The sequence below is a fragment of the Amycolatopsis sp. NPDC058340 genome (genome assembly GCF_042723975.1).
In the GTDB taxonomy this organism is placed as follows: Bacteria; Actinomycetota; Actinomycetes; order Mycobacteriales; family Pseudonocardiaceae; genus Amycolatopsis.
Genome location: NZ_JBHXIB010000001.1, coordinates 440745 through 497025, shown reverse-complemented (window position 1 = coordinate 497025; position 56281 = coordinate 440745). Strand labels below are relative to the sequence as shown.

At 68.8% G+C, this 56281-nt stretch carries 57 protein-coding genes and 1 tRNA gene (2 of these 58 only partly in view); 21 read left to right on the top strand and 37 right to left on the bottom strand.

All coding sequences use genetic code 11. The features are described 5' to 3' along the window. The 3 genes from ACFWIW_RS02415 to ACFWIW_RS02405 form a co-directional block, all read left to right on the top strand. Nucleotides 1–562 carry the final stretch of a homogentisate 1,2-dioxygenase gene (locus ACFWIW_RS02415; protein WP_378366738.1) on the top strand. It extends 611 nt beyond the left edge of the window, so only the last 562 of its 1173 coding nucleotides appear in the window; its start codon lies beyond the left edge, outside the window; the stop codon is at nt 560–562. Between the two features lie 118 nt (nt 563–680). Next, on the top strand, nt 681–2498 hold the full coding sequence (locus ACFWIW_RS02410) for a substrate-binding domain-containing protein (protein WP_378366737.1): 1818 nt from the start codon (nt 681–683) through the stop codon (nt 2496–2498). Between the two features lie 11 nt (nt 2499–2509). After that, nucleotides 2510–3250, top strand: a complete 741-nt coding sequence (locus ACFWIW_RS02405; RefSeq protein ID WP_378366736.1) for a hypothetical protein — start codon at nt 2510–2512, stop codon at nt 3248–3250. 2 nt (nt 3251–3252) lie between these two features. Here ACFWIW_RS02405 and ACFWIW_RS02400 read toward each other — a convergent pair whose 3' ends face one another. Next, a complete protein-coding gene (locus tag ACFWIW_RS02400) occupies nt 3253–4260 on the bottom strand; it encodes a hypothetical protein (RefSeq protein WP_378366735.1) in 1008 nt (335 codons plus the stop codon). Between the two features lie 94 nt (nt 4261–4354). Between ACFWIW_RS02400 and ACFWIW_RS02395 the strand changes: the two genes are divergently transcribed. Then, nucleotides 4355–5149: a DUF2470 domain-containing protein gene (locus ACFWIW_RS02395; protein WP_378366734.1), complete on the top strand. Its 795-nt coding sequence runs from the start codon at nt 4355–4357 to the stop codon at nt 5147–5149. On the opposite strand, the gene ACFWIW_RS02390 is transcribed toward ACFWIW_RS02395, so the two are convergent. Beyond that, the gene (locus ACFWIW_RS02390) at nt 5146–5607 is read right to left on the bottom strand and encodes a PPOX class F420-dependent oxidoreductase (RefSeq protein WP_378366733.1); all 462 of its coding nucleotides are present in this window, start codon (nt 5605–5607) and stop codon (nt 5146–5148) included. The two genes, ACFWIW_RS02395 and ACFWIW_RS02390, sit on opposite strands and share 4 nt — an antisense overlap. Before the next feature lie 147 nt (nt 5608–5754). On the opposite strand from ACFWIW_RS02390, the gene ACFWIW_RS02385 reads away from it, so the two are divergent. The 3 genes from ACFWIW_RS02385 to ACFWIW_RS02375 all read left to right on the top strand — a co-directional run bounded on the left by ACFWIW_RS02385 (nt 5755) and on the right by ACFWIW_RS02375 (nt 8489). Beyond that, entirely contained in the window at nt 5755–6552 is a 798-nt protein-coding gene (locus ACFWIW_RS02385) for a type II CAAX endopeptidase family protein (protein WP_360121145.1), read from the top strand. A gap of 13 nt (nt 6553–6565) precedes the next feature. Then, the gene (locus ACFWIW_RS02380; RefSeq protein ID WP_240596252.1) at nt 6566–7777 is read left to right on the top strand and encodes an arginine deiminase; all 1212 of its coding nucleotides are present in this window, start codon (nt 6566–6568) and stop codon (nt 7775–7777) included. Nucleotides 7778–7934: 157 nt separating this feature from the next. Beyond that, nucleotides 7935–8489, top strand: coding sequence for a ferritin (locus tag ACFWIW_RS02375; RefSeq protein ID WP_063275956.1), 555 nt, complete (start codon nt 7935–7937; stop codon nt 8487–8489). 241 nt (nt 8490–8730) lie between these two features. On the opposite strand, the gene ACFWIW_RS02370 is transcribed toward ACFWIW_RS02375, so the two are convergent. From ACFWIW_RS02370 to ACFWIW_RS02355, 4 genes are all read right to left on the bottom strand, one after another. Next, the gene (locus ACFWIW_RS02370) at nt 8731–9573 is read right to left on the bottom strand and encodes a hypothetical protein (protein WP_378366732.1); all 843 of its coding nucleotides are present in this window, start codon (nt 9571–9573) and stop codon (nt 8731–8733) included. Continuing rightward, entirely contained in the window at nt 9570–10082 is a 513-nt protein-coding gene (locus ACFWIW_RS02365; protein ID WP_378366912.1) for a SigE family RNA polymerase sigma factor, read from the bottom strand. The genes ACFWIW_RS02370 and ACFWIW_RS02365 overlap by 4 nt, the downstream gene beginning before the upstream one ends. Nucleotides 10083–10287: 205 nt before the next feature. Further along, a complete protein-coding gene (locus ACFWIW_RS02360; RefSeq protein WP_378366731.1) occupies nt 10288–10641 on the bottom strand; it encodes a DUF952 domain-containing protein in 354 nt (117 codons plus the stop codon). 71 nt (nt 10642–10712) lie between these two features. Then, nucleotides 10713–11594, bottom strand: a complete 882-nt coding sequence (locus ACFWIW_RS02355; protein WP_378366730.1) for a DUF5926 family protein — start codon at nt 11592–11594, stop codon at nt 10713–10715. A 289-nt stretch (nt 11595–11883) separates the two neighbouring features. Between ACFWIW_RS02355 and ACFWIW_RS02350 the strand changes: the two genes are divergently transcribed. Next, nucleotides 11884–12096 carry a hypothetical protein gene (locus ACFWIW_RS02350; RefSeq protein ID WP_378366729.1) on the top strand — a complete coding sequence of 71 codons (213 nt, stop codon included), beginning with the start codon at nt 11884–11886 and terminating at the stop codon, nt 12094–12096. 49 nt (nt 12097–12145) lie between these two features. After that, a complete protein-coding gene (locus ACFWIW_RS02345) occupies nt 12146–13315 on the top strand; it encodes a cytochrome P450 (RefSeq protein WP_378366728.1) in 1170 nt (389 codons plus the stop codon). Between the two features lie 61 nt (nt 13316–13376). Here the strand turns inward: ACFWIW_RS02345 and ACFWIW_RS02340 are convergent, their stop codons facing one another. The 10 genes from ACFWIW_RS02340 to ACFWIW_RS02295 form a co-directional block, all read right to left on the bottom strand. After that, nucleotides 13377–14303 (bottom strand): DUF4328 domain-containing protein, encoded by a 927-nt coding sequence (locus ACFWIW_RS02340; RefSeq protein WP_378366911.1) that lies wholly within the window; start codon nt 14301–14303, stop codon nt 13377–13379. Between the two features lie 35 nt (nt 14304–14338). Next, entirely contained in the window at nt 14339–14689 is a 351-nt protein-coding gene (locus ACFWIW_RS02335; protein ID WP_240596260.1) for a rhodanese-like domain-containing protein, read from the bottom strand. A gap of 47 nt (nt 14690–14736) precedes the next feature. After that, on the bottom strand, nt 14737–16368 hold the full coding sequence (locus ACFWIW_RS02330; RefSeq protein ID WP_378366727.1) for a cation acetate symporter: 1632 nt from the start codon (nt 16366–16368) through the stop codon (nt 14737–14739). Further along, a complete protein-coding gene (locus ACFWIW_RS02325; RefSeq protein ID WP_378366726.1) occupies nt 16365–16709 on the bottom strand; it encodes a DUF485 domain-containing protein in 345 nt (114 codons plus the stop codon). Before ACFWIW_RS02325 ends, ACFWIW_RS02330 begins: the two co-directional genes overlap by 4 nt. 140 nt (nt 16710–16849) lie before the next feature. After that, nucleotides 16850–18640 (bottom strand): cation acetate symporter, encoded by a 1791-nt coding sequence (locus ACFWIW_RS02320; RefSeq protein WP_378366725.1) that lies wholly within the window; start codon nt 18638–18640, stop codon nt 16850–16852. 31 nt (nt 18641–18671) lie between these two features. After that, complete coding sequence (locus ACFWIW_RS02315; RefSeq protein ID WP_378366724.1) at nt 18672–19190, bottom strand: hypothetical protein; 519 nt, start codon at nt 19188–19190, stop codon at nt 18672–18674. After that, the gene (locus ACFWIW_RS02310; RefSeq protein ID WP_378366910.1) at nt 19187–20023 is read right to left on the bottom strand and encodes a LytR/AlgR family response regulator transcription factor; all 837 of its coding nucleotides are present in this window, start codon (nt 20021–20023) and stop codon (nt 19187–19189) included. Before ACFWIW_RS02310 ends, ACFWIW_RS02315 begins: the two co-directional genes overlap by 4 nt. 143 nt (nt 20024–20166) lie before the next feature. After that, entirely contained in the window at nt 20167–21528 is a 1362-nt protein-coding gene (locus ACFWIW_RS02305) for a carbohydrate-binding protein (protein WP_378366723.1), read from the bottom strand. Between the two features lie 169 nt (nt 21529–21697). Further along, complete coding sequence (locus tag ACFWIW_RS02300; protein ID WP_378366722.1) at nt 21698–22543, bottom strand: S49 family peptidase; 846 nt, start codon at nt 22541–22543, stop codon at nt 21698–21700. Between the two features lie 19 nt (nt 22544–22562). After that, entirely contained in the window at nt 22563–23858 is a 1296-nt protein-coding gene (locus ACFWIW_RS02295; protein ID WP_038507282.1) for a histidine kinase, read from the bottom strand. A gap of 169 nt (nt 23859–24027) precedes the next feature. On the opposite strand from ACFWIW_RS02295, the gene ACFWIW_RS02290 reads away from it, so the two are divergent. Beyond that, nucleotides 24028–25143 (top strand): serine hydrolase domain-containing protein, encoded by a 1116-nt coding sequence (locus ACFWIW_RS02290; protein ID WP_378366721.1) that lies wholly within the window; start codon nt 24028–24030, stop codon nt 25141–25143. 47 nt (nt 25144–25190) lie between these two features. Here the strand turns inward: ACFWIW_RS02290 and ACFWIW_RS02285 are convergent, their stop codons facing one another. From ACFWIW_RS02285 to ACFWIW_RS02275, 3 genes are all read right to left on the bottom strand, one after another. Beyond that, on the bottom strand, nt 25191–26054 hold the full coding sequence (locus ACFWIW_RS02285) for an Fpg/Nei family DNA glycosylase (RefSeq protein WP_378366720.1): 864 nt from the start codon (nt 26052–26054) through the stop codon (nt 25191–25193). A 32-nt stretch (nt 26055–26086) separates the two neighbouring features. Then, entirely contained in the window at nt 26087–26527 is a 441-nt protein-coding gene (locus tag ACFWIW_RS02280) for a hypothetical protein (RefSeq protein ID WP_005161585.1), read from the bottom strand. A 105-nt stretch (nt 26528–26632) separates the two neighbouring features. Continuing rightward, nucleotides 26633–28180, bottom strand: a complete 1548-nt coding sequence (locus ACFWIW_RS02275) for a sigma-70 family RNA polymerase sigma factor (RefSeq protein ID WP_378366719.1) — start codon at nt 28178–28180, stop codon at nt 26633–26635. Nucleotides 28181–28377: 197 nt separating this feature from the next. On the opposite strand from ACFWIW_RS02275, the gene ACFWIW_RS02270 reads away from it, so the two are divergent. Continuing rightward, nucleotides 28378–28450, top strand: a tRNA-Gly gene (locus ACFWIW_RS02270). 248 nt (nt 28451–28698) lie between these two features. On the opposite strand, the gene ACFWIW_RS02265 is transcribed toward ACFWIW_RS02270, so the two are convergent. The 8 genes from ACFWIW_RS02265 to ACFWIW_RS02230 form a co-directional block, all read right to left on the bottom strand. Further along, complete coding sequence (locus ACFWIW_RS02265) at nt 28699–30441, bottom strand: ArnT family glycosyltransferase (RefSeq protein WP_378366718.1); 1743 nt, start codon at nt 30439–30441, stop codon at nt 28699–28701. Between the two features lie 31 nt (nt 30442–30472). After that, a complete protein-coding gene (locus ACFWIW_RS02260; RefSeq protein WP_037333714.1) occupies nt 30473–30766 on the bottom strand; it encodes a YiaA/YiaB family inner membrane protein in 294 nt (97 codons plus the stop codon). 113 nt (nt 30767–30879) lie between these two features. Further along, complete coding sequence (locus tag ACFWIW_RS02255; RefSeq protein ID WP_378366717.1) at nt 30880–31398, bottom strand: hypothetical protein; 519 nt, start codon at nt 31396–31398, stop codon at nt 30880–30882. A gap of 117 nt (nt 31399–31515) precedes the next feature. Next, nucleotides 31516–32412 (bottom strand): polymorphic toxin-type HINT domain-containing protein, encoded by an 897-nt coding sequence (locus ACFWIW_RS02250; RefSeq protein WP_378366716.1) that lies wholly within the window; start codon nt 32410–32412, stop codon nt 31516–31518. Nucleotides 32413–32902: 490 nt separating this feature from the next. Beyond that, nucleotides 32903–33304 (bottom strand): immunity 7 family protein, encoded by a 402-nt coding sequence (locus tag ACFWIW_RS02245; protein WP_378366715.1) that lies wholly within the window; start codon nt 33302–33304, stop codon nt 32903–32905. A 10-nt stretch (nt 33305–33314) separates the two neighbouring features. After that, a complete protein-coding gene (locus ACFWIW_RS02240) occupies nt 33315–33863 on the bottom strand; it encodes a DUF2716 domain-containing protein (protein ID WP_240596273.1) in 549 nt (182 codons plus the stop codon). A 188-nt stretch (nt 33864–34051) separates the two neighbouring features. Then, the gene (locus ACFWIW_RS02235; RefSeq protein ID WP_007030508.1) at nt 34052–34660 is read right to left on the bottom strand and encodes a hypothetical protein; all 609 of its coding nucleotides are present in this window, start codon (nt 34658–34660) and stop codon (nt 34052–34054) included. Between the two features lie 75 nt (nt 34661–34735). Then, entirely contained in the window at nt 34736–35242 is a 507-nt protein-coding gene (locus ACFWIW_RS02230; RefSeq protein WP_378366714.1) for a hypothetical protein, read from the bottom strand. A 228-nt stretch (nt 35243–35470) separates the two neighbouring features. Between ACFWIW_RS02230 and ACFWIW_RS02225 the strand changes: the two genes are divergently transcribed. The 6 genes from ACFWIW_RS02225 (at nt 35471) to ACFWIW_RS02200 (ending at nt 43602) form a co-directional block, all read left to right on the top strand. Continuing rightward, on the top strand, nt 35471–36595 hold the full coding sequence (locus ACFWIW_RS02225) for a hypothetical protein (RefSeq protein WP_378366713.1): 1125 nt from the start codon (nt 35471–35473) through the stop codon (nt 36593–36595). 144 nt (nt 36596–36739) lie between these two features. After that, nucleotides 36740–38062, top strand: coding sequence for a flagellar basal body-associated protein FliL (gene fliL / locus ACFWIW_RS02220; protein WP_378366712.1), 1323 nt, complete (start codon nt 36740–36742; stop codon nt 38060–38062). Between the two features lie 3 nt (nt 38063–38065). Next, nucleotides 38066–39409, top strand: coding sequence for a methyltransferase (locus tag ACFWIW_RS02215; RefSeq protein WP_378366711.1), 1344 nt, complete (start codon nt 38066–38068; stop codon nt 39407–39409). Beyond that, nucleotides 39406–41307 carry a glycosyltransferase family 4 protein gene (locus tag ACFWIW_RS02210; RefSeq protein ID WP_378366710.1) on the top strand — a complete coding sequence of 634 codons (1902 nt, stop codon included), beginning with the start codon at nt 39406–39408 and terminating at the stop codon, nt 41305–41307. The genes ACFWIW_RS02215 and ACFWIW_RS02210 overlap by 4 nt, the downstream gene beginning before the upstream one ends. Then, nucleotides 41300–41839 carry a hypothetical protein gene (locus tag ACFWIW_RS02205; RefSeq protein ID WP_378366709.1) on the top strand — a complete coding sequence of 180 codons (540 nt, stop codon included), beginning with the start codon at nt 41300–41302 and terminating at the stop codon, nt 41837–41839. Before ACFWIW_RS02210 ends, ACFWIW_RS02205 begins: the two co-directional genes overlap by 8 nt. Further along, nucleotides 41836–43602, top strand: coding sequence for a glycosyltransferase (locus tag ACFWIW_RS02200; protein WP_378366708.1), 1767 nt, complete (start codon nt 41836–41838; stop codon nt 43600–43602). The genes ACFWIW_RS02205 and ACFWIW_RS02200 overlap by 4 nt, the downstream gene beginning before the upstream one ends. A 285-nt stretch (nt 43603–43887) precedes the next feature. Here the strand turns inward: ACFWIW_RS02200 and ACFWIW_RS02195 are convergent, their stop codons facing one another. The 6 genes from ACFWIW_RS02195 to ACFWIW_RS02170 all read right to left on the bottom strand — a co-directional run bounded on the left by ACFWIW_RS02195 (nt 43888) and on the right by ACFWIW_RS02170 (nt 49075). Further along, nucleotides 43888–44610: a Crp/Fnr family transcriptional regulator gene (locus ACFWIW_RS02195; RefSeq protein ID WP_378366707.1), complete on the bottom strand. Its 723-nt coding sequence runs from the start codon at nt 44608–44610 to the stop codon at nt 43888–43890. Further along, a complete protein-coding gene (locus ACFWIW_RS02190) occupies nt 44610–44810 on the bottom strand; it encodes a hypothetical protein (protein WP_378366706.1) in 201 nt (66 codons plus the stop codon). The genes ACFWIW_RS02195 and ACFWIW_RS02190 overlap by 1 nt, the downstream gene beginning before the upstream one ends. A 514-nt stretch (nt 44811–45324) precedes the next feature. Continuing rightward, nucleotides 45325–45993: a response regulator transcription factor gene (locus tag ACFWIW_RS02185; protein ID WP_257483619.1), complete on the bottom strand. Its 669-nt coding sequence runs from the start codon at nt 45991–45993 to the stop codon at nt 45325–45327. Next, nucleotides 45990–47114, bottom strand: coding sequence for a sensor histidine kinase (locus ACFWIW_RS02180; RefSeq protein ID WP_378366705.1), 1125 nt, complete (start codon nt 47112–47114; stop codon nt 45990–45992). The genes ACFWIW_RS02185 and ACFWIW_RS02180 overlap by 4 nt, the downstream gene beginning before the upstream one ends. A gap of 205 nt (nt 47115–47319) precedes the next feature. After that, entirely contained in the window at nt 47320–48177 is an 858-nt protein-coding gene (locus tag ACFWIW_RS02175; protein WP_378366704.1) for a hypothetical protein, read from the bottom strand. 64 nt (nt 48178–48241) lie between these two features. Then, nucleotides 48242–49075 carry a helix-turn-helix transcriptional regulator gene (locus ACFWIW_RS02170; protein WP_378366703.1) on the bottom strand — a complete coding sequence of 278 codons (834 nt, stop codon included), beginning with the start codon at nt 49073–49075 and terminating at the stop codon, nt 48242–48244. Nucleotides 49076–49183: 108 nt separating this feature from the next. On the opposite strand from ACFWIW_RS02170, the gene ACFWIW_RS02165 reads away from it, so the two are divergent. Genes ACFWIW_RS02165 through ACFWIW_RS02155 form a run of 3 tightly spaced genes read left to right on the top strand, consistent with a single transcriptional unit; the run spans nt 49184 to nt 52066 of the window. Beyond that, entirely contained in the window at nt 49184–50614 is a 1431-nt protein-coding gene (locus ACFWIW_RS02165) for an MFS transporter (protein WP_378366702.1), read from the top strand. 53 nt (nt 50615–50667) lie between these two features. Then, nucleotides 50668–51186 (top strand): RNA polymerase sigma factor, encoded by a 519-nt coding sequence (locus tag ACFWIW_RS02160; protein WP_378366701.1) that lies wholly within the window; start codon nt 50668–50670, stop codon nt 51184–51186. Then, complete coding sequence (locus tag ACFWIW_RS02155) at nt 51179–52066, top strand: VOC family protein (RefSeq protein ID WP_378366700.1); 888 nt, start codon at nt 51179–51181, stop codon at nt 52064–52066. Before ACFWIW_RS02160 ends, ACFWIW_RS02155 begins: the two co-directional genes overlap by 8 nt. Nucleotides 52067–52128: 62 nt before the next feature. Here ACFWIW_RS02155 and ACFWIW_RS02150 read toward each other — a convergent pair whose 3' ends face one another. From ACFWIW_RS02150 to ACFWIW_RS02140, 3 genes are read right to left on the bottom strand one after another with little or no spacing between them, the layout of a single operon-like run. Further along, on the bottom strand, nt 52129–53892 hold the full coding sequence (locus ACFWIW_RS02150; RefSeq protein ID WP_378366699.1) for a gamma-glutamyltransferase family protein: 1764 nt from the start codon (nt 53890–53892) through the stop codon (nt 52129–52131). A gap of 32 nt (nt 53893–53924) precedes the next feature. Beyond that, nucleotides 53925–54332, bottom strand: coding sequence for a hypothetical protein (locus ACFWIW_RS02145; protein WP_378366698.1), 408 nt, complete (start codon nt 54330–54332; stop codon nt 53925–53927). A 9-nt stretch (nt 54333–54341) separates the two neighbouring features. Next, nucleotides 54342–55535: an FAD-dependent monooxygenase gene (locus ACFWIW_RS02140; RefSeq protein ID WP_378366697.1), complete on the bottom strand. Its 1194-nt coding sequence runs from the start codon at nt 55533–55535 to the stop codon at nt 54342–54344. Between the two features lie 113 nt (nt 55536–55648). On the opposite strand from ACFWIW_RS02140, the gene ACFWIW_RS02135 reads away from it, so the two are divergent. Continuing rightward, complete coding sequence (locus ACFWIW_RS02135) at nt 55649–56227, top strand: TetR/AcrR family transcriptional regulator (RefSeq protein WP_378366696.1); 579 nt, start codon at nt 55649–55651, stop codon at nt 56225–56227. Here ACFWIW_RS02135 and ACFWIW_RS02130 read toward each other — a convergent pair. Then, a protein-coding gene (locus ACFWIW_RS02130; RefSeq protein ID WP_378366695.1) for a UDP-glucose dehydrogenase family protein crosses the window boundary here: on the bottom strand, nt 56222–56281 show its final stretch. Its footprint extends 1251 nt past the window's final position; 60 of the gene's 1311 nt are visible here — the last part of the coding sequence; its start codon lies beyond the right edge, outside the window; its stop codon occupies nt 56222–56224. The genes ACFWIW_RS02135 and ACFWIW_RS02130 overlap by 6 nt on opposite strands.

Genomic DNA, 56281 nt, shown 5'->3' with positions numbered 1-56281 from the left:
GGAGCCGCTGGTCGTCGACGGCACCGACGTCGAGGTCCTCGTACGGCATCGCGCGGGGCTGACGCGCTACACCTACGCGACCCACCCGTTCGACGTCGTCGGCTGGGACGGCTGCCTGTACCCGTGGGTGTTCAACATCGACGATTTCGAGCCCATCACCGGCCGCGTGCACCAGCCGCCGCCCGTGCACCAGACGTTCGAGGGCCCGAACTTCGTGGTCTGCTCGTTCTGCCCGCGCAAGGTCGACTACCACCCCGAGTCGATCCCGGTGCCGTACAACCACGCGAACGTCGACTCGGACGAGCTGATGTTCTACGTCCGCGGGAACTACGAGGCGCGCAAGGGTTCCGGGATCGAGGTCGGCTCGCTCTCGCTGCACCCGTCCGGTTTCACGCACGGGCCGCAGCCCGGCGCGGCCGAGGCGTCGATCGGGGCGCAGTTCTTCGACGAGACCGCGGTCATGGTGGACACGTTCGCGCCGCTGGATCTCGGCGAGGCGGCCGACGCTTCGGAGGATCACGGCTACGCGTGGACGTGGTCCGGCCGCGGTCCCGGCGCCTGAATTCCCCCGTTGCGGCCATGGCGGGATAAGTACCGCCATGGCCGCAACGGTTCGGCAACGCCAAGCCTGGCAAGGCGAAACCTCCGGATAATCGGTGTTTCTCACCGGGAGGTTCTCCATGGTCGTGAATCCAGGGCAGTCCCGCGGCGGCCGCAAGGTCCTGGCGTTCGTGGCCGCGGCGGTGGTCGCCATCGGTCTGATCATCGGCTTGCGCGCGCTCACGAGCGACTCCGGCGAGGAGGCCGTGGAAGCGAAGTGCACGACGGGCGACGCGGTCAAGCTGCAGGTGTCGTCTTCGCCGGAGAAGGCGGGCGTGGTCGCCGAGATCGCCAAGGGATACAGCGGCCGCACGGTGGCCGGGCGCTGCGTCGACGTGCTCGTGCAGTCGAAATCGTCCGGCACCGCGATGCAGGCGCTGTCCCGCGGCTGGAACGAGGCGGTGGACGGCCCGCGCCCCGACGTCTGGACGCCCGCCGCGTCCGGCTGGGTGAACCTCTTGCGCCAGAACCTCACCGGCTCCGACCACCCCGCGCTGGTACCCGAGGGCGAGCCGGAATCGGTCGCGAACGCGCCGCTGGTCGTCGCGATGCCGAAGCCGATGGCCGAAGCGCTCGGCTGGCCCGGCAAGGGCATCGGCTGGAAGGATCTCGCCGCGCTGGCCACCGATCCGCAGGGCTGGGCGAAGTACGGCCATCCGGAATGGGGGAAGTTCCGGCTGGGCAAGACGAATCCGAACATCTCGACCTCCGGCCTGAACGCCACCATCGGCGCCTATTACGCGGCGACGGGCACCTCTTCGGACCTCACCGCGAACGCGCTCGCGAAACCCGAAGCGCGGACGTTCGTGCAGAACGTCGAGCAGGCCATCGTCCACTACGGCGACAACACGCTGACCTTCCTGACGAACCTGCAGAAGGCCGACGACCGCGGCGCCGCGATGTCCTACATCTCGGCGGTGACGGTCGAGGAGAACTCGCTCGTCGGCTACAACCAGGGCAATCCCACGAACGATCCGGCGAAACGCGGTCAGCACGCGCCGCCGAAGGTGCCCCTGGTCGGGATCTACCCGAACGACGGCACGCTCAACTCCGACCACCCGTTCACCGTGCTGAACTGGGCCGACGACATCCACAAGCAGGTCGCGGCGGATTTCCTCGCGCATCTGCGCGGCGCCGAGGCGCAGCAGAAGTTCAGCGACATCGGTTTCCGCACGTTCGACGGAAAACCGGGGTCTCAGACCACGAAGGAGAACGGCGCCGAGCCGGATTCGAAGCTCAACCTGATCCGCCCGCCGAGCCCGCCGGTGCTGACCGAGGTGCTGAAGTCGTGGAAGGACCTGCGGAAGAAGGCGAACGTGCTGCTGGTCGTCGACGTCTCCGGCTCGATGGGCGACGGCGTCAGCGGGACCGGGAAGAACAAGATGGATCTCGCGAAACAGGCAGCCGTGGCGTCGCTGCCGCAGTTCGGCGACGCCGACAAGGTCGGGCTGTGGATGTTCTCGACGAAGCTGGACGGCGACAAGGACTACGTCGAACTCAGGCCGGTGTCGCCGATCGGCGGCGAGCCGGGCAGGCAGGAGCTGGCGTCGCGGCTGAACGGGCTGACCCCGCAGAACGGGACGGGGCTCTACGACTCGTCGCTCGCGGCCTACGAATTCATGAAGCAGCGGCTGGACCCGAACGCGATCAACGCGGTCGTCGTGCTCACCGACGGCCGGAACGAGGATCCGGGCGGGATCGATCTGCCGAACCTCGTCGGGCGGTTGCGGACCGAGGGCGGTGGCGAGGCGGTGCGGCTGTTCACCATCGCCTACGGCTCGGACGCGGATCTGAACGTGCTCAAGGAGATCGCCGAGACCACCCAGGGCGTCGGGTACGACTCGTCCAAACCGGACTCGATCGACCAGGTCTTCACCGCCGTGATCTCGAATTTCTGAGATCCTCGGATATGCGCTTCGTCCGTGAGCTAGCCGAACCGTGGGGACTGCTCCTCGCGGCGACGTCGGCGGGGGCGGCCTGGGCGGTGCAACTGCCGGTGCTCGCCGCGCTCGGCGTCGGCGTGACCGTACTCGCCGCCCGCGCCGGGGTCGCCGCCGCCACGCGACCGAAACCGTTGCCGGAGCCCGAAGAACGGCCACTTCCCGACGTCGAGCCCGGCTCTCCCGAGGCGGGCTGGGTGCGGCGAGCGGAAGCCGCGGCCGACGGTTTCGGGTCGATTTCCGCGTCGCTCGACACCGGACCGCTCGCCGACCGGGTGGCGGACATGGAGCCGGTGGTGCGGGAAACCGTCGACACCCTCCGGCGGCTGGCCGCCCGCACGTCCGCCACCGGGAAGGCGCTGGCGCGCGTGGACCCGGTCGCGGTGTCGGCCGAGAAGGCCCGGCTGCGCAAGGAGTTGAAGACCGCCGACGACGATATCCGCGGTGACCTGATCCAGTCGCTCGAATCGGTGCAGGCACAGGAAGACGTGCACGCGCGGCTGTCGAGTGCGCAGCGAAAACTGCTGGCACAGCTGCGATCCGGCGCGCTCGGCCTCGACGGACTGGTCGCCAGGGCGGCCGAATTGTCGGCCGCCACCGGCGATTCACTGCTCGACACCACGACCATCGGCGAACTGAGCGAACAACTGGAAGGGATCCGGCGAGGTGTCGTGGAGACCGAGGAGGCGACGCGGCGCTCCCTCGGCTGACATCACCGGCCGAATCGGACCGGTCCGAAAACCGCGTGGCCGGGCACTCCGGCCTTCGCCGTCTTCCCGGCCACGGGCACGCCGAGCACCCACAGCCGCCCGGTGGCGGCGATGTTCGCGGCCAGCGACGGATCCGAACCGCCCGCCTGCACGGTGACCTCGCGGCCGTCGGGCAACACCGTCCGGCCTTTCACCGTGACCATGCCGAAGAAGTTGACCGACGCAGGCCCGGACACGACGGCGAGTTCGGTCCACCGCGGTTCGGGCAGCTTCCTGAGCAGCAGCGAGGCGACGATCACGTACCCGACGGCGCCTGCCGCGCAGCCGTAACCGAGCGCCCGCGTGGCCCCGACCACGATGCTGTCCCGCTGCGGAAAGTCCGCCGACGTCCAGAACCCGAACGCGCTCGCGACGAGCAGGATCGCCACGCCGAGGAGGTAGTACGCCGACAGCAGCCGCCGCTGCGTCGCGAGCATCCGGCCCGGCGACACCAGTTCGAAGGCGAACGGGACCGAGCCCTTCACCGGCTTGTCGCGGAAAGTGCCGCGACGCGGGACGACGACACCGGGCAGCACGACGAACCGCCCGAGCACCCAGAGCCGTCGCTGGGCCGCCAGTTGCGTGCGCAGCGGGGCGGGGAACCGCACGACGAGCCACCGCCCGTCCAGGGGAACGCTCACCCGCGAACCGGCGACGAGGGCGCCGTCCAGGCCGTTCACCAGGCGGAACGGCTTGCCGATGAGCTTCCGCATCGACGACGATCCGGCAACGGCGGAGAAGCCGAAGATGAGCGAAACCGGTGTCATGAAGACAAGGAGGGCCGAAGGCACGGCGATCCCGTAGCCCCCGGAGACCGCGATCACGACACCCAGCACCACGAGCAGACCGGTCGCGATGGCGGTCGTCCCGACGGTCACGGTGTTGCGATCGAGAAGGGGTACCAGGACCGGCATGTTCTTCGCCGGAATCCCTTCGGGTGGTTCGAGCACCCGGATTCTGTGGTCTTCCACCAGGTGAACGTATAGGTACGCGGTGAGACGTGATCCACGCTACTTCCACTCGGCAGCCAGATCAGGTTAGGCTCACCTAACTAGGAGGTGAGCCGTGACCACACCGACGACGCCCATCCGCCGCCCGCCGGCGCCGAACCCCGCGGAACGCGCGAAGACGATCGCCACCCGCAACGGGCCGGCGACGCTGATGCCGACCGCCGAGCAGCGCGACCTGCCAGGACAATGCGGCCGGGTCATTCCGGAGCTGCACCACGTGCACACGAGCGGCAGCGTCAGCATCCTGCTGCCGGACGAGCACCACCTGGTGAAACGCGCGCACGAGGCACAGCGCGGCGAGCTCGCGGTGATGGTCGAACTGACCGATCAAGCGCCGGTCGACCTGCGGGAACCCATCCGCGGGCTGCTGTGGATCACGGGCTGGCTCCGGCCGCTTTCCGAGGTTTCGGCACGGGCCCGCGCGGTCTCCATCGCCGAAACCCGGCCGGACGAGCGGCTGCTGGACGTCGGGCACGGCCTGACGCTGCTGCGGCTGACCCCGGCGTCGCTGGTGCTCGCCGACGCCGAGGGCACGCACTCGCTCCGGCCGCATATGTTCAGCGCCGCGCCGCCGGATCCCTTCCACGACTACGAGGCCGCGTGGCTACGGCATCTGGAGACCGACCACGCCGACGTCGTCCAGCAGCTCGCCAAGCACGTGCCCGCCGAACTGCGCGGCGGCTGGATCAGGCCGCTCGGACTGGATCGCTACGGGCTGCGGCTGCGCGTCGAGGCCGACTCCGGCGACCACGACGTCCGGCTCGCGTTCTCACGGCCGGTCGAAGGGCCGCAGCAGTTGAGCGGGGAGATCCGCCGCCTGGTCGGCTGCCCGTACTTTCCGCAGGGTTAGGCGAGTTCCGCCGGGAAGCCGCCCTTGGCGATCGGGCCCCACGAGTCGATGGTGACGCGGATGATGCTCTTGCCCTGCTTCACCATCGCTTCGCGGTATTCGTCCCAGTCGGGATGCTCACCGGAGATGGCGCGGAAGTAGTCGACCAGCGGCTCGACCGAGTCGGGGAGGTCGAGTACCTCGGCGGTGCCGTTCAGCTGGACCCACCGGTCGTTCCACTCGTCGGAAAGGACACAGGCGGACACCTTCGGCTCGCGCCGGATGTTGACCACCTTCGCGCGCTTCGGATACGTGGAGATGACCAAGCGGCCTTCCGCGTCGACCCCGCAGGTCACCGGGGAGAGCTGGGGTCCGCCGTCGGCCTTGGTGGTCATCAGGATGGCGCGGTGACGGGTGGACAGGAAGTCGACGAGCGCGGCCCGGTCGACGGTTTCGTTGGTCGCGATACTCCTTGGCATGACTCGAAGGTAGCTCGCCGACGATCACCGGGCAGGGGCTGAAGGGAACCATGCCCGCGTGCGACGCGGTGAAAGCGCCCTGCACCGCGTGACATGAGGTGAAAGCGTCCTTCAGCCCCCGGAAAGCCACAAGGTAGCGTGCGGCCGATGAGCTGGCTGCGTCCCGAACGCCCGGCGCTGCCGGAATTCGTGGAAGATCCGGCGCGCCGCCGCGCGATCGTCATCGAACTGGTCGTCGTCTTCGGCATCACACTCGGCCTGTCCGGGCTGCGCAGCCTGCTGTCCCTTGTGGACTCGCTGCTGCAGCCGGTGCCGCTGGCTCAGCAACAGGCCCAGCTGAACGTTCCACAGGCGACCCTGAGCCTGGTCGACCTGCTCAAACAGCTCCTGAGCGCCGGCCAGCTGGTCGGCTGGGGCGCGCTCGGGCTGTACCTGTTGTGGCGCGGCGGGATGAAGCTGGCGGAGATCGGGCTCGACAGGCGGCGGCCCGGCCGCGACGTCGTCCACGGGCTCCTGCTCGCCGCGGTGATCGGGATCCCGGGGCTGGGGCTGTACTTCCTCTCCTACGGCCTCGGGTTCAGCCTGTCGGTGCAACCGTCCACTTTGGGCGAGACGTGGTGGCGGCCGATCACGCTGACGCTTTCGGCCTTCGGGAACGCGTTCGCCGAAGAGGTGCTCGTCGTCGCGTACCTGCTGACCCGGCTGCGGCAGCTCGGCTGGCGCGAGAACACCTCGCTGGTCGCGTCTTCGGTGCTTCGCGGGTCTTATCACCTGTATCAGGGTTTCGGCGGTTTCGTCGGCAACGTCGTGATGGGCCTGGTGTTCGGCAGGCTGTGGCAGAAGACGAACCGGCTGTGGCCGCTGATCGCCGCGCACACCGCGCTGGATTTCGTTTCCTTCGTCGGATACGCGCTGCTCAAAGGGCGAGTTTCCTGGCTCCCCTAGCTAGTGTGAAGCAGTGATTGACGAGACGACTCCACCCCGAGTTGACAGCGAAGTCGGCCCCCTGCGTGCGGTGCTGCTGCACAGGCCCGGCAACGAGCTCAAAAGGCTCACGCCTCGCAACAACGACCAGCTCCTGTTCGATTCCATCCCGTGGGTGGACCGCGCGCAGGAGGAGCACGACGCGTTCGCCGAGGTGCTGCGCGGCCGCGGTGTCGAGGTGCTGCTGCTGGCCGACGCGCTGCGCACGGCGCTCTCGGACACCCGCGCCCACGCTGCGGGCGTGCACGCGGCCGTCGACGAGCGGCGGCTCGGCCCCGACCTCGCCGATTCGCTCCGGTCCCATCTGTCGAGCGTGGCTCCGGCGACGCTGGCCGAGGTCCTGATGGCGGGCATGACCTTCGAGGAACTGCCCGCCGCCGAGGGCGCCTCATTGGTCCGGCTGATGAACCATCCGAACGACTTCGCCGTCGATCCGCTGCCGAACCTGCTGTTCACCCGTGACTCGTCGGCGTGGATCGGCGACCGGGTGGCGGTCTCCTCGCTCACCATGCCCGCGCGCGTCCGCGAGACCGCGGTGCTGGACCTCATCTACGCCTACCACCCGTGGTTCCGTCACGCCGCCCGCGCGTACGGCGCGCATTCGGCGCCGATCGAGGGCGGCGACGTCATGCTGCTCTCGCCGGGTGTCCTCGCCATCGGCGTCGGCGAGCGGACGACCGCGGCAGGCGCGGAATCCCTCGCCCGGTCGGTGTTCGCCGACGGGATCGCGCACACCGTGCTCGCCGTCCCGATCCAGCAGACCCGCGCGACCATGCATCTCGACACCGTGTGCACGATGGTCGCGGCCGACGCCGTCGTCATGTATCCGCTTTCCCGTGATTCCTTGACCGCTTTCACCATGCGGCCGACCGACGACGGTTCCGTGAAGGTGGAAGGCCCGGCCCCATTCCTCACCGCGGCCGCCGAAGCGATGGGAATCGACCGGCTCCGGGTCATCGACACCGGACTCGATCCGGTCACCGCCGAACGCGAGCAATGGGACGACGGGAACAACACGCTCGCCCTCGCGCCCGGCGTGGTCGTCGGGTACGAACGTAATGTGGAAACCAACGCGCGCTTGGCGGAGGCCGGTATCGAGGTACTCGCCATCACCGGTTCCGAGCTGGGCTCCGGCCGCGGCGGCCCGCGCTGCATGTCGTGCCCGATCCGCCGCGAAAGCATCTGAAACAGAAATTAAGTAAGCCTTCCCTAATTGATTTCCATTGATTTAGGGAAGGCTTACTTAATTGAGGAGAACCTATTATCGGTAATGGTAACCTAATAGGGGGTAGATCACCAGGGAAAAGTGGAAATCGAATAGCGACGGGCGTATCGTCGAATACATGGCCCTCACCAAGAAGAAGCAACCGCGCTCGAAGTTCTATGAACTGCTGCAGGCGCAGATCCACAACGAGTTCAACGCCTCCCAGCAGTACATCGCGCTGGCGGTCTGGTTCGACGCCGAGGACCTGCCGCAGCTCGCGAAGCACTTCTACAAGCAGTCCGTCGAGGAGCGGAACCACGCGATGGCGCTCGTCCAGTACATGCTGGACACCGACCACCACGTGGAGATCCCCGGCACCGGCGACGTGCGCAACGACTTCTCCGACGTCCGTGAGCTCATCGAGCTCGCGCTGCAGCAGGAGAAGGACGTCGCGACCGACATCCAGCAGCTGGCCAAGGCCGCGCGCGCCGAAGAGGACTACATCGGCGAGCAGTTCACGCAGTGGTTCCTCAAGGAGCAGGTCGAGGAGATCTCCCAGATGTCCACCCTGCTCAACATCGTCAAACGTGCCGACGGCAACCTGTTCGAGGTGGAGAACCACCTGCACCGCGAGTCCGTCGGTGACGGCGGCGCCGACTCGGGGATGCCCCCGGTCGCGGGCGGCGCGCTCTGAGCCTGTTGGCGGAGCTGAAGATGTACCCGGAAAAGCGACGAAACGCGTGAACCCGCCCCGGCCGAAGGCCCCGCTATCGCGGTGGCAGGACGCCGTATCCACCGTCGTGAGATGAATGACCAGGCAGCGTCCTGCCGACGTCGATCGCGGACGCGGGTTCACCAACAGACACTGACCAACGCTCCCACCACGGGAAAACCCGGGCTCTCCCCCTTGGAGAAGCCCGGGTTTTCTTCGTTCGTCAGCTGAACTGACAGCTCTGGTTGATGCTGGTCAGCAGGATGCCGACGGCCGATCCGTCGTCGGCCACGGAGATCCGGTACGCGCTCACCGCGCTGACCGGAGCGACATACGCACCGCCGTCCTTGGTGCTGCCGGGATAGGCGGCGAGGATGTCCGCCTCGGTCGAACCGACGCCGATCCCCTCCGGGGTGTGCACCGTGCCCGCCGGGTTGATGACGGTGATCCCGTCGCTCTCGGTCAGCGACACCGACGTCGGCCCCGGAACGGCGGCCCCCTCCGCGCGGCCGTACGTGCAGGTGCCCCGGACCTCTTTCGCCCGCAGCGGACCGGCGGTGGCCTCCGCCTCGGATTCGCTCATCCCGAGCCGGAGCTTGCCGAAGCCGGCGGCGGTCAGCAGCGGACCCGACGTCACCTTGCCCTGCGTGGGCGGCTTCGTGGCGGGAGTGCTCTTCGGCGGTTTGGCCGGCCCACCGGAGGCGGTCGACTGCGGTGGCACGGTCGTCTGGTGCGGTGGTTCCACCGGCGCGGAGGCCGGCGGCGACGAACTTCCCGGCCCCGGCTGCGCCAGGCTCGACGACGCCGCGCCCATCGTGAGCTGGTCTCCGCCGGGGAAGGCGGCGCCGTTGTCCTTGTCGTGGATCGTGAAGACGGTGAGCCCGCCGCCCAGCATGACCACCGCGGCGGCCATCCCGCTCGTCGTCTGCATCAGCTGACGGCGGCGACGGCGACGCCGGGCGCCCGCGACGATCGTCTCGGGATTCAGCGTGGACCCCACGGCCAACCGCTCATCAGAGAACAGGTCACGCAACCTCTGCTGCACGTCCTCCTCGGACATGTTCATCCCGCTTCCCTCCCTTCGCCCTTGGGCTCGGACAACGCGAGCTTGTTCCGCAGTGACGCGATCGCCTTGCTCGCCTGGCTTTTGACGGTGCCCTGGCTGACACCGAGCGAATCCGCGATCTCCGCCTCGGACAGCCCTTCGTAGTAACGCAGGACCATCACCGCGCGTTGCCTCGGCGGCAACGCGCGTAACGCCTGCCACAGCGGCTCGTGCTCGAACGGGTCGGCCGGACTGTACGGCTGGACGTCCGGCAGGTCGGCGACGAGGCTCTCGCGTTTGGTGCGGCGCCAGCGGCTGATATGCGCGTTGGCCATCGAGCGGCGGATGTAGGCCATCGGGTCGCCGGTCTTGTGCTGGACGTACGACCAGCGGGAGCCGATCTTCTCCAGCACGGTCTGGACCAGGTCGGCGGCGTCGTGCGGGTTCCCGGTGAGGGCGTGCCCGTACCTCAGCAGCCCCGGAAGGCCGGCCCGGACGAAGTCGCCGAAGTCGGTGAGCTCACCGGGCACGCCACTCGCCCGGCTCTCGCCTGCCTCCCAGACGTCCGTCCCCGGTATGACCGTCGCGGCAGCGGTCACCGTATCGCCTCCTCCCGGGCTCACCCGGCCAGGTCTGCCTGGCTCACCTCTCCCGAAACGCATGACCGCCCCCACAGGTTGTCTCTTGCCGCGAATCAATTCGAGAGACGCTCGCGTCGCCGAGGAGTTGCCTGCCTCAACGTTTCGACACGGACTCGGGAATTCTGAACGAACCGTCCCCCTGAACAGGGAATTCGTGTACGGCCACCACGGCGTTACGGGGTATCGGCCCGTACACGTGGGGGAACTGGATACCGGCCGGATGCGGCGGGTCCCCGTCCTCCCAGACGACGGGCGCGCCGACGAGCGCCGGGTCGATCTCCAGCAGCACCAGATCGGTGCGGCCGGGGAACACGGCGTTGGCCGGGATATGCGCGGTTCCCGGGTCGGAGCAGTGGATGAAGCCGTCGGATTCGAGCGACGCGGCGGTGTAGACGCCGCCTACGGGCACCGCCGCCCACTCGTCCTTGGCGCAGATATGGAGGATCACGCGCCCATCCTCGCGCATTTCGTCCTCTGGATGCGGAGACCGCATTCAGCGGACGAAACGCGCGGGAGGGGTCAGCGGATGGTGAGCTGGCGGCCGATGAGGCCGTCGCGCGAGCGGCGCTCGGCGGCGTTGAGCGGCTCGGTGTCGAGGGACTTCAGCGCCGCTTCGAGCCGGACGCCGAGCTGGTCCTTCGCGTCGGCCCACTCGCGGGCGTGGGCCTCGGGGTCGAGGTCCCACACCGGGACGAGCAGCCCGTGCGCGCGGAACGAACCGGCGTAGCGTGAGCCATCGCCGAGGCCGAGCTCACCGGCCGCCGACAGTCGCGCAAGCGCTTGCAGCAGCAGGTTCTCCGGCTCCGGGCGGACCCAGCGCAGGTGCGCCTTCTCACCGGCGAGCACCCAGTACGCGCCCGCGCCGAGACGTTCGGTCGGCATGATCGCCGCATTCGCGCGCTCGAGGGACAGCGCGACGTCTCCGCTGGCGTCGGCGTCCTCGGGCAGCCACCAGGCGAAGTCGTTGTAGAGCGTGACGTCGAGTTCGGCGTTCACGTCGAGCAGGTCCTGCAGACGGGCCTTCTCGTCGGCGGTGGGCGGCGTCGTGGTGTCCGGCACGGACAGCACGTCACCCTCCTTGGCGTCCAGCACCCACTGCAGCGCGCGGCCGAGGTCGCGGCTGATGTCGGAGGACCGGGTCTGCACCTGCATCCCGACGTAGCGCTCGCCGTCGGACCGGACGAACGCGGCCGCCGCCATCGGCAGCACCGTGCCGAGGGTGACCTTCTCGCCGGAGCCCAGCGTGAGCGCCGCCGTCGCCGACGGGACGAACTCGCGCAGCGCGATCAGTTCGGTCTCCGCCGCGAGTCCCTCGAAGGGCTGGCCGACGAAGACGTCGCGCACCTTCGGCTTGCGGTCCGAGGTCGTCTTGGGACCCTTCTTGCGCGAACTCTTGCCCACGTCAGCCTCCTCAAAGCTCGGTTCGAAACGCTATCGCGGGAAGACGCACGCCTCGTAAGGCCCCCGGGGTTGGTGACGAAGACAGCACGGACGACACCCGGCGGGCCACCGGATCGACCGGATCGGCGGGTTTCAGCGGCCATCCGGGTACCACGGAAACATGATTGAAAACGGTTGTCATCATCCGGATGATCTAATCGCGGGTGATCAGCCTGCCGTTTTCCCCTCACCGCACCGAATACTCGATCACGGCGCCATCCGGCGCCGTAGTGCGGAGAAGGGATCACAGATGAGCACCTCGAAGCGCCGGGCCGCGCTGGCCGCGTTGCCCGTGGCACTCGGTCTGATGCTGGCCGGGCCCGCGGTGGGCACGGCTTCGGCCGCGCCGCAGTCCGACAGAGCCGACCAGGCGCGACATTGCCTGCTGCTGTGCGTCGGCCATCACCACGGGCATCACCACCACGGGCTGCACCTGCACCTGAAGCTTTGGCTGCATCTGTAGCTCCCTGCCGCGCCGGGGCGGCCGCCCCGGCGCGGGTTACAGTCGGCGAGTGTTCGACCTCGCCGACCCGGCCTTCCTCGCGAATCCGTACCCGTCCTTCGCCGACCTCCGCGAACGCGGCGAAGTCCACCGGCACGACGGCCTCGGCATCGCCGTGGCGGTGTCGCACGCGGCGTCGGCCGCCGTCCTGCGGCACCGCGGGCTCGGCCGGATCTGGCAGGACGCGCTGCCGGTGGAGCGGTTCGCGTCGTTCAACCTCCTGCACCGCAACTCGCTGCTGGAGAACGAGCCGCCCGCCCACACGCGGCTGCGGCGGGTGATCGCGGGCGCGTTCGGGCGCGGGCACGTCCAGCGGCTGCGGCCGATGGTCGCCGAACTCGCGGACGGCATGGTCGACGGTCTCGCCGCCGAGATCGCCGAAACCGGCTCGGCCGATCTGCTGGCCCACCTCGCGCAGCCGCTGCCGGTCGCGGTCATCGCGGAACTGCTCGGCGTCCCCGTCGAAAAGGGGCCGAGCATGGTCACGTGGTCGAACCACATCGTGAAGATGTACGAGTACGGACTCGCCGAAGAGAAGCGCGACGCCGCCGAAGCCGCGGCCGCGGAGTTCGTCGACTACCTGCGTGACGTCGCGAAGCAGCGCGCGAACTCCCCTGGCGAAGACATCATCAGCGACCTTCTGCGCAGTGAGCTCACCGAGGACGAACTGGTCGCGACCGCGGTACTGCTCCTGATGGCCGGGCACGAGGCGACCGTGAACGTCATCGGGAACGGCGTCAACGCGCTGCTGACCCACCGCGACCAGTGGGAACGGCTGGTGGCCTCCCCGGAACTCCTGGACCCGTGCGTCGAGGAGCTGATCCGCTTCGACGCGCCGCTGCAGCTCTTCGAACGGACGGCGACCACCGACGTCGAGATCGCCGGGTTCCGGGTGGCCGAGGGCGAGAAGATCGGCGCCCTCCTCGGCGCCGCCGCGCGGGACCCGAAGGTGTTCGACCGGCCGGACACGCTCGACATCGGCCGCACGCCGAACGCGCACCTCGGCTTCGGCATGGGCATCCACTACTGCGTCGGCGCCCCGCTCGCGCGGGTGGAGATCGCGGCCGCGCTGACCTCCCTTGCCTCGAAACTGCCGGGACTGGAGCTCGCCGAGACCCCGGAGCGGCGGCCGGAGTTCGTGATCCGCGGCCTGCGCTCACTCCGGGTGACCACGCGCTGAAAAGCCTCGTGAGTGGCAAGGACGGTTCTAACCGTCCTTGCCACTCACGAGGTCGGCAGGGTCAGCGCACGGAGGAAGCGGGACGTTCGCGCCGATCCGGCTCCGGAGCCCCATCCACCTTCAGCACGCGAAGCAGCCGAAGGCGCTTCTCCGCGACGGGAGCGAGAAGCCCGGACATGCGCTTCACGAGCAGCGCGGTCACCACCGCCAGCCCGGCCGCGGCCAGGTCGGTCAGCGCGACCAGCACGACGCCGTCGGCCAGCGCCTGGACGCCGTCACGGAACCGCCAGACGATGACCAGCGTGAGCAGCAGCCAGTTGAGCACCCAGACGCCCCACCAGACCAGCACGAGCCGCGACGGCTTCGGCCGGGTTTCCCGGGTCCGGCGCAGGACGGCGTGTTCGAGTTCGGCGACCACCGGCAGCGCCATGACCAGGTTCACCACCGGCACCAGCACGAACGCCAGCACATGCCGTTGCCGCCTTGGCGGCGCCTCGCCGGAGACGTCCGCGGCGGCGTGCCTTGCCACGAGCAGCCACCACACGGCGAGCCCGGACGGCAGCAGCGAAAGAATCGTGGTGAGCAGGCCGGCGGTGATCACGAAGGTGTCGGAGACCGAGACCACGGACGTCGACAACGCGGAGTCGCGGCTCTGCACGAGCAGGACGTAGCGCCAGATCTCCGCGGCCGAGGCGATGACGGCCAGGGCGGCGAAGGTCCACAGCACCGGCAGCAGGCTGCGCGTGATCACCAGCAGCCGCTCCCCCGCGGTGACCTCGCCGGACGCCGTCCCGGGGACGGCGGTCGGACGGCGCCAGACCAGATTCGGGAAACCCCACCTCGGCGGGACCGGGTAGGACGGCGGACCGGAGTAGCGCTCGACCACGGGCTTGCCACGCTGCGGCAGCGCGCCTGGAGGCGGCGAAGCGACCCAGCGGACGCGATGGCGCACCGGCTGCCGCATCGGCGCGGGACGCACCGGCGGCAGTGGCGCTCTCGGCGGGTAGTGGCCAGGCTGCACGGTTACAGCACTTCGGGCTCGACGCCGGGATGGTCGCCGACCATCGGGCGCCCCTCCTGCTTCCAGGAGCCCATCCCGCCGGCGACGTTCACCGCGTCCCAGCCGCTCGCGTTGAGCCACGCGGCGGCGCGCGCGGACCGGCCGCCGCTGCGGCAGATCACGTAGACCGGCTGGTCGTCGGGCAGGTCGTCGAGTTCGCCGACGCGCGCGGGCAGTTCGCCCATCGGGATGTGCTTGGCGCCAGGGGCGTGCCCGGCGGCCCACTCGTCGTCCTCGCGGACGTCGAGCAGCGCGACGCCCTCCTTCGGCAGATCACGGACGGCGACGGTCGGGATGTCAGCAGGGCTCACCACCCTGCCATCCTCGCATCCCGTCCCGTTGCGCGCGCGTGAAGAGGCACTCAGTGCCGGACGGCCTTTTCCGCCCCGGCCCCGGTGAGCGAACGAACCTCCATCTCGGCGTACTTCTTCTGGTTGTGTTCCTTGGACAGCACCGTGCCGAGCCAGCCGAGGAAGAACGCGATCGGGATCGAGACGATGCCGGGGTTGTCCAGCGGGAACCAGTGGAAGTCGACACCCTGGATCATCGATGCGCTCTTGCCGGTCTTCGGGTCGACGGGCTTGCCCGAGACCGCCGGTGAGAACACGATCAGCAGCACGCAGACCGCGAGACCGCCGTAGATGCTCCACAGCGCGCCCTGGGTGTTGAACCGTTTCCAGAACAGCGAGTACAGGATGGTCGGCAGGTTCGCCGACGCCGCCACCGCGAACGCGAGCGCCACGAGGAACGCCACGTTCTGGTTCTTCGCGAGAATGCCGCCGACGATCGCGACCGCCCCGATCACCAGCGCGGTGATCCGCGCGACGCGGACTTCGCTGTCCGGGGCGGTCTTGCCCTTCTTGATCACGTTGGCGTAGACGTCGTGCGCGAACGACGCCGACGCCGTGATCGTCAGGCCCGCGACCACCGCGAGGATCGTCGCGAACGCCACCGCCGCGATGAAGCCGAGCAGGATCGGACCGCCGAGTTCGAGTGCCAGCAGCGGTGCCGCCGAGTTGGTCGTGCCCGGCGCCTTCGCGATCACGTCCGGGCCGACGAGCGCGCCCGCGCCGTAGCCGAGCACCAGGGTGAACAGGTAGAAGATGCCGATCAGCGCGATCGCCCACACCACCGAACGGCGGGCGTCCTTCGCGGTCGGCACCGTGTAGAAGCGCATGAGCACGTGGGGCAGGCCCGCGGTGCCGAGCACCAGCGCGATGCCCAGCGACAGGAAGTCGAGCTTCGTCGTGCCGGTCTTGCCGTACTGCTTGCCCGGGCCGAGCAGCGCTTCCCCGGTCTGCCCGCCCTTGTCGACGGCGGCCTGGAACAGGCTGGAGAGGTTGAAGCCGTACTTCCCGAGCACCCACAACGTCATCGCGAACGTACCCGCGATGAGCAGGACGGCCTTGATGATCTGGACCCAGGTGGTGCCCTTCATCCCGCCGATCAGCACGTACAGGATCATGATCACGCCGACGACGGCGATCACCAGGTCCTGGCCGAGGTTCCCCTCGATGCCGAGCAGCAGGTTCACCAGGCCGCCCGCGCCCGCCATCTGCGCGAGCAGGTAGAAGAACGAGACGGCGAGTGTGGAGATCGCGGCCGCCGCGCGGACCGGGCGCTGTTTCATCCGGAACGCCAGCACGTCGCCCATGGTGAATTTGCCGGTGTTGCGCAGCAGCTCCGCGACCAGCAGCAATGCCACCAGCCACGCGACGAGGAAGCCGATCGAGTAGAGGAAACCGTCGTAGCCGTTGATCGCGATGGCACCGGCGATACCCAGGAACGACGCCGCGGAAAGGTAGTCGCCCGAGATCGCGATCCCGTTCTGCGGGCCGGTGAACGCGCGCCCGGCGGCGTAGTAGTCGGACGCGGTCTTCGTATTCCGGCTCGCCCGGAAAACGATCACGAGCGTGATCGCGACGAAGATCGCGAAAATGGTGATGTTGAGCGCCGGATTGCTGCCCTGTACCCCCGCTGCCAGCGTATTCACCGCTCCGTCCCTTCGACCTCGTGCCGGATCTTGTCGGCGAGCGGATCGAGCTTCCGGTTCGCGTACCGGACATAAAGGCCGGTGATCACGAAGGTGGACACGAACTGCAGCAGGCCGAAGACAAGGCCGACGGTGATGTTGCCGAAGAGCTTGGTGCTCATGAACTCGGTCGCGTAGTCGGCGAGGAGCACGTACAGCAGATACCAGAGGAGGAACAGGGCCGACACCGGGAAAACGAATACCCGCAGCCGTCGTCGCAGCTCGGTGAATTCCGGACTCGCCTGGACCTTTTCCCAGTCGGATTCCGGTTCGGACCCGAGGTCTTGATCGGTATCGCTCACGTCGGACCTCCCACCTGTCGCGACCATTCCATGACTTCGTTGTCACGAAAGATCATGCCCCTCATAGGGCGCCAGAGGAGCAATCCATTTGAGTGAACGGTACGACTCTGCGTAGAGGGTCGCGACTCGAAAGAGTGATTTTACTTCCGGTGACGGCCTTTACCGGTGGTGCGGGTCTTCTCTTCGGCCTGCCCGAAGCGGGCGACCGCACGATCACGCATGAACCCGAGCGGATCGGGCGCGTGCAGCCGCAGCATCACGCCGTGGACGTCCTCCGGCCGCCCGTATCCGGTCGCGCGGCTCACCACGTAGGTGGTCAGGAAAGCGGCCGGGACGGTGATCAGCGCGGGCTGGTTCGAGAACCACGGCGCCCAGCCGCCGGTGTATTTGCTGACGATGTTGACCACCAGCGCGGTCAGCACGAGTCCGCCGCCGACGAGCATCCCGGCCAGCGCGCCGGGCCAGCTGAGCTTGCGCCACCAGACCCCGAGCAGCAGCAGCGGGCTGAACGTCGACGCGGCCAGCGCGAACGACATCCCGACCGAAAGCGACAGATCCTCCGACGGCAGCAGCACCGCCAGCGCGAACGGGATCAGCGCCACGATCGCCGTCGCCACCCGGAAATCGCGGACACGGCCGGGCAGGACGTCGGTGGACACGACCCCGGCGACACTCACCAGCAGCCCGGACGAGCTCGACAGGAACGCCGCGAAGGCACCGGCCGCGGTCACCGCGCCCAGGATCTGCCCCCAGAGTCCGGGGAGGACCGCGGACGGCAGCAGCAGGACGGCGGCGTCGGTCTTCCCGGTCACCAGCAGTTCCGGGACGTACATCCGCGACAGCGCGCCCAGTAGCGTCGGGAACAGGTAGAACAGGCCGAGCAGCAGCAGGACGTGCACCGTCGTGCGGCGCGCGGCCTTGCCGTCGGGGTTGGTGTAGAAGCGGACCAGGACATGCGGCAGGCCCATGGTGCCGAGGAAGGTCGCGAGGATCAGCGAATAGACCTGCAGCAGATCGGTGAGACCGCCCGACCCCGGCCGGAGCCAGTCGCTGTTGGAGGCGGGCGCTTCACTGACCACCGGGACCGGCGTGCCCGCGGTGAACTTCAGCGTCGTGCCCTTGGCGACCTTGTGCCCGGCTTCCGGCGCCCACACCGCGAAACCGTTGGCGCGCGCGCCTTCCACCTGTCCGTACGCCTCGAGCACGGTCACCGAGGTGACCTTCAGCGTGACGTCGGTCTGCACCGTGACGGTGGTGTTCTCGGTGAACGTCGGCGGAGCGGGCTGTCCCAGCGGGCGCGCGCTGCCCGGCCCGCCGGAGCCGAGGAACACGATGCACAGGATGAACGCAGGCACCGCGATGGAGAACAGCTTCAGCCAGTACTGGAAGGCTTGGACGACGGTGATGGCGCGCATCCCGCCCGCGATCACGTTGAAACCGACCACGAAGGTGACCAGGAGCGCTCCGGCCCACACCGGCACCGGCAGGATGGTCGTCAGGGTCAGGCCCGCACCCTGCAGCTGCGGGACCATGTAGAGGATCCCGATGAACACCACGAACGCCGTCGAGACGCGGCGCAGCATCGTCGAACCCAGCCGCATCTCGACGAAGTCCGGCAACGTGTACGCGCCGGATCGCCGCAGCGGCGCGGCGACGAACAGCATCAGCGCGAGATAGCCGGCGGTGAAACCGATCGGGAACCACAGCGCGTCGGCGCCGTCCTTGAGCACGATGCCCGCGACGCCCATGAAGGACGCGGCGGACAGGTACTCGCCGGAGATCGCGGCGGCGTTGCGCCGGGAGCGCACGGTGCGCCGGGCGACGAGGAAGTCGTGCGTGCTGACGGCCGACCTCGAGGACCGGTGTCCCAGATAGAAGGTCAGGACCGCCACCAGCACGATGCCGGCCATGGCCCACGGATTCAGCTGCACAGGGTGGATCCTCGCATGTGCAGCTCCGCAATCAGTTCTCGATCATGTCGACGAAGTCGCGTTCATGACGTTCGGCGAGCCGGTTGTACCAGAGGCCGATGCCGAACAGGAACGGGAAAGGCGCCACGCCGAGGATCAACCAGGGCAACGGAATGCCCACGACGACCACTCGTCCGAAGGACGGGATCAGATAGAAGAGCACCGGAAGCGAACACAGCGTGACCATCACCAGCAGCGCCAGCCAGGAGGCCGTCCGCAGCTGGATCTTCACCAGATCCTTGACCAGGAGTTTGCCCCAGCTGGTCTGTTCTTCGAGTTCGACCCTGGCCCGCAGGGTGCTGGTGGCCTGCCGCGGATCGGCGAGGATCACCCGCTGCCGCTTGGGTTTCGCGTGATGTTCGGGTTTGGCCTGTTCGTGCTTCGGACCGGACGGCGCGCCCGGCACGGGTTCGACGGCGGCTCCTTCGGGCGCCGCCGGTTTCCTGCGCTTACCCAGCGTCGGATCCGGCTCGCGGACGCCGTTGACGCGGCGGTAGTAGTCGTCGGTCACGACGACCGGTTGGCGCCGACCAGCCTGTCCTTCAGCGCGCGCGTGTGGCGGCGGCTCACCGGCAGCACCTTCTCCTCGTTACCGATCACGACCTGATAGCCGCCCTGCCCCATGCGCAGTTCGGTGATCAGCGGCAGCGAGACCAGGAACGACCGGTGGATGCGGACGAAACCCGCCTTCTCCCAGCGTTCTTCGAGCTGGGCGAGCGGGATGCGGACCAGGTGGCTGCCGTCGTTGGTGAACAGCCGGGCGTAGTCGCCCTGCGCCTCGACCCAGCGGACCGAAGAGCGCGGGATGAGCTTCGTGGTGCCCGCCAGTTCGACGGGGATGACCTCGTCGTCGTTCTTGACCTGCCCGAGGCCGCCTTCCTGGCCGAACTTCGGCGCGGCGTTGGCGGCGAGTTTGTCCATCACGCGGGTGATCGCGCGGTCGAGACGATCCTGCTGGTACGGCTTGAGCACGTAGTCGAGCGCGCCGAGGTCGAAGGCGTTGACCGCCTCTTCCGCGTGCCCCGTCACGAAGACCAGCGCGGGCGACGGGCGCAGCGCGGCGAACACCCGGGACATCTCCATCCCGGACAGCCCGGGCATGTCGATGTCGGCGAACACCGCGTCCACGATCGGCAGGCCGCGGGCCTTGCGATCGGCCAGTCTGGGATCGTCCGCGGACAGCAGGCGCAGCGCCTCCGAAGCGTCGATCGCCGGGTAGACCAGGGCGACGTGCGGGCTGTTCCGGAGACAGTGGACGAGTTCGTCTAGCCCTTTGGGCTCATCGTCCACCGCCAGGACGATGAGCTTCCGGGTGTCATCGTGAGCACTCACAGTGAGACGCATCCTGCCCATTGCCGGGTTCCTTGTCCAGCCCGCTTCACGAAAGTCGAACGAAAGGACGGCACCGGCACCCCCGCGCCTGGGGTGGCCGGTGCCGTCATCTTTTCCGGTGACACGAACCGCCTCGCCGTGCCACATCTATCCCTTCACGGCGTGAAGGTGAACCAGTTGACGCTCACGAAATCGGCGGGCTGGCCGCTGGTGAAGGTCAGGTAGACGTCGTGTTTCCCGGTGACACCGCTGATATTCGCCGGGATGGTGCGCCAGCTCTGCCAGCCCCCGGTGTTCGCGACGGCGAAGCTGCCGACGGGCGGGTTGGACCGGCTGTCGAGCCGGACTTCGACGAGACCGCTCACGCCTCCCGCAGCTCCGGACGCGACGCGCGCCTGGAACTGCCTGCCGGTCTGCGTCCCGAAGTCGACGCCCGGATACAACGCCCAGTCACCGTTGCCCGCCGGGCCGATGCTCTGCCCGCCGCCGGTGTCGGACGTGGCCTGTTTGGCGATGCCTGCCGCCTGGCCGTACGACTCCGCCTCGATGGTGCCGTACGCGCTGCCGCCGCCGGGGCTTCCCGTGCCACCACCGCGGGTCAGGACGGTGACGTAGTCGACGAGCATCGGATGCCCCGGCACGATTCCCGGTCCCGGCGTCGTGGTGCCGGAGTTGTTGTTCGAGAACGCGCCGCCGATGGCGACGTTCAGCAGCACGAAGTAGCCGGCGTGGTTCGTCATGTTGGCCCAGGTCGTGGCGTCGACCTGGTTCTGGCTGACCGAGTGGAACTGCTGCCCGTCCACCAGCCAGCGGAACACGTTGGGGCTGACGCTCGTGTCCCATTCGAAGGTGTAGGTGTGGAACGCGCTCTGGCAGCTCGCGCCGGGACACGTGCGGCTGCCGACCAGTCCGGTGGTCTCGTTGCACGGGCCGCCGGGGTTGACGCCGCAGTGCAGCACACCCCAGACCGTGTTGATCCCGTTGACGTTCTCCATGATGTCGAACTCGCCGACGGCGGGCCAGTTCCAGTAGTTGCCGCGATACGGCGAGCCAAGCGCCCAGAACGCGGGCCAGTAGCCGAGTGCCGCGGCGCCGGTGACGTTCGGCATCTGGATCCGGCCTTCGATCCGCAGCGCGCCGCCCGCGGGCGGTTTGAAGTTCGTGCGTTGCGTTTCGATCCGCGCCGAGGTCCAGTTGCCCGCGCCGTCGCGCAACGGCGTGATCCGCAGGTTCCCGGAACCGTCCTGGGCGAGATTGGCGGGGTTCGCCGTGTAGTTCTGGATCTCGCCGGTGCCCCAGTTCGCCGGGCCGCCGGGATAGGAGTGACCGGTGTCGATGATCCAGTTCGCGCTCGACGGCAGCGAACCCGCGGCGCCGGTGAAATCGTCGGTGAACACGGCGGTCCAGCCGGCCGGTGGCGGCGGGACGGCGGCGGACGCGGGCAGGGCCAGTGGGACGGTGAGCAAAGCCGCGCCTGCCGCGAGCGCGATCTTCCAACGGGAACGATTAACGGACATCGGACCTCCTCGTCAACGCTGTCGAGGTTTGTTGCCGTTCACAACAAAGCGGTATGTCCGATATGAGACCTGGTCTGAACCACTTACGCCTACCACCGTTCGGGTGAACCATTCCGGGCCCGAACGCGAAAACGGCCCGATCCGCGAGGACCGGGCCATTCCGCTGGGATCAGAGACCGAAGCGGCTCCAGGCGGCCTTGGACTGCACGGCGTCCAGCAACGCGCTCGCCGCGGCGGGGGCGCCGATGCCGAGCCGCGCCAGCAGCGGCTTCTTCGGTTCGGCGATCGAGATCTCGGCGTCCGGGTACCGATCGGTGATCACCTGGCGCAGGCTGCCGACGCCGTCGATCAGGCCGAGTTCGACCGCGCGGGCACCCAGCCAGACGTCACCGGTGAACAGATCCTCGGAGCCGGAAAGCCGGTCGCCCCGGCGCTCGGTGACCCAGTCGACGAACAGCTCGTGGAGCTGGCCGTGCATCTTCTTCAGCCATTCGACGTCTTCCGGCTTCTCCGGGCTGAACGGGTCGAGCCTCGACTTGTTCGCCCCCGCGGTGTGCAGCCGCCGCTCGATACCGAACCGCTCCAGCAGACCGGTGAACCCGAAGCCGCCGCTGATCACGCCGATCGAGCCGACCATCGACGTCCGGTGCGCGTAGATCTCGTCCGCCGCGCAGGCCAGCCAGTAGCCACCGGACGCGGCGACGTCCTCGGCGAAGGCCAGGACGGGCACCTTCTTCTCGTCGGCGAGCTGGCGGATCCGCTCGGCGACAAGGCCGGACTGCGTCGGCGCCCCGCCCGGGGAGTTGATCTGCAGCGCGACGGCCTTCAGCCGCTCGTGGCCGAACGCGCGGGTCAGCGCCGATTCGACGGCGGCGAGGTTGATCGAGCCCCTGGCCAGCGGCGACGGGGTCGGCGTGATCACCCCGTGCAGCTTGACCACGGCGACGACGTCCTTGCGTTCACCCCGATCGCCGATCATCGGGAGACGGGAGGTCAGCTTGTCCGCAACGCTCATACCGCCAGGTTACCGACGTTCACGACGGCAGCACGCCGCTGCGCGAACCGCTCACCCCGCTGGCCTCGTTCGGCCCGCCCTGGGGCGGGACGGTGGCGCTGTCGGCGGAGAAGTCCGGCAGGTTCGGCCGTACACCGGGCATGAACTTCGGCACCCGCAGGGTCACCTTCATGCCGGCACCGGGTGCGGTCTCGACCATGAGCGCGTAGTCGCGGCCGAACACCTGCTGCATCCGCTGGTTGATGTTGCCGAGGCCGACGTGCGCGCCCGTGCGGTGCTGGCTGCGGAGGTCCGCGAGTTTGGCCGGCTCCATGCCGATGCCGTCGTCCTCGACGCTGATCAGCGCTTCGGCGCCGTAGTCCTCGGCGATCACCGTGACGCAGCCGCCGGACGGCTTCGACGCGAGGCCGTGTTTGACCGCGTTCTCGACCAGCGGCTGGATGATCAGGAACGGCACGACCACCGAGAGCACCTCGGGCGCGATCTTCATCCGCACTTCGAGCCGTCCGCCGAAACGGGCGTTCTCGATGGTCAGGTACCGGTCGATATTGCGCAGTTCCTCGGCGAGCGAGGTGAACATGCCCGACGTCCGGAACGAGTAGCGCGTGAAGTCCGCGAAGTCCTGAAGCAGCTCTCGCGCCTCCTCCGGGTCCGTCCGGATCAGCGAGGAGATGGTGTTCAGCGCGTTGTAGACGAAGTGCGGCGAGATCTGCGCGCGCAACGCCTTGATCTCCGCCTGCTGGAGCTGGTTCTTCGATTCGTCCAGGCGCGCCAGCTCGAACTGGGTGCAGACGAACTGCGCGACCGCGTCGGCCATCTGCACCAGCCGCCCGCGGGTGCGCCCGACGACCAGCAGCGCGGCCTCGGTCTCGCCCTCGACGATCAGCGGCACGATCACCGCCGTCCGCATCCGGCAGGTGCCGCGGTGGTTGCACGGCATCTTGTCGTGCGCGACGACCTCGCGGCGGTGCTTGCGGATCGCGTTGCCGATGGCGTCGACGAGGTCGACGTAGTGGTCGTTGGCCTCGCCGTCCCAGGACAGCAGCGTGCCTTCGCTGTCGGTGATGCCGACGGCGACGCAGTCGAGCATCTCCAGCAGCTGGCTGGTGATCTTGTCGGCGACCTGCTCGTCGAGGCCCTCGCGGAGATCCGGTGTCGCCTTCGACATCCGGTGGACGGCCTGCAGCACCGCGTTCTCCACGATGCTCGCGGGACGCCTCAGCTTGATCAGCAGGACGACGACGAGAATCGCGAGCAGCAGCGCCACACCCCAAGGGATGATCTGCGCGATCTCGAGCCCGGACACGGCGTCCATGCTCTGCGCTCGACCAACCGGGTGCAAGGTCTGCTCCCCACTTTCCGTTGAGTTGTGACAACTGAGGGTGGGGCCGACCCTACCCAAGACCCGGGCGTCACCCCCATGGTCACTCCCCGTCGCACGGGAAAGACTGTGCGCAGGCAATCGCTTCCGGGGGAGGAACACAATGCGCGGATCGGGGAAACTCGCGGCGGGGGTGCTGGCGGGGGTCCTGCTGGGGAGCGGGGTGGCGGCCGCGGCCGAAGACCCGGTGCGCGCGGCCGTCGGCGAACTGGTCGGCGAAGGGGGTTTCCCGGGAGCGGTCGTCCAGGTCCGGAACGGTGGGGCGGTCTCGCGCTTCGGCGCCGGATACGCGAACCAGGCCACGCGTGAAGCCGCGGGGCCGCACCACCGGTTCCGGATCGCCAGCAACACCAAGGCGTTCGTCGCCACCGTGGTACTGCGGCTCGCGGGCGAAGGCGCGCTGTCGCTCGACGATCCGATCGAGCGGCGGCTGCCCGGTGTCGCACGAGGACCGGGCTACGAGCCGGAAAAGATCACGGTGCGCATGCTGCTGAACCACACCTCGGGAGTGCACGACCCGCTCGATCCGCATTTCTTCGACCCGTACCTCGTCGAGGGGAACCGGGCGCACGTCATCACGCCGTCGGAGGTGATCCGGCGATCTCTCGCCGACCGGCCCTCGTTCCCGCCGGGCGGCGGCGTGAAGTATTCGAACACCGGATATCTGTTGCTGGGCAAGATGATCGAGAAGATCACGCGCAACGACGTCCGCGAGGAGATCCAGCGGCGGATCCTCGACCCGCTCGACCTCGGCCGGACGTATTTCCCGCTGTGGTCGCCGTTCCTGCGAGGTCCGCATCTGCACGGGTACGACATGAAGGGGCAGGACATGACCGTGTTCAGCCCGTCGTACGACTGGACCGCGGGCGCGATGGTGTCGACCGTCGACGACCTCGCGACGTTCCATCGCGCGTTGCTGGCAGGACAGCTCTTGGAACCCGCGCAACAGGCCGAACTCAAGCGGCTGGTGCCGTACAGCGACCTGGGCGCGTACGGCGCCGGCGTCGAGACGCTCAACCTGCCTTGTCCCGGTGGCACGAAGACGGTTTGGGGCAACACCGGTGCGGGGCCGGGGTTCTACAGCGTCTCGATGAGCACCGAAGACGGCTCGAAGCAGATCGTGCTGGCGCTCAACGTGTACGACCTCGCCGCGGACGTGCACGGCGGGCAGCGGGTGCCGAAGCCGCCCATGCCCGCGGTGATGACCGCCCTCTGCTGACCTCGTGAGTGCTAAGGACGGTTAGAACCGTCCTTACCACTCACGAGTCACTTGAGCAGGCGCGACATCCGCCGGTCCGCGAGAGGTTTCCCGCCGGTCTGGCAGGTCGGGCAGTACTGGAACGACTTGTCCGCGAACGAGATCTCGCGGATCGTGTCGCCGCAGACCGGGCACGGCAGCCCGGTGCGCGCGTGCACCCGCAACCCGGACCGTTTCTCACCCTTGAGCCGGGCCGCGGACTGGCCGACCGAACGCGTCACGGCACTGGTCAGCACCTCGCGGATCGCCTCGGAGAGCCCGTCGAGCGCCGCCTCGGACAGCTTCCCGGTCGTGGCGTACGGGGAAAGCTTCGCCATGTGCATGATCTCGTCGGAGTAGGCGTTGCCGATCCCCGCGATCAGCGACTGATCGGTCAGCGCCGTCTTCAACCGTTCGGTGCGTCCGGCGAACAACTTCTCGAGCTGCGTGCGGTCCAGCGAAAGCGCGTCCGGCCCGAGCCGCGCGATACTCGCGACCTCCTTCTCCGGATCACGCACGATCCAGACCGCCAGGCCCTTCTTCGTCCCGGCCTCGGTGAGATCGAAGCCCGGCCCGGCGGCCGCGTCGAGATGGACGCGCAGCGAGATCGGCCCCTTGCCGGGTTTGAGCGGCGTCGGCGACAACGCGTCGGACCAGCGCAGCCAGCCAGCCCTCGCCAGGTGGACGACCAGATGGAGATCCCCGGCGACGAGATCCAGATGTTTGCCGAACCGGCCTGCCCCGGTGACCTCGCGGCCGTGCAGCTCGGTCCACGGCGGTGTCGCCGTCTTCAGCACGCTGAGGGACGACACGTCGACGCGGAAGACCGTCTTGCCCGCCGCGTGTTCACGCAGGTGATGAGCGAGCGCTTCGACCTCGGGTAACTCGGGCATGGCCCCAGTCTCGCGCGTTCAGGCCGCCGCGACTACTCCACCGGATGCAACGGGCCGTCGAAATCCGGCAGCGAGTGCTTCTGGATGGTCTTGGTGATCTTCGAGACCTCGCCGCGCACGGTGAACATGCCGCGGATGGTGCCCACCCAGCGCTCCGACGGCCGGTCGCCCGCCAGATCGCCCTCGGTCTCGGCGACCACGGTCCACGGACGGCGCAGGATCCACCGCAGCGGGAAGAACAGCGCGATCAACAGGAGCGCCAGCGGGACCCACGACGGGATCATGACGTCGGCGGGGGTCCACATGATGAGCACGATCGCGAGCAGCGCCGTCACGGCGATCATCGCGATACCCGGGCCGTAGCTGCCCGCCACATCGTGCTCGAAATCGTCCGCTGTCGCGGGAGCACGCCATTCCATCTGGGCTCGGACCACCCAGTCACGGCCGTCCTCGCCGTGCACCAGCCGGTTCATTCAGTCGCCTCCCGCGCGGCCGCTCGCTCGTCGTGAGCGAGCTCCACCGTACCGTGACGGGAGCCGGATTCGCGAGAGTTCGAAGGCGATATGCCCGCTCGGGCGTTATGGGCACGTCGGGTAGTCGACACCCGGTTCCGGATAGTGGGAAGTCGGTTCGACCGGGCTCGGCTCGTCCGTCGAGGTGTCGCCGGACGAGGTCCCCGTCGTGCTTTCGGGGGTGCCGGTCTCCGTCGAAGACGACCCGTCCGGGTAAGTCGTCGACTCCGGCTTGGTCGACTCGGTCGAGTCCCGTGAAGTCGTCGTGGTCGGGCTCAGCGACTCCTCGGTGGGCCTGAACGATTCCTCCGGCGGGATGTCGTCCCGCTTCGAGGTGGTCTGGTTGGTGCCCGTGCCCGGATCCGGGACCTCGTTACGCGGCGAGGTCTCCTCCTGCGCCGGATTCTGCTCGTCCGGCGGCTGTACGACGTCTCCGCCGCCGAGCTCCTTCCTCGGCGTTCCCACGCCCGGCAGGCTCGGCAGGTCGGACACCCCGAGCTCGGCGCCCGGGCCGCGTCCGGTGACGGCGGGCCGGGCGCCCTTGCCGTGCAGCTGGTCCTGCGCGATCCGCTGCGGCGGGAGCTCCACCGGCTGCCCCTGGGCGGGCGGCGCGACCTGCGCCGGCAGCAACGCCAGCTCCGGCAGCCCGCCCCCGGACAGCCCGACCGTGTGGGTGGCGTCGGTGCCGAACACGGCCGGACCGGCGACGATCCCGACCGCACCGGCGGCGGCCGTGGACGCCACCGCCAGGCCGACCTTCACCTTCGACCCGAGCAGAAGTCCCTTGACCGACGCGGCGAGCCCGGACAACGCCCCGCTCGCGTGGGCCCCGGCGGCCGCCGGCACCAGCAGCGCCACCACACCGGCGTGCGCCCGCAGCGACGAACAGACGTCACGCAGCTCGTCGTGGGTGGCCCGGCAGGACTGGCAGGCGATCAGGTGGGTCTTGATCCGGCGGGCCTCGGCCCCGGTCACGCTGCCCGCGGTGAACCCGCCCAGCTTCTCCACCACCGCGCGGCACGAATCGGGCCCGCGGCTGACCGACAGATGCGCCTGCAGGTAGGCAGCCCGCAGCCCCTGCCGCGCGCGACGGGCCAGCGCCGCCGTCGCGTTCGCGCTCAACCCGAAATGCGGCGCGACCATCGACGGCTGCTCGCCCTCGACCTCGGTCTGCCACAACACCGAACGCCAGCGCTCCGGCAAACTCGTGAACGCGGTCGTGATCAGCGAATGTTCGGCCGTCCTGGCATGCGTGTCCGCACCCGCCCCGGCCCGGAAGGTCAGCTCGTCGTCGCTCACCGGCACGTCACGACGCGCGCCGTGCCACTCCCACGAAACCCGGCGAGCCACCGTCAGCAGGTAGGCCCGGACGTAGTCACGCGGCCCGGCGCCCCGGCGCAACGCCTGAAGCACCCGGAAGAAGGTCTCGGCGGTGATGTCCTCCGCCTCCGACCGGTCGGCGGCCAGACTGCGGGCCAAACGCCGCACAGCGGCGGCGTGAAGTTCGAAAAGCTCCCCGAAGGCAGCGTCCTCCCCGTCACGGAGACGCTGGAGCAATGCCTGCTCGTCGGATTCCGAGGCCGCCTGAAGCGGCACCGTGCCCTGCTCGGTCATCCGGCCAGGCACCTCCTCCCCGAAGGACTCACCATTCGGTCGAATGGGGACACCATACGGAGGTATGCAGCCGTCGTCACCCCTTGTACGCCAGGTGTGACGCCGGAGCACCTGTAGGGGTGGGTGGAAACCGCTACAGACGGTCGGTGTATGGTTGTTCCACTGCTTCAAACGAGTGCCGGAGCAGAGCAACACATGCGGATGTAGCGCAGCTGGTAGCGCATCACCTTGCCAAGGTGAGGGTCGCGGGTTCGAATCCCGTCATCCGCTCGCACGCGGGCACCGCGTGCGCAGGTAAAGCCTGCGCCGCAGCGTACTCGCCATAATTCCCGGGGGCCCGAGCCCCCGGACCCCCACGTTCCTTGTAGCTCGCGTTGGCGAGTCGGTTCTGGGGCGCGTGGGTCTTTTCGGTTACTAAGTGCTACAGGTTCGGTGAGCGGGTTCACACGACCGTAGTAATTCGGATTTGTGCATATGCGGGCGAGGGCGCACCGGGAAGCCGGTGCGCCCTTCGTGCTTCAGGAGGGCACGCAGGTGGGCTGCGGACGCTTCCACAAGGTCACCAGCCGACCGTTCGGTAGGGGGTGCGTCGCGATCGGGGTGAATCCCGCGGCCTTCGCGGTCGAAACCATGGACGGCGGATCCACCTTCGGTTCGTACTCGTCCACCGTTCCCGTCGCGGTGAACAGCAGGCACGTCTTGCTCGCGTCCCCGCCGAGGCTGCCCGCATAAGACGTCAGCCAGCGCAGATGGTCCGGCCCGGTGTTCCCGTTCGCGGTCGGATCGACCTGCGGCAGCGCCACGCCGTAACCGAACTTCCGCAGCATCTCCAGCTGCACGGTGTTGGTGTTGAAGAGCCGGTCACGGAACCCGAACGCGGTCGCCCCGCCCAGCGCGTGCTGCTCCTCCACCTGGCCGACGGCCCATTCCGACGCGGCCCGCCACTCCCGCGCCGTCTCCGCGCTTATCGGCTCGACGAGCTGCCCACCCGGGTCGACGTAGACCTGGGGAACGCCGCGCCCATCGGTGATCTTGGACGTGCCCAGCACCGGCAGGTCCATCTCCCACGGCTGAGCGGTCGGCAGGCGCAGATCCACCATTGGCACCAGCGCCAGGAGCCCGACCACCGCGACCGCGAACGGCAAGGCCCGCCGAAGCGATCGGTGTACCCGGTACAACCCCCAAAGCGCCAGGATCACCATGGACGGAATCAACGGGAGAAAGAAGGAGGTGCCGGTGTTCTTGGACGTCAGCACCGCCAGCCCGCCCTCCGCGACGAGCAGCGCCGACGGAAACAGCGCCGATGCCACCATTGAGCGGAGGACGTCCTTCGCCGGACCGGACCGGATCTTGACGATCGCCAGGACGACCGCGGCGACAAGCCCGGCACACAGCAACAGCGCGTGCGGTAGCCCGTGGTCGGAGATCAACAGCCGTAGCCGCGCGACCCAGGCCGCCGGGTTGAACACACCCGCTTCCTGGCCGAACTCCACCGACTGCTTCCCATAGCCGAAGCCGGTCAGGTACTCGAAGACCCGGGCGCCGTTGGGCACCAGCCAGATCGCCGCGACGCCGGCAGCCACGAGCGCCGCGAGAGCGAAGTGCATCAGCCGCTTCCTCCGGTCCCGCGGCACCACCGCCTGGACCAACGCGGCCAGCACCAACGCCGGTACGAACGCGATCGCCATCGTCCTCGAGAGCGGCATCAGCCCGACGAAGACTCCGAAGAGCACGACGAACCGCAGTTTCGACAGCCCTTCGGAACGGATCAGGCAGTAGACGGCGGCCGTGGTCATGACCGCCGCGGGCAGCGCGAAATGGTAGGCGCGGGCCTCGAAGAGCACGCCGGGCGCGGTGGCGATCAGCGCCGTGGCGATCCAGGCGAACGGGCGGCCAGCCACCCTGTTCGCCACGGCGTGCGTGAGCAGGATCAGCGCCACCCCGGCCACCAGCGGGACGAGGAACGCGGCCACCGTCCCGGTCCCGGTCGCGAAGAAGTGCAGCGAAGTCAGCGCGGGCAGCAGCGGCGCTTGGATACCCGGGGACTCGACGGCCTCGATCCAGCCGACGGCACCGTCCCGGAGCGCCGCACCGTGATTGTTCAACGCCATGCCGAAGTAGCCGGCCTCGTCGATGTCGAACACCTGGCCGTCGCGATACAGGACGATCCAGCGGAAGTTGACGAGCAACCAGGCGACCGCCACGCCGAGCAGGACCCATGTGTTCACCTGGACGCGGCGAATCTCCCTGGTCAAGACCATGGTCGAGAATCTAGCCGGGCCTCTGGGCAGGCTAGAGCGCGGGCGTTTTGAAGGGGTCGTGCTCGGACAGGAGCTTGTCGACGCGGGCCTGGTCGACTCTGCTGACGACGGTGTTCTCGTCCTGCCGGTCACGGATGCACTTGGCGAGCGTGAACGCCGAAGTGGTCAAGAAGAGCATGCCGAGGGCGAGGAAGCCGCGGACCCAACCATCGACCGGCAGGTACCAGATGCCGATGACGACCGCGAGCAACGCCAGGCCGAACGAGAGGGCGGCCTGGACGAAGAACGCGACGGTGGTGGGCGGCGCTGCGGAGGTTTTCGTCATGCGTACCACAGTCGCGCCGGCGCCCCTTCGGTGTCTTGAGTACGGCTACTCAAGACATGTTGCGATTCAGACCACGAGCCAGCCGGTCCGTGTCGCCAGACCGCCTGGCCAACTCACGCTCTTGACGGAATCGTCACGACCGTCACCTGCCCATCCATCAGGCATTCGATGAGCACCGAACCGCCAAGCGGGTGGATCCAGAAGTGTTGCCCGGCGTCCAGGATGTCCCGCGCATGTCGCACCGCGACATGCACAGGCATGGTCACAGTCGGCATCAAATAGTTGCCCCAAATGACGGCGACCCGCTCACTCCGCTGCGCGTACGAGGAGAGCAAATCCGCCGCCATCCTCGTCCAGTGCTCCTCGTCGTCCCACCAGAGACGGTCTTCGAACGGAGCGGACTCGAAGTCGATCACGTCGCCGGCCGCAGCCGGGAATCTGCTCAGCGTCGCTGCCGCCAGTGCGCGGTTCTCGGTTAGATCCAGCTTCATCACGTGCCGGCCGTCATCGTCACAGGGGTCATTCATGAAGTCCGGTAGGTAGTCCGGATGGCTCCCATAAGAACTACCGTCGGTCATACGTTCCGCCTCAACCACGTCGAAATATTCCCGCCGGGGAACCTTATCGCCCATTTTCGAACCGACGCGCCCTTACCCGTCATCACATTGATATGTGGGCCGATTCTGTCGTCGGTGTCCAGGCGGAACGATCTATATTCCCCGCCGCTGGTCGCGGTGAAGCCGGTATCTCTACCGAAGGTGTCGACCGCAGACTCCATCGTCCCCTGCCGCCGCTGCCACGAACCGGTATCGATGGGCCCGATGGTGTCCAGGGCTTGGTTCCTGGCCTGTTCGAATGAGCCCGCGGTCCACGACAACCTCGCTGCGCGGCTTCCCTGGGTCACACCGGCAGAGATCGGAGTGTCCGGGTTGCGACCCACCACAGTTATGCACAAGGACCGGTGTGGCCCCAGCTAGCGCGGAGTAGGTGTGAAGGTCGTCGACGGTGAGGTTGTGAACGCTGGCAACGGCATCAAAGGAATGGACCGCGGTGACCTGCGCCCAGGTTCCGGAACTGGTTTGCAGCCAGCTTCCGACCGTCAGGCCATTGGCCGGTACCCATGCCCGCAGACCGGGTGCCCAGAACGGATGGCCATCGGTGGCCACGATCGGCGCCCCACCAGCGATGCCGATCTCGACCAGACGTTTTTGACCTTGCCCGATGATCGTGGCGACGACCTTCCGAGCCGTGGTCTCACCCGTCTCGGGGTCCGTGGCCTGCACCTGATCGTCGAGCTTCACCTCCTCGATCGGCTTCGTCGTCCCGTCCGCCATCAAAACCTGCGTACCGGGGACAAAGCTGTTGCAGCCGGAGTCACTCGCCGCGGCTGCACCGCCCATGGCCGCGGCGGCCGCACCGACGACGCCTTCACCTTCGCTGACGGCGACCACCACTTGCACCGCGTTCGCCGCCATCTCGGCGTCGGCGAGGATGCGCTCGGTGTCGGCGATGACCTTCTGGGCCTTCTCCACCTCACGGCCGAAGGTGGCTAGAGCCCGCGCGCCTTTCCAGGAGCTGGCGACGATCTCGCCGATCTTCAGGATTTTGCCCCAAGGGATGCGGTGCGGTTCCCGCGGTCTGGACATCCCCGCGACGACCTGTGGAAAGGGAGATATCGGCCATCGCGGGCCTTCGGCGACAACCCGTTCGGCCCAGAGCTCAGAGTCGAGTCAGCCGGGATCCAGCCACCGTCCTGGGGAAGCCGGACCGGGCGGGTGTTCTGCGTCAGCGTCACGGAGCCGTCCGGGTTCGCGAAGGATTCCGAACGCTCGGAGATCAGGTCGTCGATCCGGACCTTCTTCCGGCCCTGCTTGGCGAATTGCGTCGCGGCCGCGGTGTCGGGAGCGGAATCCGGCACCCCCGACTCCGCTGGGGCGGTAACCGGCCCCGGATATGCGAAAGCCGTGGCCGGGAACAACCCGAAAGCCACGGCCAACACCACGACGACGACACCGAGACGCGATCTCAGGCACGACGATCTCACGGCGCCCAGATGAACTCTGTCCTATCGGGACAGGCCGGGGAAGCAGCCGAACAGCCTAATTCGATCATCCACGAAAACCGCTGGCAGACGGCTCAGATCTCGTAGCCGTCCATCACGGTGGGGGCGACCGGGGACAGGTGCTCGTCGCCGCGTTCGGTGACCAGGCCGCGGGCCATCCGGTACACCTTGAACTCGTTGTCGTGCTCGGGGTCCTGGTCGTCCCAGACGTGCAGGAGGCCGTACGAGCCGGGCGCGAGGTCGCCGACGCGGGTGAAGAGGTCCACCAGCTCGGGGGCGATCGCGGTGCCGTGTTTGTCCATGCCGCCCAGGTGCAGCACCGGCACCCCGGCCGCCCAGCGGAGGTCGAGCAGGTCGCCGTCGCCGAAGTCGCGGACGGCACGGTGCACCCGCTCGACGATGCGCTCGAGCAGCGCGGCGTCGTCGTCACCGGAAGGGCTCGCTTGGATGGTCACCCACCCGTGGTATTCGAACACCCGCCTGAGTTTAGGCAGGTCCGCCCACCATGGCGGCCGGTGCCCCGTTACGCCGCAGCGCGTTCTTGAAAACCTGTTCGCCGTGCTTTTCGAAGGCGGGCACGAGCTTCTCGCCGTAGACGCACAGCGTCCGTTCCCACGGGTGCCCGAGCGTGCCGAAGCGGAAGTCGTTCGCCAGGAACATGTGGTAGTCGGTGCGCGGGAACACCGGGACCGGCCACGGGTCGAGCGCGGCGTGCCGATGCGGGTAGAAGCGGTACGACTGGTGCTGCCAGTGCAGCACCCAGACCCACTCGTCCTCGGCGACGCAGTCCTTCAGCGCCGAGAGGGCGACGCGGGCGACGTCGTTCTGCTCGACGGCGTACGGGCCGACCCTGAACTCGGCCGAGGCGCGGTCCAGGCCGCCGGGCGCGAGATCCCACGCGACGGACGGGGCGGGTTCGCGGAAACCCGGCCAGGCGTGCGCGTAGGTGCTCGGCCAGAACGCGAGCTTGTCGTAGACCCAGTACCAGGCGGGCTCATCTGCGACCCTGGAGATGGCTTCCCAAGCGTTGTTCACGAGCGACCCTCGGTGGTTCGGCCGATTAAGACTGGGAAAGCTTCGTGTTCAGGGCCCAAGTTGTCCAGCTCGTGGGCATTCTCCGCGAAACTGTCACCTGATCAGGTGTCTTGCGCCGCCGCCGGAACCGTGAGAATGACGGTGTGTGAACGGCGAGCCCACGCCAACGCGGGCTCGCCGTCGATCGATCATGCGGCCGCCTCCCAAAGGCTCATGAAGGCCGAAGCCTCACTCCGCACCCACGGCCGCACCTTGTCGCGATCACGCGGCGACAACGCGAACTCCTTCGACCGCCGGACGTCGACGACCAGCGGGCGCCCACCCGGCCGCAGCTCGTCCATGGTCTGTTCGAGCAGCCACAGCACCATCTGCGCCGCGTCCCGGCTCAACGGCTCCTCCTTGAAGTAGAGCCAGGTCACGTAGACGGGGCCGTCGCCCTTGCGCAGGCCGAGATGCGGATTGATACCCACTTCGAGCGAGCCGAGCCGCCATCGCGACCGGCCGACCTCGGCCAGCCGCAGGTCACGCCGCCCGACGTAGCGCAGCCAGCCGTTGGCGATCTCGGTGTAGTGCGGCCGCGTGCGCTCGTCCGCGTTCTCGACCAGCGCCCGCAGTACCTCGCGATCCCGCCCGGAGATCCGCCCGGCACGGATCGCGTTCGCGGCGCGGAGGTAGAAGTTGAACCCGCCCCGGGCCGGGTCCTCGTACTGACGGCGCCAGCGCCGGACGAACGAGGAACGCGAAGGACCCGAGCTCGTGCTGTACCCCACGAACGTGGGCAGGGTGATGTAGGCCATCCGTGTCTGCCTTTCGCCGCTGTTCCTGCTGTACAACGACCATTTTAGAACACATGTACGACAGAAAACGGGGCTTTACGGGTGACGCGGGGAAGGAGGCCAAGGTCCTTCGAGCAGCTCGGCCGACTCCTCGAGGATCGGCACTTCGCAGACGTCCCTCGGGGTGAGGTCGGTCGGGATCCAGTGCTCGAGCATCGCCGACCAGCGCGTGATCCCGCGCAACGCCTGGGGCGACCCGAGCAGCTCGCCGACTTCGCTGACGAGGGCACCGCCGGCCGCGGGCGAGAGCCGCCCTTGCACCATCGCGGTGAGCCAGCCGTGGATCAGCAGCCAGCGGGCGGCCGTCGGATCGGCGGGCAGTTCGAGCTCCAGTTCGTCGACGACCTGGTCGAACGCCTTGTCGACGGCGGCTTCGGCAGTGGATTCGAGCCCGGCGAGCAGGGGAAGGGACGGGGTGTCCAGTCCCGCGACGATCGCGTCCAGACCGGCCTCGACCAGGTGGGAGGTGCGGACGTCACGTCCGGCGAGCCTGCCGATGGCCAGCTCGCGCAACGCGCCGCGACACGCGTCGATTTCCGTCACCCGGCACTTCCCACGTCCGCCACCGTACCGCTGAAGGGGACTTTCACCTCGTCTCGCGCGGTGAAGGGCGCTTTTACCGCGTGACATGCGAGGAAAGGCGCCTTCACCTCGCACGAGATCAGTGCTGGACCAGGTCGTGAGTGGACGCAAGAATGAGGAAAGACCACATCAACCACCCATAAGGGTGCATGCAACACTGGCTGCCCACACCCGGCGGCAGGGGGCTGAATGAGCTGGCAAGACGAGCTTCGACTGCTGGACGTCGAGCTGGCCGCGGGTCGCATCGGGCACGCCGAACACCGCAGGAAGCGCGACGAGCTCCTGGCGGAGGCCTCCGGCGGGACGATGCCGTCGCCGGTGCCCTCGCCGCTGCGGCGCCCGGGCGGGACGTGGCACAGCACCAATCCCGCCGCGCGCCCGGTCGAGCCGCCGACGGTCACGGTCCAGCAGCCCCAGCCGTACCAGCAGACGCAACCGGTGTACACGCCGCCGCCCGTCGCGGAACCCGAGAAGAAGGCCATCCCGCGGATCGCGGACCACAAGACCACCGCGCCCTCGCCCGCCGACATCAATCCGACGGTCTATCTGCGCGCCGAGCCGCCGCTGGTCAAGGGCAGGCCATCGGCCCCCGAGCCGGGCCGGCCGCTTCCGCCGCTGACCCCCGAGCCCGGCCCGCGCCACTACGCGCCCACCGAGGACTACGCGACGGTCGGCAAACGCAAGCCGACCTGGCTGTTCATCGGTGCCGGCGTGCTGGTCGTGCTGGCGTTGATCATCGGCGGGACGCTGTGGCTGGGCTCGTCGCAGCCCTCGAACGTCGCCGAGCAGCCGAGCGTGGCCCAGCCGCCGGGCGATCTCACGCCGTCGGGCAAGCCCGACAGCGCCCAGACGCCGTTGGAAGACCGGCTGCCGGCGCTGCCGGGCACACCGTCGAAGGACAACTCGACGATGTCGGTCGCGAAGGGCGTGGAGCTCAACCTCTACTCGAAGGCCGCGGGCGACTACCTCGCGTCGAAGAATGTCGCGTCTGTCACCTACAAGGGTTCGAACGAGGGTACGAACAGTTACCTCGTCCTGGTGATCCCGGCGAACGACGCGAAGGACGCGGCCGCGATCGTCAAGTACTTCCGGGAGAACTCGATCAACGCCGGGCTGCGCGAGCAACGCGTCGGCGACCGGCTCGCCCTCGTCGGCGCGAACAAGAACGGCCAGCTCAGCGGGATCGGTTACGTCTCCGGGACGATGGCCGTGACGACGTGGGTCTCGCAGCCGCTCGGCGGCGACCCGCAGGCGCTCGACACCCGTCTGGAGCAGACGCTGACCTCGTTGGACACCGTTCTCCCGGCGAGCTGAGAAGCGCAGGTCGCGGGGAGATCACGATTCGACCCGCGAGGGCGCGACGACTCCGGGCAGTGCAGAATGTGCGAGGTCACCGCAGTGGTGGTATCGCGACGGCCGGGAGCATTCCTCCCGCCGGAAATTCGGATAAGGGGGCCGGTGGTGTCCTGGCAGGAAGAGCTGCGCAATCTGGACGAAGAGCTCGCATCTGGACGGCTCTCCGCGGACGATTACCGGCTCCGCCGTGACCAGGTGCTGTCCTCGGCGGTCGCGTATGGCGACCCCGCCCAGCAACCGGTCCAGCAGCCCGGTCAGCAGCCGCAGCAGCCGCAGCAGCCGTTCCAGCAGCCGCCCGCTCCGCAACAGCAGCAGGCGCCGCAGCAGCCCGGCCAGCCCAGCGCCGACTCGACGCAGATCATCGCGCCGGTGAACCAGCCGCAGGGCGGCGAGGGCGAGCGCACCCAGGTCGTGCCGAACTGGCAGCAACAGCAGCAGGCGGATCCGAACCGTACCCAGGTCGTGCCGCCGGTGGCGTCGCCGCCGGGCGGTTTCCCGCAGCAGGGCCAGGCGTCCCCGGCCGGCGGCTTCCCCCAGCAGGGTCAGGCCTCGCCCGCGGGCGGTTTCCCGCAGCAGCACCAGGGCTATCAGCAACAGCCGCAACAGCAGGGCTGGACCGACAACGACGCCAGCCCGCCCTGGGGTGGCTCGGACTTCCCGCCGATCTCGCCGGTCGGCAGCACGGAGTGGGTCAAGCAGGGCCCCGAGCTGTTCGAAGACAAGCCCAAGGGCAAGGGCGGCAAGATCGCGATCATCGCGATCGTCGCCGTGCTGGTCCTCGCCGGTCTGGGCGTCGGCGGCTACTTCGCGTTCAAGGGCGGCGGCGACACCCCGCCGGACCCGACGGCCGCTCCGCAGTCGCCCCAGTCGCAGGCTCCCCCGTCGTCGACCAAGCCGAAGACGCCCGAAGAGCTGCTCTTCGAAAAGATCCCGGAGCAGTCCGGTGAAGAGGACTCGAAGAGCGGCGCGATCCCCGCGGCCCAGCTCGCCGAGATCACCGGCATGGAGAAGGGCGAGGCGGATCTGGTCATCGCCGCCGGCGTGAAGCAGGTCGCGTACCGCGGCTCGCAGAAGCAGCCGGACGAGACCGGCCCGCAGCCGGCGAAGATCTCGGTCACCGTCATCCCGCTGACCAGCCCCGGCGCCGCCGGTGACCTGGTCAAGCAGCTGCGCCAGTACCAGACGAGCAACGGGTTCGTGCAGATCACCGAGCCGCTGCCGGGGATGCCGCCGAAGCTGAACTTCCAGAAGAAGATCGACGGCGACAAGGGCACCTACCGGGGCACGTGGATCAGCGGCAACAACATCGTCCGCGTCGACATCCTGCAGAACCCGCTCGGCGGCGAAGAGGGCGAGAAGGCGTTGAGCGGCACGTACCAGCGTGCGGTGAAGAAGACGCTGGAAAACTACTCCGTCACCAGCTGATCCATGCCCGCGGAGACGGCACGGCTGCTCACCACCCTGCTCTCCCTGGCCGAGGACACCGGTTCGCTGTCCGACGAGCTGCACTTCGCCGGCTGGGACGCCGCCGAGCGGGTCCCGCTCGACCACGGCGCCGCGAACGTCCTCCGGGCGCTCGTGCTGCCGAAGGCGGCGAAGGTCCTGGAGGTCGGCGCCGGTTTCGGCGGCCTGACCAGGTATCTGGGCGAGGTCTCGGCGACGGTGCACGCCGTCGAGGCCGACCCGGTCCGCGCCGCCGCGGTGCGGTTCCGCACCCGTGACCTCGGCACGGTCTCGGTGCACGACCGGCCGCCCGCCGACGGCTACGACCTCGTCGTCGTCCAGCAGTCGTACGCGACGCGAGGCTTGCTGGAGTCGGTTCGCGAGCGGTTGTCGCCGATGGGCGCCGTCGTGGTGTTGACGTCTTCTCGCGGTGTCGCCGGCACGCTCGCGGCGGCCGGCCTCGAAGTCCAGCGTGAGCTGCTCTGTTCTCCCGGGCACGAGGTCGCCCGCGCGGTCCGGAGCGAGCGGATCGACACCGAACTGCCGCGGCTGGCCGCGGCGATCACCGGTGGTCCCGCGAACGGCCTCGCCCTGCTCTGCGGCCCCGGCGCCGCCGCGCTCTGGCCCGCGTTCCGGCTCGCCACCTACTTCAACACCGCCGAGCGCGCCGCGTTCGCGTGTACGCGCGCCGACGTCGTGCGCACCGGCGAGGGTGCGGAAGTCCGCCGCGTGCCGCTGGTGCCGTCGCCGCCGGTGGCCGGGATCTCGGTCGGACCGTGCACGGACAAGGTGTACGACGCCCCGACGATGGTCGAAGTCCTGCTCGACGAGCCGGAGCGGGTCGCGGAGCTGCTCACCGGCTGGCGGGATCTCGTCCGCGCGGAGGCCGCCCGCGGGGTCGAGGCGCTGTGGGATCTGGTGCCGCACAACGTCCTCGTCGACGGTGCGGTGCTGCGCCCGATCGACCTCGAGTGGCGGCACGAGGGCGCCGGGGTGCCCGAAGTGATCGAGCGGGGGGTGCTGGTGCTGGCCGACAAGCTCACCGACGCGGGCTGGTCCGCGTCGGCGGCCGACGGCTCGATGCGGGACCTGGCCGGCTGGCTCGGCGTGCTGATCGGACTCCATCCCTCCTTTGTGGACGGTGCACTGGAGCGCGAAGTGGCCTTCTCCACGATCGGCTCGTGCGGCACCGCGCACGGCACGGACGAGGTACGCGCGGCGATCGCCGGGATTTGGGGAAAGCGCCTGGCGAGAACCGTCCACGAGTACCGTTCTACGAAGGTCGGCGCCGGTGTGGCGGCGAACGAAGACGAGGTAGCGAAGCGATGACGAGCCTGCATACCGCCGGCGTTCTGACCCCGGACCGGCCGGTCGGGCACCTGTTCGAGCTCCGGGGCTGGACGACCGGGATCAGCCGGATCGGCGAGATGTCCGTGACCATCGCGGACGTCGAGGCGAATCTGTATCCCGAGCCGTGCCCGGGCGCGCCCGAAGGCACCTTCGGCTGGCGTGCGGTCCCGGCCACCTTCGTGCCCGCGGGTGTCCAGGACGTCGTCGTCACCGGTCCGGACGAGCGCGTGCTGAACCAGGCGACCGTCCACGTCGGAACGCTGCCGGGTGAAGAACCGCTGTGGCTGGGCGAACTCGAAGCGCCGAAGCAGGGCAAGGTCACCGAAGGACACGTCGTCTACGTGACGGGTTGGGCCTTGCTGCAGGGCCGCGCGCCGAGCCTGATCGAGGTCATGGTCGAGGGCGGCGGCACGGTCAGCGCGCGCACCCGCTTGCCGCGCAAGGACGTGCCCAAGGAGTTCCCCGGTTTCGACGACGCCGCCGTGAGCGGTTTCGAGGCCTGGGTGCCCATCGACCTTCCCTACGGCGAAGAGCGGACGCTGTCGCTTCGCGTCCGGTACCGCACCGAAGGCGTCGGCGAGGTCGTGTCGGCGAAGCGCACCTTCACCCTTCGCAACCCCGTCGCGGACGTGGACGACGCCGAACTCGCCGACGAGCTGGCGGGCGACACCGCCCGCGCGATGGCGCGGGTGAACATCCCGACCGACCCGAAGCACGTGCTGGTGTTCACCCACAGCCTCGGCGTCGGCGGCGGGCAGCTGTGGCTGCAGGAACTGCTGAGCCGGATGGTGACCGACCACGGCTGGCAGGTCAGCCTGGTCAGCGAGACCGACGGCCCGTTGCGCGCGGACTGCCACGAACTCGGCATCCCCGTGCACGTCACGACGCACTACCGGAACCAGACGGTGCCCGCATATGAAGGACATGTCGCCGAGCTGGCGCGCTTCGCGAAGTGCTCCGGAGCGGGCGTCGCGCTCGTCAACACTCTCGGCGGCTTCGTCGGCGCCGACGCGGCGAAGCGTGCCGGGATGCCGACGGCGTGGGTCATCCACGAGAGCTTCTCGCTGCCCGCGTTCGCCTACCAGAACTGGGGCCCGGTGAAACCGCCCGCCGCGGTCTGGCAGCGCTGGGAAAGCACCCTCGCCGAGGTCGACAAGCTGCTGTTCGTCGCGGACGCGACACGCGAGATGTTCCTGCCGTACAGCAAGCCGGAACGCTGCCGGACCGTCCGATACGGCACGCCGATGCACAAGTTCGGCGGGCGGACGCGGTCGGAGACCCGGCACCAGGCGCGCAACATGCTCGGCTACTCGCCGGACGACATCGTGCTGGTCAACATCGGCATCGCGGAATCCCGCAAGGGGCAGGCGCCGCTGATCTCGGCGATGGAGCGGATCCACAAGATCCACCCCGAGGCGAAGCTGTCCATCGTCGGCCTGCACCCGTCGCCGTACGGGCTCGCGATGGAGGAGTCGGTCAAACGCGCGGGGCTGGAGAAGTCGGTCAGCCTGGTGCCGATCCAGCCGGATCCGCTGCGCTGGCTGCAGGCCGCGGACATCTTCGTGAACAGCTCCGACATCGAGTCGCTGCCGCGCTCGATCCTCGAAGCCGTCTGCTGCGGCGTCCCCGTCGCGGCGACCGACGTGTTCGGCGCGCGGGAGATGATCGTCGACGGCGAGACGGGCTGGCTGTTCGAGACCAACGACGTCGACGCGCTGACCGCGGCGTTGCTGCGCGCGCTGGGCACGTCGGCCACGCGCCGCCGCGAGATGGCGAAGGCCGCGTACGAGAAGCTGCTGCCCTGGCTCGACCCGGCGGGCTACGCGCGCGAGTACTCCGAAATCCTGACCGAACTGAGTGGGGGCGTTCATGTCTGACACCGACATTCCCGGCCGTGTCCAGGCCGAGCTGACCCGGCTCCGGGCCGAGCGGCAGGTTTTCACCGCCGAGCAGGACCGGCTGAAGGCGAAACTGGCCGAAACCGAGCACGAACTGCGCGAGGCCACCGCCGCCGCGCCGGACGAAGGCGAGTCCGCCGCGTTGAATCAAAAAGTCGCCTCGCAGCAGGAAGAGCTCGACGTCGCCAAGGCGCGTCTCCAGGCACTGGAGGCCGAGGTCCTGCTCGCCCACCAGCAGCGTGACTCGCTGCGCGCGGAGCTGAAGACCTGCCGCGAGGAGCGGGACAAGCTGCGGCTCGCGCTGCTCGACGCCGAACTCGTGGTGTCGGCGGGTGTCGTCGACGCGGACGTCCTGCCCGGCGGCGAACCGTCGGCCGACCGGCAGCGGCTGCTCAACGCCGAACGGCTGGCCGCCGAGATGGCCAGGGAACTCGACGCCACGCGCCGCACCGTCAGCTGGCGGGTCACCGCCCCGCTGCGTGTCGTGCGGAAGAAGATGGACCGGCCGTGACCGAACTCTGCTTCGTCTCCGCCGAGGGCGGTTCCGCCTTCATGGAGGAGCTCCTGGAGGTGGTCGCCGACGCGGTGCGCACCGCGGGCGGCAAGGCCAGGACCGCGATCGGGACATACCCCGAGGCGGACGGCGACACGGCGTACGTCGTCGTCCCCCACGAGTACTTCGTGACCATCCCGGACGCCGACTTCCCGACCGCCGCGCAGTGCCGCCGCACCATCGGGTTCTGCGTGGAACACCCTGGGACGGCGACCTTCGAACGCAACGCCGAACTGCTGTCCATCCTCGGCGGCGCCGTCGACATCAACACCGATTCGACCGCCGAACTGCGGCGGCGCGGGATCGCCGTCGAGCATTTCCAGCTCGGCTACAGCCCACTGTGGGATCTGTGGGGCGGAGACCTCGACAGTCCGCGCGATCTCGACGTCACCTATCTCGGCACGGCCGAACGACGTCGTTCGGTGCTGCTCGGTTCGTACGCGCGGGACCTCGCCGGCCTGCGGACGCGGCTGCTGACCCCGCCGCACGAGCCGATGACCGCCGCCCGCGTCGATTTCCTGCCCGGCAAGGCGAAGTTCGAGCATCTCGCGCGGTCGCGGTTCCTGTTGAACCTGCACCGCGAGCGGAAGCAGACCCTGGAGTGGGTGCGCACGCTCGAAGCGATGACCAACGGCTGTGTGGTGGTCAGCGAGACGTCCGTGGACGTCGAACCGCTGGTCCCCGGTGAGCACCTGGTCCTCGCGCGGCCGGAGGCGCTGGGCTCGGTCGTCGCCGCGCTCGCCGACGAGCCGGAACGGGAACGGCATCTGCGTTCGGCCGCCTACGGTTTCGTGAAGTCGCTGGACATGACGGCGTCCGCGCGGCGGCTGATCGAGCTGGCGTCTTCGCTGGGTTCGGCGCCCGCCGCGGACATCGCCCCGGCGCGGGCGCTGGCGACGAGCCTGCGGAACCCGGAGGACGCGCTGGCGATCGACACCCCGTCGTTCGACGCGCGGTTCGCGGGCGACCGGTCCGCCGCCGGACCGGCTTCGGCACGCGGGACGGCGTTGTCGGCACGGATCGCGCAGCGCGCGGCGGGGGCCCGGCGGGTCGCCACGCGTAGCTGGGAGCCGGCCGCGGCTTCGACGGCGGGCACCGCCGACGTCGACGTGCTGATCGTGCGCCGGACCGGCGAGGTCGACCCGGACGATCTCGCGAACGACCTGCTCACGGGCAGCGTGACGCCGCGGAAGGTGCTGGTCGGCGAGGACGGCGTGCACCCGTGGCCGCGGCCGCGCCCGTACGACGTCCTGCTGCACGACACCCCGCTCGGCCGCGGGCTCACCCGGAACTCGCTGTTGGAGCGTTCGACGGCGTCGTGGCTGCTGGTGCTCGACGGCGGGATGCGGGCTTCGGAGTTCCTGCTGGAGCGTCTGCTGGCGGTTTCGGAAGGTGCCGACGTCGTGCACTGCCCGGTCGCGGATCCGGTGGACGGCCTGGTCGGCGCCCTGCCGCCGGAGGAGCGGCGCCTGCGGACGCTGCCGTACCTCGGCAGCGGCTATCTGGTGCGGCGGTCGCTGATCGACGAGTTCGGCGGGTGGAACACCGAGGTGCTGTTCGAGGGCCTGGAGGATCACCTGTTCTGGCGGCGGGTGGCCGCGGCGGCCCGGCCGACGACGCTGGTGCAGCAGGTCCTGCTGCGGCGGCTGCGCCCGGATCCGGACTCGCGGCCGATGGATCTCGATCCGCATCGGGTTTGGGCGGCCGTCGGCGCGCTGTAGCCACGTAGTGGGCGTGGCGTTGGTCCGAAAGTGTGAGTTGGGCCGTGTCGGTGAACGTCCTCCCCCGGTGACGCGCCTTATGGGCAGAGCATCTGACGAGTTCGGATGCCGGCCGAGAAGGAGCAGCCATGGCCTGGGAAATCGCCCTGGTCGCCGCGCTGGCCGTCGTGTTCGTCATACGGCTCGCGCTTCAGTTGAGGCGCAGTTGACCCGATCTTGCGCACCCCGCGGCGCATGAAGGAGATGAACGGGGCTTTCCTCGCGGATCACGCGGGGAAGCCCCGTTCACCCCATCGCGATCCGCGGTATCCGCAGCTGCGGGATCCGCCGTCGCGCGGACGGGACCGGGGTGAGCGGCGGGCCGTCCTCACGCAACCGCCGCTTCAGGTGGATCGTCTTGTAGCCGGTGCTCAGATAACCCTCGTTCTTCAGTTTCGCCATTTCGGCGTTGACCGACGCGGGCGAAGCGCCGATCGCGGAGGCGATGTCCGCGTGGTTCAGCCCCACGTCGATCACGACACCGTCTTCACCGGGGACCCCGTAGAGCGCCTGCATCCTGGTCAGGAACGCGGTCAGCCTGCTCCGGACCTTGGCCGTCGCGAACCCCAGCGCGACGTTCCGCAGGCGCAGCCGGACGGCCAGGTCCGCGGTGATCAGGGCCCTCACCTCGTGATCGTCGTCGAGAAGGCCGTGAAAGGCGTTCCGCGGGATCTCCAGGACGCGAACCGGTTTCGTGGCGATGTACGAGAGATGGCTCGGCCGTCCGGCCAGGCAGTCCTCGACGCCGAGCACGTCACCGGCGCCGAGGAGGTCCACGATCATCGGCGGCGAGCCGCCTTGGGCCGCGCGCAGCGCCTTCACGAAGCCGGACCGCGGGATCAGCACCGGTGGCGCCGGGTCGCCCTGGTGAAGCAGTGCCGTGCCCGCCGCGTGATCGACGTGTTTGCCGAGGTCGAGCAGCCGACGGCGCTGCCGTTCGGTGACCGCGGCCAGGAAGTCCCCGCCCATCAGCCGATCACCGCCGCGAACGCGTAGAGGATCGCCGGGAGCCCGGCCACGAGCGCCGCGACCGACCCGATGACCTTCGCCGGCTGGGCGACCTTCTTGGCCAGCAGCGACCGGGTGAGGATCGCGGCGAAAACGATGTAGGCGAGAACGACGACGCCCGCGGTGACCACCAGAAGCGGGTCAGGTGTCTTTGCCGTCAACAGTGACTCCCAGTGAGAGAAAAAGGTGAATCGATTTCTTGCCCGGCCGGGTGAGAATCACGTCGGGTAGGTGAAATCCGCCTTGCCGTTCAGCCGGAGACTAATGCTCAGCGCCATTGCGACAAAGCAACTCCGGGCGAGCGGAACCCGTCCAGGGAGCGATTTCGCGACGGAAAGTGACCATTGTTCGGTCTGCCTGCCGACGAAAAGATCACGCACCGTGCACGATCACGAGAGCGGAATCCCGCGCGCTGCTTCTGGACTCGCCAGGAAATCAGCGTTAGCCGTACCCCTGTCTGATTTCGAATAAGCGATCGGAATCCCGCCGGATTCCTGGTGGAGACGGAGAAGAGACAAGAGTGGTCGTGATGCACGTGCAGATGCACGTCCCAACCAAGGGTCCCCAGTGTGCCGGCAGAGCGATGAATTAACGGAGTGTCAGCGTTATGCCACACTTGACGACTCCGCGTCACCACCAGAGGTTTTTCGGCAATCTCAGCATTTTGGGGGAACTTCAACCCCGGCGAGGGCTGACCAGTCCCGATTCGTAGGCCAGCACCACCAGCTGTGCCCGGTCGCGCGCCCCGATCTTGGTCATGATGCGGCTGACGTGCGTGCGCGCGGTGGCCGTCGAGATCACCAGATGCGCCGCGATCTCGTCGTTCGACATACCGCCGGCGACCAGGCCGAGGACCTCGCGTTCGCGGTCGGTGATCTCGCGGACGGCACTCACGTCGATACGGCGGTTCTCCGGGCGGTCGACGAACTCCGCGATCAGCCGCCGGGTCACGGTCGGCGCCAGCAGCGCCTCGCCGGCGGCCACCACCTTCAACGCCCGCAGCAGCTCCACCGGATCGGTGTCCTTCAGCAGGAACCCGCTCGCGCCGGCGCGCAACGCCTCGTAGACGTACTCGTCGACGTCGAAAGTGGTCAGTACCAGGACCTTCACCCCGGCCAGCTCGGGATTCGCGGTGATCCGCCGCGTCGCTTCGAGCCCGTCGACGCCGGGCATCCGGACGTCCATCACGACGATGTCCGGCCGGTGCTCGACGGCGGCCGCGACCGCCTGCTCGCCGTCGCCCGCCTCGGCACAGACCTCGAAGCCGTCTTCGGTCTCCAGCAGCACCCGGAAACCGGCGCGGACCAGCACCTGGTCGTCGGCGAGAACCACCCGGATCGTCATTCTTCCCCCTTGATGGGCAGGTCCACGCGAACCTGGAAACCGCCGTTCACCACCGACGTCGTGAGCGCGCCGCCCAGTGCGGCCGCCCGTTCGGACATCCCGCGCAGCCCGTGCCCCGGCGCGGGTTCGACGGCGCCGTGGCCATCGTCGCGGACGAGCAGCGTCAGCGCACCGGTTTTCCGCTCGAACCTGACGTCGACACCCCGCGCCTGGTTCGCATGGCGGACCACGTTCGTCAGTGACTCCTGCAGGATCCGGTACGCGGCGCCGTCGACCGGGGCGGGCAGCTCCCCCGGCTCGCCGTCGACGCGGATCTCCAGCCCGGCGGCACGGGCGTGCTCGAACAGCTCGTCGGCCTGGGCGAGGCTCGGCGCGGGCGCCTTGTCCTCCCCGGACCGCAGCACGGCCAACGTCGCGCGAAGGTCCTTCAACGCCGAAGCGCTCGCTTCCTTGATGTTCAGCAACGCCTCTTTCGCCTGCTCAGGACGTCTGTCGGCGACGTGCGCGGCGACGCCTGCCTGCACGTTGATCATCGCGAGGCTGTGCGCGACGACGTCGTGCACCTCGCGGGCGATGGTGAGCCGCTCCTGCTCGGCCATCCGATGCCGGTGCTCGTCGGCCTGCTCGCGGCGGGCCCGCGCGGCGGCCATCCCGTTGCGCACCGCCGTCCCGATCCCGACGACCGCGATCACCCAGACCAGCCCCAGGCCTGCCCGCAGATCGAAACCCGCCAGCCCGTGCCGGGCGAACAACGCGATCCCCGACGCCGCCAAGAGCGCTCCACCGGCGCCGCCGGCGACGATCGGCCCGCGGATCTTGGTGAGCAGGAAGAGCGCGATGGTCGGCAACACGATCGCCGGCCCGCCCGGGTTGCCGGAGGTGTAATAGCCGAGCGTCAGCGCGGAGGTGAGCAGGAAGATCGTCATCGGGAACCGGTGGACGACCAGCAGCGGCACCGCGATGGCGACCAGCCACAGCACCCCGGACGAGGTCAGCTGCGGCCCGCCCGGCTGCCAGCGCGAGGCGCCGCTCGTCGCGCCGAGCACGAATCCCAGCGGCAGCACCACGCGCAGCACGCGGCCAACCCAGAGACTCCACGGATACCGTTCCTTCAGCAGCACAGGACGAAAGCTACCCCGGGGCGGCGGGGGATCGCGTCCGTTGGAAAGCGGCTTCCCGGCTACGCCGCGTGCGGTAGGCACCAGCGAAGATGCGGCCCCACTTCGCTGCCTGCGTGAACAGGTCCGTGCCCTCGAACGGCCGCCGGAAACCTTGAGCGAGTTCCTCGAAAGATTCGCGAGAACGGTTCCCGCCTTCAGCAGGGAATCACGTCGCCTGCTCGACCGCGGGTAGCCGCCGCAGGACCGAGACCATCATCAGCGCCCCGCCGGCCACCTGCACGGCGAGCACCGCCGCGTGATCGGCGGATCCCATGGTGAGCGCGCTGAACAGACCCCACATCCCGGTGCCCGCCATCGCCCCGGCACCGGTCCACACCAGCACCAGCCGCGGCCAGAACCGCCCGCGCGCGACGTTCGCCAGCGCGAGTGCGGCGAGAACGGCGAGCGCCGCGATCACGATGTCCTGGCCGCGAGCGGCGATGCCGCCGGGGCCGAACGCCCAGATCGAGTGGCCTGCCGCGCAGACGAGTGCGGCGACGATGCCGAGCACGCCCGCCGCACCGATGGTCCCCGGCTTCACGGTGCCGGTGACGACGAACCACCAGCGATCGCGGGCGTAGAGCACGAACGCGGTCAGCAGCAGGATCCCCTGCCAGGCGAATCCGCCGTAGACGATGGCCCAGACCCAGTTCTCCAGCGGCAGTTCGGTCAGTTGCGCCGTGGACAGGTCGGCGACGATGACCGGGATGTCCAGCACGATCGGCGCGAGCAGCCCGGTGCCGATCCAGATCGGGAACAGCACGAGCGGCGCGGGGATCCGGCGGCCCCAGGAGTAGGTGAACGCCAGCGCGAGGATCACCGCGACGACGTCCATCCCGCCGGTGACCAGGTTCGCGAACAACATCAGGTCGGAGTCCACAAAGGACTGATCACGCAGGCCGAGACTCCCTCCGGTGACCCAGGACGCCTTCAACGTCAGATAAGGGAGCGTGCCGAGGATCGCCGCGTAGCAGACGATCAGGCGGATACTGGAGATCTTGGGTGGAGCCATCGCTACGGTCATGCACCCCAGCGTCGGCGTTCACGCCGCGGAAAGGCTCCCTCGCGAGCCTGGTCCGCCTCCCCCTTCAGAAGGAGCTTGGCAGCTTCGCCGCGGTCTCGTCGTCCGCCGGGGTCAGCGTCGCCAGGGAGATCTCGGAACGCCGCCCGAGGTACAGGTACGAGAATTCGAACCGCAGCAGGCCGACGTCCGGGTGCAGGTATCGCTTGAGCACGATCCGTTCGGTGGAGACGTCGTGTTCCTTCCACATCCGTTCGAAGAGCTCGGACTCCTGCCGCAGCCGCTTGACCAGGTTCTTCCACGCCGGCTCGGCGAGGTGTTCGGCCATGGCGGCGCGGAAACCGGCGACCACCCGGGGCAGGTTGATCTCCCAGTCCGGGAGCCTGCGGCGCCACTCGGGGTTGGTCAGGCACTGGATCAGCGTGTTGCGCTCCTCGAACGGGATGTCGTCGAGGCCGCCCATCAGCCAGTCGTAGGCGCGGTTGTAGGCGAGGATGTCGCACCGCGCGTTGCGCACGCAGACCGGGAAGGGCTCCAGTTTGTCCATCATCCGGTGGATGTTCTGGCTGAGGAGCTTGCAGTCCTTCTCCAACGGCGGTTCCGGAGCACCGGCCAGGGTGAACAGATGCGTGTGCTCGTGCGGGTCGAGCCGCAGCGTGCGGGAGATCGCGTCCAGCACCTGCTCGGACGCGTTGATGTCGCGGCCTTGTTCGAGCCACGTGTACCAGGTGACCCCCATCCCGGCCAGCTGCGCGACCTCCTCGCGGCGCAGTCCCGGCGTGCGGCGCCTGCCGCTGATCGGCAGGCCGACCTGATCGGGCGTGATGCGCTCGCGACGGCTGCGGAGGAAGGCGGCCAGCTCGTGCCGTCGCACCTCGGCCACTCGCGAATCGACGGTCATGGTCACCTCATCAGGTTCGCAAAGCTCGAAGCCGGTTACCAGGTAGTGGTGGTACCAGGATAAACACACTCCTGGTACCAGGGTCGCGATCGGCTGATCGTGGTACTCATGACTTCGACGCAAGTTCCGGCGACGCCCGCACGCGTCACCGCCGGACCGGCCCTGACCTCGGCGGGTCTGGTCACCGTGCTGCTGGGGGCGGCACTCCCGCTCATCGACTTCTTCATCGTCAACATCGCCCTGCCCGCGATCGGTTCGGATCTCCGCACCTCTTCGGCCACCTTGGAACTGGTGGTCGCGGCCTACGGGATCGCCTACGCCGTCCTGCTCGTCGTCGGCGGACGGCTCGGCGACGCCTTCGGCCGCCGCAAGCTGTTCCTGATCGGGCTGGCCGCGTTCACCTTCACCTCCCTGCTCTGCGGGATCGCGCCGACGGCGTTGACGCTGGTGCTGGCACGGGCCGCGCAGGGGGCGGCCGCCGCGCTGATGCTGCCGCAGGTGCTGTCGATCATCCAGGCGACGACGACCGGCGAGCGCCGCTCCAAGGCACTAGGTCTCTACGGCGCGACAGCGGGGCTTTCGATGGTGCTGGGCCAGTTCCTCGGCGGGGCGCTGGTCGCCGCCGATCTCTGGGGTACCGGCTGGCGGCCGATCTTCCTGGTCAACGTGCCCGTCGGCATCGCCGGGCTGGTGGTCGCGCGGCGGCTGATCCCGGAGAGCCGTTCGCGGAACCCGATCGGCATCGACCGGCCTGGCACCTTCTTCCTGGCGATCGCGCTGGTGTCGCTGCTGCTCCCGCTGGCGGAAGGACCGGTACAGCACTGGCCACTGTGGACGATCGCGCTGCTCGTGGTGTTCCCGTTCGCCGCGGCCGGATTCGTCCACGTCGAGCGCCGGTTGGAGCGCCGGGGCGGGGTCCCGCTGCTGCCGCCGTCGGTGATGCGGATGCCGAGTGTGCGCCAAGGCCTGCTGGTCGGGGTGCCGTTCTTCGTCGGATTCAGCGCGTTCATGTTCGTGTTCGCGGTGACGCTGCAGGACGGCCTGCACCTGGGGCCGTTCGGTTCCGGTCTGGTGACGGCGCCGCTTTCGCTCGCGTTCTTCGCGATGTGCCTGGTCAGCAGCCGGCTGGTGACGCGGTTCGGCCAGCGGGTCGTGGCCGCCGGTCTCTCGGTGCAGCTGCTCGGGCTGCTGGTGCTGATCGGCACCGTGCTGCTGGAATGGCCGGATCTCGGCGTACTCGATTTCGCGCCGGGGATGCTGCTGTGCGGTCTCGGCCAGGGTCTGGCGATGACGACGGTGTTCCGGATCGTGCTGTCGAAGGTGCCGCCGGAGATCGCCGGGGTCGGCAGCGGGATGCTGACGACGTCGCAGCAGGCCGCGATGGCGCTGGGCGTGGCGACGCTGGGGACCTTGTTCGCCTCCGCCGGCGCCGGGCCGCTCGGGATGAAGGGCGCGTTCGCGCTGGTCATCGGCATTCAGGCGGTGCTGACCGTCGGGGTGATCACGGTGGCGCGGCGGCTGCCGGATCCGCGCACCTGAGAAAGTTCGATTTCACCCGTCGGAGTTGTGGCTCCCCGAGCGACGATGGGGATGTGACGGAACCACGGGTGCATCGGGACCCGGCCTTCGCGCTGCTTTCGCTGTACGAAACGGCGCTGCCGGAGGTCTACGGGTACCTGCTGTCCCGGTGCGGTGATCGCACCCTCGCCGAGGAACTGACATCGGAGACGTTCCTCGGCGCGGTGAGGGCCTGTCGCAAGGAGTTCGCACCGCCGGTGAGCACCGGGTGGCTGATCGGCGTCGCCCGGCACAAGCTCGCCGATCACTGGCGGCGCAAAGCACGTGAGGAACGCGGGCTGCGGCTCGTCCACGAGGAGGAATACACCGATCCGTGGGACGAACGGCTCGACGCGCTTCTGGCGCGCGAGGTGCTCGCGTCGCTCGGGGCGCATCACCAAGCCGCGTTGACGCTTCGCTACGTCGACGGCCTCCCGGTACCGGAGGTCGCCGATCATCTCGAGCGCACGGTGCACGCCACGGAGGCGTTGCTCGTGCGGGCCCGTGCCGCGTTCCGGCGTGCTTACCAGGAGAAGGAGGGTCGCGATGCCTGATCCGTTCGATGCGCTTCGCGCGCCCTCGCAGCCTGTCGAGCCTGACCCGCTCTTCGCCGCCGAACTGCGCGACAACCTTCGTCGCGCCATCCTGAACGGAGCCGAGATGACCGAAACACTCACCACCACCGATGCCGAAGTCCGCTCTTTGACGCCGTACCTCGTGGTGACGGACGCCCGCGCCGCGCTCGACTTCTATGTCGAGGTGTTCGGGGCACGACGGCGGTCCGAGCCGATCGTGATGGAGGACGGCCGCATCGGGCACGCCGAACTGGCCATCGGGGACAGCGTGCTGATGTTCGCCGAGGAGTTCCCCGAACTGGGCATCGTCGTGGCGCCCGCCGGTGGCCCGCTGATCCGGGTCGAGGTCGCGGACGCGCACGCTTCGGCCACGCGGGCCGTGGAGCTGGGCGCGGAGCTGCGACGTCCCGTCGCCGACGAAGGCCATGGGCTGAGCGGGGAGATCAAGGACCCGTACGGCCAGCGGTGGCTTGTCGCGCAAGCGGCGCCTCGGCCGGCTTCCGGCGCTGCGCCGATCCGGCACGGCGAAGCGGGCTACTTCACCTTCCAGGTCCCGGACGACGAACGCGCGAAGGCGTTCTACGGCGCCGTTCTGGGCTGGCAGTTCTCGCCAGGACGGGTCGAAGGAGGTTGGGGTGTCGAAGGTTCCGGCCTGCAGGGCGGACTCTGGGGTGGCCCGGGGCGGCAGGTGGGCTGGAAGGTCATGTACGCCGTCGACGATCTCGCCGCCGCCCTCGACCGTGTCCGCGCCCAGGGCGGTCAGGCAGGCGAAACCGAACAGCAGCCCTACGGCCTGAGCGCCGAGTGCGTGGACAACCAGGGCATCGAATTCTGGCTCTGGGAACAGCCGCGCTCCTGACCTCGTGAGTGGCAAGGACGGTTCTAACCGTCCTTGCCACTCACGAGGCTTTTTAGGAAGCGTCAGCGGCCGGCGGCGTAGCCCTGCATGCCGCGCGCGTTGGCGGCGGCGCGGAGCACGCCTCCCGAACGCGACACAGCCGAAAGCCGCCCGAGCGCCCAAGGTCCCGCGTCGACGACGGCGTGTCCGCGCGCGGCCAGCGCGTCCATTGTGGACTGACCGAGCCGTGACTCGACCACCAGTTCCCGCGGCGTCCACGAACGCGGATAGAACGAACTCGGGAACGCGGTGGTGTGCCATGCCGGCGAGTCGATCGACTCCTGCAGGTTCAGCCCGCCGAGCGTGTGCGCCAGCCAGAAACACAGCTGCCACTGGTCCTGCTGGTCACCGCCCGGGGTCCCGAACGCGAGCACCGGCTCGCCGTCACGCAGGCCCATCGACGGCGAAAGCGTGATCCGCGGCCGCTTGCGCGGCGCCAGCGAGTTCGGCAGTCCCTGCTCCAGCCAGAACATCTGCCCGCGCGAGTCGAGACAGAAACCGAGCTCCGGGATCGTCGGGCTCGACTGCAGCCAGCCACCCGACGGCGTCACCGAGATCATGTTCCCGGCCGCGTCGACGACGTCGATGTGCACGGTGTCGCCGCGGGTCTCGCCCAGCGGCCCGACCGTGGGCTCCCCCGTCGCACCGGAACCGGATTCCAGTCCGCGCAGCCTTTCGAGGATCGCGGGCAGCCGTGGCGACGGGCCGCCGGGCCGCAGTTCGGCGGACGCTTCGTCGGTGATCAAGGCCCGGCGGGCGTCCGCGTACTCGCGGGAGATCAGCAGATCGATCGGCACGTCGGGTGAGTCGCCGTACCACGCCTCACGATCCGCGAACGCCAGCTTCGCCGCCTCGACGGCCAGATGCACCGTGCGTTCCGTCGGGATTCCGTCCACATAGGACAGCTCGTCGCGCAGGCCGTCCAGCAGCCGAGCCTGCTGCAGCAGCGCCGGACCTTGTGTCCAGGCGCCCATCTTCACCAGGCCCCAGTCGCCGAAGTCGACCTGCAGCGCGTCCTCGTACGTCGCCTCCCAGGCCGCGATGTCCTCGCCGGTGAGGAGACCGGCGTGATCGCGGCCGGAGTCGTCACGGAAAGCCTTGCGGCTGAACGCCTCGATCGCTTCGGCGACGAAGCCTTGCGACCACGCGCGGCGTCCCGCGTCGATCTGCGCCTCGCGGCCGCTGACCGACTCGGCCTCGGCGAGCAGCCGCTCCCACGTGTCCGCGAGCGCCGGGTTGCGGTGCAAGCCTTCGACGGGCTTGCCGTCCCGCATCCAGAGCGCCGCCGACGTCGGCCAATGCTCGGTGAACAGGTCCTGGACCGCGCGGATCGTGTCACCGACCCGGCTGACCAGCGGAATCCCGGTACGCGCATACGAAATCGCGTAGCCGAGGACATCGCGCAGCGACTTGGTGCCGTGATCCCGCAAGAGCAGCAGCCAGCCGTCCCACGCGCCCGGAACGGTCGCGGGGAGCAGGCCGCTGCCGGGGATCAGGTCGAGCCCCAGATCCGCGAAGTATTCGGGCGTCGCCGCCGCGGGCGAGACTCCCTGACCCGCGAGGACTCGCGGAGTCCGATCCGAGGCGGTGACGAAGATGCCGGGGACCTGCCCCGCCGGGCCGCACAGATGCGGCTCGGCGATCTGCAGGACGAACCCGGCCGCCACCGCCGCGTCGAAGGCGTTGCCGCCGCTTTCGAGCACCGCCATCCCGGTGGCCGAAGCCAGCCAGTGCGTCGATGCCACCATGCCGTGGGTGCCGGCCAGTTCCGGCCTGGTCGTGAACACGACGGTGATACTACGCTTTGCTAACTACTTTTTCAGTCCCAGTAGTTGAAGAGGGCTTCGCCGAGGCTGTCGGGTCGCCAGGACTGGGCATGACCGTTATTCACCCAGGGAGGCACCGAGAGGTCGATCGGCTGCTCGAGTTCGGCTCGGGTGTGCAACCGAAACTCGGGGAGCAGTTCTCCCAGAACGGCCAGCAAACCCGGCTCGTCGACGAAGGTGATCGATCCCCAGCTGACAGGTGATTCGGCGATGCCGAGGCCGTTCCGCACTGCTCCGTCCAAATCCCAGGCCCACAGCACCGCGGCGGTTCGGTGGCGATAAACGATCTCGCACTGGTCGAAGTTCGATCCCGTCTTGTAGGACACGAACCCGGCCACCCGGCCGCGCGTTCGCCGAGCCGCCTCGTAACAGGCCCGGCGAAACTCCTTCTCATCCCTCACCCACCGAAACTAGCCCCGCGCGGCCACCGGAGCGTCATAGTTTTCCAGCGTCGCCGCGTTCGCCGCCCGCGAGGTGATCCACGTGAACACCTTGGTCATCGGCCGCGAACCCAGCACCCGGTACAGGAAGTTCCGGTAGCCGACCATGAACCGCGTCTTCGGCGCGAGGAACGTGCCGATACCGGCCGCCTGCTTCTGCGAGATCTTCACCGGACCACGCAGTTTCTCTTCGTACCTGGCGAAAGCGACTTCGTGGTCCCCGTGCGCGGCGGCGAGTTCCCCCGCCAGGATGTACGCGCCCATCATCGCGAGCCCGGTGCCCGAACCGCCCGGCCCCGCGCACCAGGCGGCGTCGCCGAGCAGCACGACCCGGCCCCGCGACCACTTGTCGAGGTGGATCTGGCTGAGCGAATCGAAGTACAACGTGTCGGCATCGCGGAGGCTTTCCAGCAACGTCGGGATTTCCCAGCCGAAGTCGGCGTAGCGCTCGACAAGGGCCTTCTTCTGCGCCTCGACGTCGCGTCGATCCACCTCCAGCGACTCCGACGCGAAGACGAAACTGACATTGAGCGCCGAGCGGTCGCGGCCGCTGGCGACCATGACCGTCCGGCCGGGGACGCTGCAGATCTGGCCGAGATGGTCGAGGTCGAGATGGTTGGGCGCGCTGAACCCCGCGGTGTGGAAGCCGAGATCGGTGCGGAACAACTCTTCCTCGCCGAACGTCAGCCGCCGCACGCCCGAATGCAGCCCGTCCGCGCCGACGACCAGGTCGAATCTGCGCGGCTCGCCGTGGGCGAAGGCGACGTCGACGCCGTCCGAAAGCTCGTCCAGCCCGGTGATCCAGTCGCCGAAGATGTACTCGGTGTCGTCTTTCGTGTGGTCGTAGAGGATGCGCGTCAGGTCTCCGCGCTCGATCTCGACTTCGCCGCTGAAGAAGACCGACGGCATCTGGGCGACCTTCTTGCCACGCGGATCGACGATGACCTGCGCGCCCATCGCGGTTTCCTTCGCACGGATGTCTTCGAGAATTCCCATGCGCTTCAGCAGGGTCATCTGCTCGCCGCGGAAGTCGACCGCGCTACCGCCTTCGCGCAGGGCCGGGGCACGTTCGACGACGGTCGGCGCGAAACCGCGCTTCCGCAGCCAGAAGGCGAGGGCCGGACCCGCGATACCGGCGCCGGAGATCAGAACGGTGGTCGTCATGGCTGCTCCCAGGGGTTCGTGGTGATGGGAGCGACCGTACGGCAGATTTGCACGCTTGGTCAAGCCGCTTGGTTAAACCAAATGGATAAACCGCGTGGTCTAGGATCTCGGGCATGGGCAATCGCGAGGACCTGATGGCGGGTGCCATCCAGTGCTTGAAGGAAAAAGGCTGGTCACGCACGACGGTGCGGGATATCGCGACCGCGGCCGGGGTCAGTCACGCGGCGATCGGCTACCACTTCGGATCGCGCGAAGCCCTGCTGCTGACGGCGTTCTCGCAGGCGATGGACGACTGGGGCCGAGAGATCCAGATCGAAATGCGGGGCGCCGTCGATCCCGACGCCTCACCGTCCGAACAGTACGCGGCTTCCTGGCGCGCGATGATCGACTCTTACGGGCGGAACCGGCAGCTGTGGATCGCCTCGATCGAGGCATTCGTGCAGTCCGAGCATCACCCTGAGCTGCGGAAACAGCTCGCCGCCGCGCAGCGCGAGGGCCGCCGGGGGATGGCGGCGGGCATCCTCGGGATCGACGAGGCCACCCTCACCGAGGCGGACGAGCGCCGGATCGGCGCGGTCGCCACGGCCCTGAACTCGGGCGTGATGCTGCAGCACATGCTCGACCCGGAGAACGGTCCGACGGCCGAGGAGGTCGTGGACGGGCTGCTCAAGCTCGTTTCGCTGGTGTCATGAAACGGCGACCTTCCGCCGCAGCGCCGCCCGCGGCCGCCCGACGCCCTGCCACGA

Coding starts and splice junctions, on each gene's coding strand:
- ACFWIW_RS02375 (WP_063275956.1), top strand. CDS start 7,935: ATGGCCCTCACCAAGAAGAAGCAACCGCGCTCGAAGTTCTATGAACTG.
- ACFWIW_RS02280 (WP_005161585.1), bottom strand. CDS start 26,527: ATGAACCGGCTGGTGCACGGCGAGGACGGCCGTGACTGGGTGGTCCGA.
- ACFWIW_RS02165 (WP_378366702.1), top strand. CDS start 49,184: ATGACTTCGACGCAAGTTCCGGCGACGCCCGCACGCGTCACCGCCGGA.
- ACFWIW_RS02350 (WP_378366729.1), top strand. CDS start 11,884: ATGAGCACCTCGAAGCGCCGGGCCGCGCTGGCCGCGTTGCCCGTGGCA.
- ACFWIW_RS02295 (WP_038507282.1), bottom strand. CDS start 23,858: ATGGACGCCGTGTCCGGGCTCGAGATCGCGCAGATCATCCCTTGGGGT.
- ACFWIW_RS02290 (WP_378366721.1), top strand. CDS start 24,028: ATGCGCGGATCGGGGAAACTCGCGGCGGGGGTGCTGGCGGGGGTCCTG.
- ACFWIW_RS02195 (WP_378366707.1), bottom strand. CDS start 44,610: ATGGGCGGGGACTTCCTGGCCGCGGTCACCGAACGGCAGCGCCGTCGG.
- ACFWIW_RS02135 (WP_378366696.1), top strand. CDS start 55,649: ATGGGCAATCGCGAGGACCTGATGGCGGGTGCCATCCAGTGCTTGAAG.
- ACFWIW_RS02300 (WP_378366722.1), bottom strand. CDS start 22,543: ATGAGCGTTGCGGACAAGCTGACCTCCCGTCTCCCGATGATCGGCGAT.
- ACFWIW_RS02260 (WP_037333714.1), bottom strand. CDS start 30,766: ATGACGAAAACCTCCGCAGCGCCGCCCACCACCGTCGCGTTCTTCGTC.
- ACFWIW_RS02285 (WP_378366720.1), bottom strand. CDS start 26,054: ATGCCCGAGTTACCCGAGGTCGAAGCGCTCGCTCATCACCTGCGTGAA.
- ACFWIW_RS02250 (WP_378366716.1), bottom strand. CDS start 32,412: ATGTCCAGACCGCGGGAACCGCACCGCATCCCTTGGGGCAAAATCCTG.
- ACFWIW_RS02390 (WP_378366733.1), bottom strand. CDS start 5,607: ATGCCAAGGAGTATCGCGACCAACGAAACCGTCGACCGGGCCGCGCTC.
- ACFWIW_RS02170 (WP_378366703.1), bottom strand. CDS start 49,075: ATGACCGTCGATTCGCGAGTGGCCGAGGTGCGACGGCACGAGCTGGCC.
- ACFWIW_RS02370 (WP_378366732.1), bottom strand. CDS start 9,573: ATGAACATGTCCGAGGAGGACGTGCAGCAGAGGTTGCGTGACCTGTTC.
- ACFWIW_RS02225 (WP_378366713.1), top strand. CDS start 35,471: ATGAGCTGGCAAGACGAGCTTCGACTGCTGGACGTCGAGCTGGCCGCG.
- ACFWIW_RS02410 (WP_378366737.1), top strand. CDS start 681: ATGGTCGTGAATCCAGGGCAGTCCCGCGGCGGCCGCAAGGTCCTGGCG.
- ACFWIW_RS02175 (WP_378366704.1), bottom strand. CDS start 48,177: ATGACCGTAGCGATGGCTCCACCCAAGATCTCCAGTATCCGCCTGATC.
- ACFWIW_RS02310 (WP_378366910.1), bottom strand. CDS start 20,023: ATGCGTCTCACTGTGAGTGCTCACGATGACACCCGGAAGCTCATCGTC.
- ACFWIW_RS02275 (WP_378366719.1), bottom strand. CDS start 28,180: ATGACCGAGCAGGGCACGGTGCCGCTTCAGGCGGCCTCGGAATCCGAC.
- ACFWIW_RS02205 (WP_378366709.1), top strand. CDS start 41,300: ATGTCTGACACCGACATTCCCGGCCGTGTCCAGGCCGAGCTGACCCGG.
- ACFWIW_RS02185 (WP_257483619.1), bottom strand. CDS start 45,993: ATGACGATCCGGGTGGTTCTCGCCGACGACCAGGTGCTGGTCCGCGCC.
- ACFWIW_RS02235 (WP_007030508.1), bottom strand. CDS start 34,660: ATGGCCTACATCACCCTGCCCACGTTCGTGGGGTACAGCACGAGCTCG.
- ACFWIW_RS02155 (WP_378366700.1), top strand. CDS start 51,179: ATGCCTGATCCGTTCGATGCGCTTCGCGCGCCCTCGCAGCCTGTCGAG.
- ACFWIW_RS02215 (WP_378366711.1), top strand. CDS start 38,066: ATGCCCGCGGAGACGGCACGGCTGCTCACCACCCTGCTCTCCCTGGCC.
- ACFWIW_RS02140 (WP_378366697.1), bottom strand. CDS start 55,535: ATGACGACCACCGTTCTGATCTCCGGCGCCGGTATCGCGGGTCCGGCC.
- ACFWIW_RS02405 (WP_378366736.1), top strand. CDS start 2,510: ATGCGCTTCGTCCGTGAGCTAGCCGAACCGTGGGGACTGCTCCTCGCG.
- ACFWIW_RS02265 (WP_378366718.1), bottom strand. CDS start 30,441: ATGGTCTTGACCAGGGAGATTCGCCGCGTCCAGGTGAACACATGGGTC.
- ACFWIW_RS02255 (WP_378366717.1), bottom strand. CDS start 31,398: ATGGGCGATAAGGTTCCCCGGCGGGAATATTTCGACGTGGTTGAGGCG.
- ACFWIW_RS02305 (WP_378366723.1), bottom strand. CDS start 21,528: ATGTCCGTTAATCGTTCCCGTTGGAAGATCGCGCTCGCGGCAGGCGCG.
- ACFWIW_RS02385 (WP_360121145.1), top strand. CDS start 5,755: ATGAGCTGGCTGCGTCCCGAACGCCCGGCGCTGCCGGAATTCGTGGAA.
- ACFWIW_RS02210 (WP_378366710.1), top strand. CDS start 39,406: ATGACGAGCCTGCATACCGCCGGCGTTCTGACCCCGGACCGGCCGGTC.